The 57,671-nt window shown below is 57.7% G+C and carries 54 protein-coding genes and 1 riboswitch (1 of these 55 running past the window's edge); of the genes, 40 read left to right on the top strand and 14 right to left on the bottom strand.

Annotated elements, in window-relative coordinates:
- The 6 genes from fabA to G547_RS0115225 form a co-directional block, all read right to left on the bottom strand.
- Nucleotides 1-67, bottom strand: the beginning of a protein-coding gene (gene fabA / locus G547_RS0115250) for a 3-hydroxyacyl-[acyl-carrier-protein] dehydratase FabA (RefSeq protein WP_027330599.1). It extends 458 nt beyond the left edge of the window; the window shows 67 of its 525 coding nt (coding positions 1-67); the start codon lies at nucleotides 65-67; the stop codon falls past the left edge of the window.
- Nucleotides 68-169: 102 nt separating this feature from the next.
- Complete coding sequence (locus tag G547_RS0115245; RefSeq protein ID WP_027330598.1) at nucleotides 170-1,132, bottom strand: polyprenyl synthetase family protein; 963 nt, start codon at nucleotides 1,130-1,132, stop codon at nucleotides 170-172.
- 101 nt (nucleotides 1,133-1,233) lie between these two features.
- The gene (locus G547_RS0115240) at nucleotides 1,234-2,307 is read right to left on the bottom strand and encodes an efflux RND transporter periplasmic adaptor subunit (RefSeq protein WP_027330597.1); all 1,074 of its coding nucleotides are present in this window, start codon (nucleotides 2,305-2,307) and stop codon (nucleotides 1,234-1,236) included.
- Between the two features lie 53 nt (nucleotides 2,308-2,360).
- Nucleotides 2,361-3,611, bottom strand: coding sequence for an ABC transporter permease (locus tag G547_RS0115235; protein ID WP_027330596.1), 1,251 nt, complete (start codon nucleotides 3,609-3,611; stop codon nucleotides 2,361-2,363).
- A 28-nt stretch (nucleotides 3,612-3,639) separates the two neighbouring features.
- A complete protein-coding gene (locus G547_RS0115230) occupies nucleotides 3,640-4,890 on the bottom strand; it encodes an ABC transporter permease (protein ID WP_027330595.1) in 1,251 nt (416 codons plus the stop codon).
- A 1-nt stretch (nucleotide 4,891) separates the two neighbouring features.
- Nucleotides 4,892-5,596 carry an ABC transporter ATP-binding protein gene (locus G547_RS0115225; protein WP_027330594.1) on the bottom strand — a complete coding sequence of 235 codons (705 nt, stop codon included), beginning with the start codon at nucleotides 5,594-5,596 and terminating at the stop codon, nucleotides 4,892-4,894.
- Nucleotides 5,597-5,932: 336 nt separating this feature from the next.
- On the opposite strand from G547_RS0115225, the gene G547_RS0115220 reads away from it, so the two are divergent.
- From G547_RS0115220 to arsJ, 7 genes are all read left to right on the top strand, one after another.
- On the top strand, nucleotides 5,933-7,600 hold the full coding sequence (locus G547_RS0115220) for a hypothetical protein (RefSeq protein ID WP_027330593.1): 1,668 nt from the start codon (nucleotides 5,933-5,935) through the stop codon (nucleotides 7,598-7,600).
- A 108-nt stretch (nucleotides 7,601-7,708) separates the two neighbouring features.
- Nucleotides 7,709-10,480 carry a TonB-dependent receptor domain-containing protein gene (locus G547_RS0115215; protein WP_051235576.1) on the top strand — a complete coding sequence of 924 codons (2,772 nt, stop codon included), beginning with the start codon at nucleotides 7,709-7,711 and terminating at the stop codon, nucleotides 10,478-10,480.
- Between the two features lie 227 nt (nucleotides 10,481-10,707).
- A complete protein-coding gene (locus G547_RS0115210; RefSeq protein ID WP_051235573.1) occupies nucleotides 10,708-11,424 on the top strand; it encodes an energy transducer TonB in 717 nt (238 codons plus the stop codon).
- Nucleotides 11,425-11,566: 142 nt separating this feature from the next.
- A complete protein-coding gene (locus tag G547_RS0115205) occupies nucleotides 11,567-11,917 on the top strand; it encodes an ArsR/SmtB family transcription factor (protein ID WP_027330590.1) in 351 nt (116 codons plus the stop codon).
- A 6-nt stretch (nucleotides 11,918-11,923) separates the two neighbouring features.
- Entirely contained in the window at nucleotides 11,924-12,940 is a 1,017-nt protein-coding gene (gene arsB, locus G547_RS0115200; RefSeq protein ID WP_027330589.1) for an ACR3 family arsenite efflux transporter, read from the top strand.
- A 10-nt stretch (nucleotides 12,941-12,950) separates the two neighbouring features.
- A complete protein-coding gene (locus G547_RS0115195; RefSeq protein ID WP_027330588.1) occupies nucleotides 12,951-13,964 on the top strand; it encodes an ArsJ-associated glyceraldehyde-3-phosphate dehydrogenase in 1,014 nt (337 codons plus the stop codon).
- A gap of 3 nt (nucleotides 13,965-13,967) precedes the next feature.
- Nucleotides 13,968-15,173: an organoarsenical effux MFS transporter ArsJ gene (gene arsJ, locus G547_RS0115190; protein ID WP_027330587.1), complete on the top strand. Its 1,206-nt coding sequence runs from the start codon at nucleotides 13,968-13,970 to the stop codon at nucleotides 15,171-15,173.
- Nucleotides 15,174-15,620: 447 nt separating this feature from the next.
- Here the strand turns inward: arsJ and G547_RS0115185 are convergent, their stop codons facing one another.
- Both G547_RS0115185 and G547_RS0115180 read right to left on the bottom strand, forming a co-directional pair.
- Complete coding sequence (locus G547_RS0115185) at nucleotides 15,621-16,913, bottom strand: NAD(P)/FAD-dependent oxidoreductase (RefSeq protein WP_027330586.1); 1,293 nt, start codon at nucleotides 16,911-16,913, stop codon at nucleotides 15,621-15,623.
- A gap of 25 nt (nucleotides 16,914-16,938) precedes the next feature.
- Nucleotides 16,939-17,931, bottom strand: coding sequence for a Gfo/Idh/MocA family protein (locus tag G547_RS0115180; RefSeq protein ID WP_027330585.1), 993 nt, complete (start codon nucleotides 17,929-17,931; stop codon nucleotides 16,939-16,941).
- Nucleotides 17,932-18,181: 250 nt separating this feature from the next.
- Here G547_RS0115180 and G547_RS0115175 point away from each other — a divergent pair, with 250 nt between their 5' ends.
- The 8 genes from G547_RS0115175 (at nucleotide 18,182) to G547_RS0115140 (ending at nucleotide 25,896) form a co-directional block, all read left to right on the top strand.
- Nucleotides 18,182-19,807, top strand: coding sequence for a methyl-accepting chemotaxis protein (locus G547_RS0115175; protein ID WP_027330584.1), 1,626 nt, complete (start codon nucleotides 18,182-18,184; stop codon nucleotides 19,805-19,807).
- 160 nt (nucleotides 19,808-19,967) lie between these two features.
- Complete coding sequence (locus G547_RS0115170; RefSeq protein ID WP_157209902.1) at nucleotides 19,968-20,486, top strand: DUF6249 domain-containing protein; 519 nt, start codon at nucleotides 19,968-19,970, stop codon at nucleotides 20,484-20,486.
- Nucleotides 20,483-21,052: an RNA polymerase sigma factor gene (locus G547_RS0115165; RefSeq protein ID WP_027330582.1), complete on the top strand. Its 570-nt coding sequence runs from the start codon at nucleotides 20,483-20,485 to the stop codon at nucleotides 21,050-21,052. Before G547_RS0115170 ends, G547_RS0115165 begins: the two co-directional genes overlap by 4 nt.
- Nucleotides 21,049-21,396 carry a hypothetical protein gene (locus tag G547_RS0115160; protein WP_027330581.1) on the top strand — a complete coding sequence of 116 codons (348 nt, stop codon included), beginning with the start codon at nucleotides 21,049-21,051 and terminating at the stop codon, nucleotides 21,394-21,396. Before G547_RS0115165 ends, G547_RS0115160 begins: the two co-directional genes overlap by 4 nt.
- A gap of 97 nt (nucleotides 21,397-21,493) precedes the next feature.
- Nucleotides 21,494-21,602: riboswitch (TPP riboswitch) on the top strand.
- Between the two features lie 128 nt (nucleotides 21,603-21,730).
- On the top strand, nucleotides 21,731-23,908 hold the full coding sequence (locus G547_RS21740; RefSeq protein WP_036189007.1) for a TonB-dependent receptor: 2,178 nt from the start codon (nucleotides 21,731-21,733) through the stop codon (nucleotides 23,906-23,908).
- 342 nt (nucleotides 23,909-24,250) lie between these two features.
- Entirely contained in the window at nucleotides 24,251-24,502 is a 252-nt protein-coding gene (locus G547_RS0115150) for a YkoF family thiamine/hydroxymethylpyrimidine-binding protein (protein ID WP_027330580.1), read from the top strand.
- 1 nt (nucleotide 24,503) lies between these two features.
- Entirely contained in the window at nucleotides 24,504-25,136 is a 633-nt protein-coding gene (gene pnuC / locus G547_RS0115145) for a nicotinamide riboside transporter PnuC (RefSeq protein ID WP_027330579.1), read from the top strand.
- A complete protein-coding gene (locus tag G547_RS0115140) occupies nucleotides 25,129-25,896 on the top strand; it encodes a choline/ethanolamine kinase family protein (protein WP_027330578.1) in 768 nt (255 codons plus the stop codon). Before pnuC ends, G547_RS0115140 begins: the two co-directional genes overlap by 8 nt.
- Here the strand turns inward: G547_RS0115140 and G547_RS0115135 are convergent.
- Both G547_RS0115135 and G547_RS0115130 read right to left on the bottom strand, forming a co-directional pair.
- Nucleotides 25,876-26,880, bottom strand: a complete 1,005-nt coding sequence (locus G547_RS0115135) for an AraC family transcriptional regulator (RefSeq protein WP_027330577.1) — start codon at nucleotides 26,878-26,880, stop codon at nucleotides 25,876-25,878. The genes G547_RS0115140 and G547_RS0115135 overlap by 21 nt on opposite strands.
- Before the next feature lie 6 nt (nucleotides 26,881-26,886).
- Complete coding sequence (locus tag G547_RS0115130; RefSeq protein ID WP_027330576.1) at nucleotides 26,887-27,795, bottom strand: GGDEF domain-containing protein; 909 nt, start codon at nucleotides 27,793-27,795, stop codon at nucleotides 26,887-26,889.
- 368 nt (nucleotides 27,796-28,163) lie between these two features.
- Between G547_RS0115130 and G547_RS0115125 the strand changes: the two genes are divergently transcribed.
- The 17 genes from G547_RS0115125 to G547_RS23865 all read left to right on the top strand — a co-directional run bounded on the left by G547_RS0115125 (nucleotide 28,164) and on the right by G547_RS23865 (nucleotide 43,273).
- Nucleotides 28,164-30,914 (top strand): TonB-dependent receptor, encoded by a 2,751-nt coding sequence (locus G547_RS0115125; protein ID WP_245573495.1) that lies wholly within the window; start codon nucleotides 28,164-28,166, stop codon nucleotides 30,912-30,914.
- A gap of 11 nt (nucleotides 30,915-30,925) precedes the next feature.
- Nucleotides 30,926-32,851: a phytase gene (locus G547_RS0115120; RefSeq protein WP_027330574.1), complete on the top strand. Its 1,926-nt coding sequence runs from the start codon at nucleotides 30,926-30,928 to the stop codon at nucleotides 32,849-32,851.
- A complete protein-coding gene (locus G547_RS0115115; RefSeq protein WP_027330573.1) occupies nucleotides 32,844-34,835 on the top strand; it encodes a PhoX family protein in 1,992 nt (663 codons plus the stop codon). The genes G547_RS0115120 and G547_RS0115115 overlap by 8 nt, the downstream gene beginning before the upstream one ends.
- A 219-nt stretch (nucleotides 34,836-35,054) precedes the next feature.
- Nucleotides 35,055-35,420 (top strand): glyoxalase superfamily protein, encoded by a 366-nt coding sequence (locus G547_RS0115110; RefSeq protein WP_027330572.1) that lies wholly within the window; start codon nucleotides 35,055-35,057, stop codon nucleotides 35,418-35,420.
- An 88-nt stretch (nucleotides 35,421-35,508) separates the two neighbouring features.
- Nucleotides 35,509-35,715, top strand: a complete 207-nt coding sequence (locus G547_RS24080) for a KTSC domain-containing protein (RefSeq protein WP_084646073.1) — start codon at nucleotides 35,509-35,511, stop codon at nucleotides 35,713-35,715.
- 638 nt (nucleotides 35,716-36,353) lie between these two features.
- Entirely contained in the window at nucleotides 36,354-36,719 is a 366-nt protein-coding gene (locus G547_RS0115105; protein WP_027330571.1) for a transposase, read from the top strand.
- Entirely contained in the window at nucleotides 36,716-37,552 is an 837-nt protein-coding gene (locus tag G547_RS0115100; RefSeq protein WP_245573497.1) for an IS3 family transposase, read from the top strand. Before G547_RS0115105 ends, G547_RS0115100 begins: the two co-directional genes overlap by 4 nt.
- A 79-nt stretch (nucleotides 37,553-37,631) precedes the next feature.
- Entirely contained in the window at nucleotides 37,632-38,174 is a 543-nt protein-coding gene (locus G547_RS0115095; protein WP_027330569.1) for a hypothetical protein, read from the top strand.
- Between the two features lie 70 nt (nucleotides 38,175-38,244).
- Nucleotides 38,245-38,535 (top strand): hypothetical protein, encoded by a 291-nt coding sequence (locus G547_RS0115090; protein ID WP_027330568.1) that lies wholly within the window; start codon nucleotides 38,245-38,247, stop codon nucleotides 38,533-38,535.
- Nucleotides 38,536-38,669: 134 nt separating this feature from the next.
- Nucleotides 38,670-39,065, top strand: coding sequence for a hypothetical protein (locus G547_RS23480; protein WP_157209901.1), 396 nt, complete (start codon nucleotides 38,670-38,672; stop codon nucleotides 39,063-39,065).
- A gap of 146 nt (nucleotides 39,066-39,211) precedes the next feature.
- Nucleotides 39,212-39,520: a transposase gene (locus G547_RS0115080; RefSeq protein WP_027330567.1), complete on the top strand. Its 309-nt coding sequence runs from the start codon at nucleotides 39,212-39,214 to the stop codon at nucleotides 39,518-39,520.
- Nucleotides 39,517-40,383: an IS3 family transposase gene (locus G547_RS0115075; RefSeq protein ID WP_027330566.1), complete on the top strand. Its 867-nt coding sequence runs from the start codon at nucleotides 39,517-39,519 to the stop codon at nucleotides 40,381-40,383. Before G547_RS0115080 ends, G547_RS0115075 begins: the two co-directional genes overlap by 4 nt.
- 47 nt (nucleotides 40,384-40,430) lie before the next feature.
- The gene (locus G547_RS0115070; protein WP_027330565.1) at nucleotides 40,431-40,754 is read left to right on the top strand and encodes a hypothetical protein; all 324 of its coding nucleotides are present in this window, start codon (nucleotides 40,431-40,433) and stop codon (nucleotides 40,752-40,754) included.
- Between the two features lie 81 nt (nucleotides 40,755-40,835).
- On the top strand, nucleotides 40,836-41,621 hold the full coding sequence (locus G547_RS0115065) for a phytanoyl-CoA dioxygenase family protein (RefSeq protein ID WP_027330564.1): 786 nt from the start codon (nucleotides 40,836-40,838) through the stop codon (nucleotides 41,619-41,621).
- Nucleotides 41,621-42,151, top strand: coding sequence for a GNAT family N-acetyltransferase (locus tag G547_RS0115060; protein WP_027330563.1), 531 nt, complete (start codon nucleotides 41,621-41,623; stop codon nucleotides 42,149-42,151). Before G547_RS0115065 ends, G547_RS0115060 begins: the two co-directional genes overlap by 1 nt.
- Before the next feature lie 367 nt (nucleotides 42,152-42,518).
- Nucleotides 42,519-42,734, top strand: a complete 216-nt coding sequence (locus G547_RS0115050) for a dodecin (protein ID WP_027330562.1) — start codon at nucleotides 42,519-42,521, stop codon at nucleotides 42,732-42,734.
- A 44-nt stretch (nucleotides 42,735-42,778) separates the two neighbouring features.
- Nucleotides 42,779-43,273: an ion channel gene (locus tag G547_RS23865; protein ID WP_157209899.1), complete on the top strand. Its 495-nt coding sequence runs from the start codon at nucleotides 42,779-42,781 to the stop codon at nucleotides 43,271-43,273.
- A gap of 150 nt (nucleotides 43,274-43,423) precedes the next feature.
- Here the strand turns inward: G547_RS23865 and G547_RS0115040 are convergent, their stop codons facing one another.
- From G547_RS0115040 to G547_RS0115030, 3 genes are read right to left on the bottom strand one after another with little or no spacing between them, the layout of a single operon-like run.
- Entirely contained in the window at nucleotides 43,424-43,708 is a 285-nt protein-coding gene (locus G547_RS0115040) for a YebG family protein (RefSeq protein WP_027330560.1), read from the bottom strand.
- Between the two features lie 58 nt (nucleotides 43,709-43,766).
- Nucleotides 43,767-45,026 carry a PepSY-associated TM helix domain-containing protein gene (locus G547_RS21735; RefSeq protein WP_051235571.1) on the bottom strand — a complete coding sequence of 420 codons (1,260 nt, stop codon included), beginning with the start codon at nucleotides 45,024-45,026 and terminating at the stop codon, nucleotides 43,767-43,769.
- Nucleotides 45,027-45,032: 6 nt separating this feature from the next.
- Nucleotides 45,033-47,141: a TonB-dependent siderophore receptor gene (locus G547_RS0115030; protein WP_036188999.1), complete on the bottom strand. Its 2,109-nt coding sequence runs from the start codon at nucleotides 47,139-47,141 to the stop codon at nucleotides 45,033-45,035.
- Nucleotides 47,142-47,291: 150 nt separating this feature from the next.
- Between G547_RS0115030 and murJ the strand changes: the two genes are divergently transcribed.
- The 7 genes from murJ to ispH all read left to right on the top strand — a co-directional run bounded on the left by murJ (nucleotide 47,292) and on the right by ispH (nucleotide 56,757).
- Complete coding sequence (murJ, locus tag G547_RS0115025; protein WP_027330558.1) at nucleotides 47,292-48,893, top strand: murein biosynthesis integral membrane protein MurJ; 1,602 nt, start codon at nucleotides 47,292-47,294, stop codon at nucleotides 48,891-48,893.
- A 61-nt stretch (nucleotides 48,894-48,954) separates the two neighbouring features.
- Nucleotides 48,955-50,700 carry a flagellar assembly protein A gene (locus tag G547_RS0115020; RefSeq protein WP_169449459.1) on the top strand — a complete coding sequence of 582 codons (1,746 nt, stop codon included), beginning with the start codon at nucleotides 48,955-48,957 and terminating at the stop codon, nucleotides 50,698-50,700.
- A gap of 102 nt (nucleotides 50,701-50,802) precedes the next feature.
- Complete coding sequence (gene ribF, locus G547_RS0115015; protein ID WP_027330556.1) at nucleotides 50,803-51,762, top strand: bifunctional riboflavin kinase/FAD synthetase; 960 nt, start codon at nucleotides 50,803-50,805, stop codon at nucleotides 51,760-51,762.
- A 194-nt stretch (nucleotides 51,763-51,956) separates the two neighbouring features.
- Nucleotides 51,957-54,755, top strand: coding sequence for an isoleucine--tRNA ligase (gene ileS, locus G547_RS0115010; RefSeq protein WP_027330555.1), 2,799 nt, complete (start codon nucleotides 51,957-51,959; stop codon nucleotides 54,753-54,755).
- A gap of 125 nt (nucleotides 54,756-54,880) precedes the next feature.
- Complete coding sequence (gene lspA / locus G547_RS0115005) at nucleotides 54,881-55,375, top strand: signal peptidase II (protein WP_027330554.1); 495 nt, start codon at nucleotides 54,881-54,883, stop codon at nucleotides 55,373-55,375.
- Nucleotides 55,368-55,820: an FKBP-type peptidyl-prolyl cis-trans isomerase gene (locus tag G547_RS0115000; RefSeq protein WP_027330553.1), complete on the top strand. Its 453-nt coding sequence runs from the start codon at nucleotides 55,368-55,370 to the stop codon at nucleotides 55,818-55,820. Before lspA ends, G547_RS0115000 begins: the two co-directional genes overlap by 8 nt.
- Before the next feature lie 4 nt (nucleotides 55,821-55,824).
- Nucleotides 55,825-56,757 carry a 4-hydroxy-3-methylbut-2-enyl diphosphate reductase gene (gene ispH, locus G547_RS0114995; RefSeq protein ID WP_027330552.1) on the top strand — a complete coding sequence of 311 codons (933 nt, stop codon included), beginning with the start codon at nucleotides 55,825-55,827 and terminating at the stop codon, nucleotides 56,755-56,757.
- A gap of 63 nt (nucleotides 56,758-56,820) precedes the next feature.
- Here the strand turns inward: ispH and G547_RS21730 are convergent, their stop codons facing one another.
- Nucleotides 56,821-57,306 (bottom strand): GspH/FimT family pseudopilin, encoded by a 486-nt coding sequence (locus tag G547_RS21730; protein WP_281167780.1) that lies wholly within the window; start codon nucleotides 57,304-57,306, stop codon nucleotides 56,821-56,823.
- A gap of 139 nt (nucleotides 57,307-57,445) precedes the next feature.
- Here G547_RS21730 and G547_RS0114985 point away from each other — a divergent pair.
- The coding region (locus G547_RS0114985) for a helix-turn-helix domain-containing protein (protein WP_027330551.1) at nucleotides 57,446-57,671 on the top strand (226 nt) is incomplete at its 3' end.

Genomic DNA, 57,671 nt, shown 5'->3' with positions numbered 1-57,671 from the left:
GGCGGCCATGGCCACATTCAAGCAGTTCGTCACGGCTGTAGGCGTTTTTCTGGGCAAAGGCGTTCATAATCAGGGCTCTGTTACAGTCGATATCAGCCGCTTGGCGGCCACCTGGCACATCGCCGCAAGGCGGCAAAGGTCGCCATTCTACCGACTGTGGGGAGCTTGTCTAGTGAGTCCTGGCCAGGGCGAACTCCGCCACTTCGGCCATAGCCTGAGTGTAGGAATTGTCGGGCAGGGTCGCAAGCTGTGTCAGAGCACAGGATACCTGAGCGCGGGCGCGCTCCAGGGTATACTCCATGGCGCCTGTTTCATTGACGATGGCGAGGATATCCGGCAGTTTGCTGGCATCTCCGGCGCGGATGGCGTCAGCCACCAATTGGCTCTGTGACGCGCTGCCGGTCTGCATGGCGTGAATCAGGGGCAACGTGGGCTTGCCCTCGGCGAGGTCATCGCCCACGTTTTTGCCCAGCGTGTCCGCATTGCCCTGATAATCCAGTGCGTCGTCCACCAGTTGAAACGCCATGCCCACATGGTGCCCATAGGCCCGCAATGCTTGACGTTGGCTGTCATCTGCCTCACAGAGCACTGCGGCGACCTCGCAGGCGGAGGCAAACAGAATCGCGGTTTTTTTATCGATCACCGAGAAGTAATTGCTCTCGGTGACCGCCGGGTCTTTCGCATTCACCAACTGCTGCACTTCGCCCTCTGCGATCCGGTTGGTGGTTTCCGAGAGTACGGACATGATGTCCATGCTGCCGATGGCCACCATCATCTGGAAAGCTCGGGAATAGAGGAAGTCTCCCACGAGCACCGCGGGTGCATTGCCCCACTGGGCGTTGGCGGTAATGCGCCCACGTCGACGTTCGGACGTGTCCACAACATCGTCGTGAAGAAGGGTGGCGGTATGTATGAATTCGATAATGGCGGCCAGGTCGAGGTTGTCCCGGCCCTTATAGTCCAGTGCCCGGCAGGTCAGTAGCACCATCAGGGGGCGAAGCCGCTTGCCGCCCGCTTCAATCAGGTAGTGCCCGATGTTTTCCACCAGCTCGACGTCCGAATGGAGTTGTTCGATGATGCGCCGGTTAACGGCTTCAAAGTCGTCGGCGACAACCTGATGGAAAGGCAGCATGGGCAGTCTGGCTCTGTGGTTCATAACGGATTGGCATCCTAGGCAGCGGACGGGGCGCTGTCAAGAATGCCACTTTTTACCGGGTTGCGAATGGTTTGAGGTTATTGCCTCTTGATCTTGTCCTCCAGGCTGAGCCCTTCGACAATTTCGATATTGATGCCGTCGGAAATACCGGTTTCCACCGGACGCTTCTCAAACTGTTGCTCCCCCACCTCCACTTCCACGAAGGTGCCACCCTGCTCAAACAGCAGGTTGCCCTCATTGATGGCCAGTACGTCCTGCTTTTCATCCAGAATGATATCGGCATTTGCGCTGTAGCCGGCCCGGAGGAAGTCGCTTTCATCCAGAGTGATCGCCGCCCGGATCTCGAAATTGATGGTCCCGTTTTCCTCCAGCCCTTTCGGAGAGATGTACTCCAGGGTGGCGGGGAAGGTTTCTCCCTCCAGGGCGCCGATGTTCAGCACCAGCTCCATTCCTTCGCGCAACTTGCCCACCTCGGACTCATCCACCTTGCCCTCAAAAATCAGGTCCGTCATATCCGCGATGATGGCGATGGTCGTGCCTTCGTTAAAGGTATTGGACTCAATCACAAACACACCTTCCTTGACCGGCACATCCAGCACCATGCCGTCGGAGGTCGCGCGCACCCGGTTGGAGGTCTGGTCGGCCGAGGTGGTGGCACCCTCGGTAATCAGCGATACATTATTTTCGGCCGCCGTCACGGCCTCCTGGCGAAGCTCGTATTCCAGTAAAAACTGATTGTAGTTGGACTCTGAGATCAGCTTGCGCTCAAACAGACTCTTCTGTCGCTCCAGCTCTCGCTCGGCGTTGCGTAGGTTGATCCGCGCGCTTTCCAGTTGGGAGCGGGCCTGGTTCAGATGCTCCATGTCAGGGATCAATTTGATCAGCGCAATCAAGTCGCCCTCTTTGATGCGCTCACCGCCGTTGAGATACAGCTCGTCGACCACGCCCGAGACCTGGGACTTAATATTGATTTCCCGCCGCGGCACGATGGTGCCAATGGCCACAGTTTTGTTGACAATGTCGGTGCGGAAGGGGGTGTCCGTTTCATAGACCACCGGCGCCTCCTGGGACTTTTGATACAAAAACCAGGTGGTGCCGATAAACAGCCCCAGCAGCAATACCAGCGTGCCGATTGAGAGCAGTTTTTTCATGGGTTCTCCTTGTGAGGGTACTCGTTTTTATCAAGCGATATCGGTGAGTGCATTTACTCGTCCTGAAGCGCGGTAATGGGGTCGACCCCGGCCGCCTTGGCTGCCGGCAAGAGTGCGGCGAGCAGGCCGGACAAAATCAGAATGACAATGGCGATAATGGCCGTGGAAAAATCGATTTCCGGGTGGCTGAAGGTTCCGGCCCCCGGCAGATAGGCGCTGGCGGCCTCCAGCGTCAGCACGCCCGCCACCAGACCCAGGTAGCCGGAGAAGGCGGTAATCACCAACGCCTCCAGCACAATCATGCTCACAATGGACATCGGCGTCGCCCCCAGAGCCTTGCGCAATCCGATCTCCCGGGTGCGCTCCTTCACCACAATCAGCATGATGTTGCCCACACCAATGGCGCCGGCCAATATGGTCCCGATGGCGACCAGCCAACTGAACGCCTGTATGCCGGTGAACAGGCTTTGAATGCGATCGTAAAAGGCCTGCATATTCCAGCTTCCGAATACTGCCTGGTCATCGGGATGCACTCTGTGGTAGTCGCGCAATAGGGCCTTTACTTCCTCTTCCACATCGGAGGCGTGGTACCCGGGTTTGGGCACGATGGTCAGGTTGCCGACCCAACCCACCTGGTTGAAGGCGTAGCGCAGTGTGCGGTTGGGGATGAAAATGGCCTCCTCCTCGTTGACGGCATTATCTCCGGTGGACAGAGAGGTAAAAGTGCCCACCACCAGGAAGTTGATACCGTGGATACTGATATTCTTCCCGATGGGTTCTTCCCAGGGCGCGAACAGCACCTGCTGAACGCCTCGGCCAATGATCGCGATTTTGCGCTTTTCGCGATGATCCCGTTCATTGATAAAGCGACCGGTCACATCCAGCGAGTGCAGGTAGGCCATGCCGGGGTGGGAGCCGCGTACGGTGAAAGTGCCGCTGGTGTCGCCCCGGGCGATGTACTGCTCGTTGCCCCAGCCTCCCAATCGATTGAACCCGGCGACAATGTCGACCTTATCGTCCATTCGGGCTCGGATCAGCTCGGCATCGGCCGGCTTGAGCGTAATGCGCCGGCCTTTGGGCAAGCCGGCATAGGGGATCTGGGTCGGCCGGGCAGACCAGAGGAAGACCGAATTGGTGACCTGCCCGAAGTTGGCCGTCATCCCGTTCTCCAGTCCACGGCCGGCGCCCAGCAACAGGACCAGCATAAAAATGCCCCAGAACACCCCGAACGCCGTTAGGCCGGTGCGCAACTTGTGCTGCTTGAGGGTGGCAATGATCTCCTGCCACTTTTCCAGATCGAACATCAGTTCCCGCTTCCTTCTGATAGTGCGGCTAATCGGCGCGCATGGCTTCGACCGGCGAAATGGCCGCCGCCTTTAGCGCCGGCGCCAACCCTGCCAGTGCACCCACGCCAACGAGCAGCGCAAGCGCCGTCAATGCCAGTTGGAAATCGACCTCCGGTTGAGCGAAGAAGTCCAACTGCAGGTTGAGGGCGTTGAGCCCGTAGCTCACCAGTTCCAACAGCCCGACGCCGAGCACCAGACCGGTGTAGCCGGCAATGCCGGTAATCAGAACGGACTCCATTAACAGGCCACCGACAATGCCCGCCGGTCGGGCTCCCAGGGCCTTGCGCACGCCGATTTCCCGAGTACGCTCCTTCACCGTAATGATCATGATGTTGCTCACCCCGACAATGCCCGCTGTCAGGGTGCCCAGACCGACGAACCAGAGAAAGGCGTTCAGGCCCGCAAATACCTGATTAAAGTGTTCCGCCTGCCGCGCCATATTGTGCAGGCGAATGGCTTGACGATCTTCGGGGGCCACTTGGTGGCGCCGCTGCAGCAGTTCCTTCACGCGCTCTTCCAGGGCGTAGCTGTCCACTGACGGCTCCGGACGTAAAGCGATCACCGATACGCGCTCGCCGCCGCCGAAGGTCTGGCCAAAGGCACTGCGCGGCAGGTAGATACGCTCGGACATCCGGCCCTCCCGGCCACTGTCATAGAAGACGCCGACGACGGTGAAGGTCACGCGGTTGATTCGGATGTCCTGCCCCAGCGGGGAGATACCGGGCGGGAAGAGGGCCTGCTGCACCGTGGTGCCGATCACCGCTACCTTGCGTTGCTCCTCGGCGTCGAGCAGGTGCAGTTTCCGGCCGCCGGGGAAGTCGATATTGGCCTTGATATCAAAGTACTCGTCGGCCACCCCAATAACGCCAAAGGATCCGGAGCGGTCCCCCACCACGATGTTGGCGCTGGCCTGGCGGAAGGCCCCGAGCGGCGTCTCACTGGAAAGAAAGCGTACGCCGGGCAACTGTTCAATTGCGCGCATATCCTCTTGCGTCAGCGTAATTTGGCGCTCGGTCCCCAAGCCTTGATAGGGAATGGAGGTTTTGCCGGCGTGTACCCAGATGGTGTCGCTCATATCATTCATAAACCGGCGCTCCATGCCGTTCTGCATGCCCCGGCCGGCACCCAGCAGCAGTACCAGCATAAAAATACCCCAGAACACCCCGAAAGCGGTCAACCCGGTGCGCAGCTTGTTGCGGCGCATGGTATAGAGAATTTCTTGCAGCCCGTCGATCATCTCAGGCGGGCTCTTCGGTGGCGGAGGGCGCGATGCCGTCGGGGGTAGCCACGATTCGGCCGTCTTTCAGCGTGATCTGGCGCTGGGTCTGGGCGGCGATCTCCGGCTCGTGAGTCACGATCACCAGGGTATTGCCCTCGCCATGGATACGGTGCAGCAACTCCATGACCTCCCCGGTGGTGACGCTGTCCAGCGCCCCGGTCGGCTCATCGGCCAGTATCACCTTGGGCTGGGTCACCAGCGCCCGGGCAATAGCCACCCGCTGCTTCTGGCCCCCCGAGAGCTCATTGGGCATGTGGGTCATCCGGTCAGCCAGCCCCACCTGCTCCAGATAGTGCCTGGCCTGCTCGCTGCGCGCCTTTCGGCTCATGCCCTGGTAATACAACGGCAGTGAGACGTTCTCCAGCGCATTCTTGAAGGGCAGCAGATTAAAGGACTGGAAGACAAACCCGATCATCCGGTTGCGGTACTGGGCCGCCTGCTTTTCGCTCAGGCGCTCCATGGGCTGGCCCGCCAGGGCGTAGCGGCCTTCGTCGTACTGATCCAGCAACCCCAGGATATTGAGCAGCGTGGATTTACCCGAGCCCGAGGAGCCCATAATGGACACCAGCTCCCCCTCCCGGATATGAAGGTCGATCCCATTGAGCACGTGTAGTCGCTGAGCGCCGGTGCCGTAATACTTGTGCAGGTTGTCGAGTTTTATCATAGGTATTCGATGTCGTTATTGTGTCAGCGAACATTCTGCCTGCCCCGCCCCGAAATGGCCATGGATTGGCTGCCACATTTACCTTTTTTAATTGATGGGTTAATGCCTGCTAACCGTTCGGGCCTTTTCGGGAAAGGCTCTACGCTCCTTTACGATTCGTCATAAAAGCTTCATAAAACTGTCGCCCAAGATTCATAAATCTTGTTGAACATAGGCGCCACACAGAGAGGGGAGTTGGACGCCTTGGCGACCCCACTCGGGACCGATTAGGGAGTGTTGGCATAAGCCGGCATTCACCGTTTTTCAAAAAAGCGATCCACCAGGAGTGCTCAACCTATGAAACTTGTGAATCTTGTCAGCGTTACCGCTCTGACCGCCGTACTGGCGGCTTGTGGCGGCGGCGATATCGAAATCGATGCCCGCAACCAGTCTACCGTAGACAACTCTGTTGGCGATGGCAGCAACAATAACACCAGCGGTGGTGGTAGCGGCGGCCAGACCGACAACCCTTGCGCCTCCTATGAGCAGGCTGGCAGCACCTTTCAGGGTTCTTATGATGGACGTCACTGTACTTACGGTACTGACTTTGTCAGCTTGAGCAAGCCCTACACTGCTAGCGAAGAACTGGTGTTTGGCGACCTGTCCAACGACGGAGCCCACATTTTCAATGATAGCCTGATGATTGGGCAAAGCTTTGATAATGACACCGATATGGCCGCAGCCGGCATCACACAGGGTGGTGACGGTTCTGTATTGCGTCTGGAAGCCGGCGCGATCTTGGCGTTCCGTTCGAGCGACGATTACTTCGTGATCAACCGAGGCTCTCAGATCCATGCCGAAGGCACCGCGAGTGAGCCGGTTGTTGTGACTTCCGCGACTGATGTTCAAGGTACCGTGGGTGCGGAAGATGTGCAGGAATGGGGCGGTATGCTCATCAACGGTTTTGGCGTAACCAACAAGTGTTCTTACACCGGTAGCTTCGCCGATGACAGTCTGGAAACCAGCGACTGTCATAATGAGGCGGAAGGTAAGGCGGGCGCAGGTCAAACCTTTTTCGGCGGCGACAATAACGCCGATAACTCTGGCTCTTTGAAGTACTTCGTCGTCAAACATACTGGCGCCCAGGTGTCTCCTGGTAACGAACTCAACGGTATTTCTTTTAATGCTGTTGGTTCAGAGACTGAAGTTAGCTATCTGCAGGTTTACTCTACTTACGACGACGGCATTGAGTTCTTCGGCGGTGCAGTAGATATCGATCACTTTGTGGCAATGTATGTTCGCGATGACTCCATCGACATCGACGAAGGTTACCGCGGTACGATCAGTCACGCCCTGGTCATCCAGAGCGAAGCCGATGGCGACCACTGCATTGAATCTGATGGTATTGGCAGCTACTCAGGATACGGTGAAGGTGAAATCGCTCCTGTCGTCGACGCGCAGCTGAACTCTCGCGCCACGATCAACAACCTGACCTGCATCGTTTCTCCGAGCGCTGAAGGCACTCACGCGGAAGGTCACGGCTGGCGTATCCGGGAAGCCCACTTTCCCACCATCCGCAACTCTATCCTGACCACCGCTTACATGGCCGAGCTGGGCGAAAATAACTACTGTGTTCGCCTGGAATCTGACGAAAGCCTGCAAGCGGCTGAAGACGGTGACCTGGTAATCGAAGAGTCCATCATTGCTTGCCCGACTCTGACCAACGGCGGTTCATTGCCCGGCGGCACCACCGTTCAGGCGTTCCTGGAAGCCAGCAACGATGTAATGGCAACCGACGCCGCAGGCGAAGACCCCACGGCTGATGACGCCGACGTCAACCTGGCGATTCTGGATGGCTTCTACTCCCTGCCGCTCGGTGACATGGTCGTGAACGGTGGTGCAACCACAGTCACTCCGGTCGATGCCGACTTCGTCGGTGGCGTTACTGCTGATGACGATTGGACCGCCGGCTGGACTTACGGCCTGCACCCCGACAATCGTGCTCAGCCGCTGTGGTTCGAATAAGCCCCGAACCCAAACGCGCAAAGACTCGATTGCCGTAACGAAAGGGCGCCTTACGGCGCCCTTTCTGCTAGACGGCTCGTTAAAGCTTCACTAGATAGGGCAGTTCTGATGAACAGCAAACTTTTTTCAAATCAAATGGTGCGCGCCGGCTTCAAGTTAAGCCTGCTCAGCGTGATGATCAGTGCGCCGGTATACGCGCAGGACGATCAAGGCGAGAGCTCCATGCCGACTCAGCCGCCGGTGGCCGCACCGCCGGTGATGGAGGAGCTTCTGGTCACGGGTGGCCGCTTACAAAGCGGTGCCGAGAGTCTGGCAGCGGAGCGGCAGGACGCGCCCGTTGCTACCGACTTGCTGGGTTCAGACCAGATCAGCCGCATCGGTGATTCTACGGTGGCATTGGCGCTGACTCGTGTGCCGGGAGTGACCTTGGTCGACGATAAATTCATTTTCGTCCGCGGGCTCGGTGAGCGGTATTCCAGCACGACTCTCAACGGTGCCATGGTCCCGTCTCCGGACCTCTCGCGCAACGTTTTGCCCATGGATATTATCCCGACCTCCATTGTTGAGTCACTGGCGGTCCAGAAAGTCCCTTCAGCCGATAAGCCAGCCGCTTTTGGCGGGGGCAGTGTGGATATCCGGACCACCGGTATTCCGGATGGCCCGTTATTCTCCCTGGAGCTGGGTACGGGAATCAATACCGCCAACGAAGAGTTGCTGACCTATAACGGTGGGGCCGATGACGAGTTCGGCACCGATGACGGGACGCGCGCCTTATCGCCGCGACTGGATCGGGCGCTGGACCAGTATCGTGGTAGTTTTGGCCCGAACAACATTCGGAATATCGATGCTCTGGAGAGCATAGCCGAAGCCGAAGCGATTAACCGGCAGTTGGCGACCGAGCTGAATCGGGATATCACCGTTTATGAAACCGATGAAGACCCGGACCTGAAAGCAGAGCTAAACTTTGGCAACACCTTTTATTTGCCCAACGATATGGAATTCGGCTTTCTGGCAGGTGCGGCCTATGACAAAGAATGGCGCAACCGCAACGTCACTCAGCGCCGCCTTGGCGACCCTGAAAACCAGGTCGTTTTTGAAGATGAAACGGTTCAGTCGGTAGACATAAGCGGTAACCTGGGGTTCGGCCTTCGCCTGAACTCGGAAAACCGTATTGATACGACCAGCCTGTGGTTGCGCAACACCGATGATGAAGTCTCTGTTCGGGATTACTTTAATGCGAACAAGCTGCTCAGTGAAGGGTTGGGGTTCCGCAACACCGAGCTTCGCTTTGAGCAGCGCGAGCTCAAAGTCAACCAGGTCCGCGGCGAACACGAGTTGGGGTGGGATACCCTGGAAACTTTAGGATTGGACGACAGCCTGGAGCTTCTGCGTGGCTTGAGCGTCGAGTGGTACATCTCTGAGAGTGAAGCGAGCACTGACCTGCCGAACGAGGTGAACGCGCTCAGCAATACGCGCGCCAACCCCGAAACAGGAGAGGTGATCAGTTCCTCTCTCAGCGCCAACGACTCCGCTGTTACCTATCGTTTCTCCGACTTGCAGGACTATGTCGACAGTAATGGTGTGAAAGTGACTCTGCCGTTTGAGTGGGATGCCTGGGAGGTCAAGCTCTCTGGGGGAACGGACTACTGGCAGAAGTCCCGTAGCTATGAGCAACTGGAGTTTTACCTCGGGTCTACCTCCATCAGCGCTACAGATCCCTTACTGGAAGGACCGTTGAGTGGCGTCCTCCGGGATCAGAACATCCTGGACGCCGAGAACGACTTCGAGATCAGAACCAACTCCGGAAACGCCAACAGCTACATCGCTGCCAACAAAGTGAATGCCGCCTTCGGTCAAGTGGACATTACCTGGGATTATACCTGGCGCCTGGTTATTGGGAGCCGTTGGGAAGACTACCAGCAGGTAAACCTCCTTTGGGAGCCCATTGAGTACGAGGGCAGCCAGTTCCCGGGAGCCGAAAGTGACGACCCGATGGAGGTGGCCGACTATTTCCGGAACGCGACCTACGCCGAGGACGATGTGTACAGCTCCGTCGCACTGACCTGGATGGTGCAGGACTTCTGGGCGGAGGACTTCCAGCTGCGTGCAAGCTTTGGCGAGACGACGGTTCGCCCCGACTTGCGGGAAATTTCGCAATCCAGTTACTTCGATCCGATAACTGACATTTCAGTGAACGGTAATCCCGATGTAGTGCCTTCGCAGATCGACAACTACGACCTGCGTGCCGAGTGGTTCTTCTCCGGGGGCGATAATTTCACGCTGTCGTTGTTCTATAAGGATATTGTTGATCCCATCGAGCAGTTCGAAGGCGCGGCGGCGGATGACAATATTCGGGCGGAAATCCACAACGCTGACAGCGCTGAGCTTTACGGCCTGGAAGTGGAGTTCCTGAAAAGTCTGGGTGATGTGGCCTCGGTGCTGGACCCCTTCTTCGTTCAGGGCAACTTCACCTTTATGGATCAGGAGCTGGTGGCCGGTGACAACGCCGATGCCCCGACCAACCCGGTTCGGCCGCTGCAGGGGGCCTCCGATGTGGTCAGCAACTTGATCCTGGGTTATGACTCCCCCAACGGGATGCACTCGGCCACCATCGCCTACAACTCGTTCAGCGAGCGCCTGTTCTTTGCGGGCCGGAACGGCGCCTCGGACAGCTACGAGCAACCGTTCCATTCATTGAACCTGACCTACTCCTTCTACCCGACCGACAACTTCACCGTGAAGTTCAAGGCCAGCAATCTTCTGGATGAGAACTTGGAGATTGAGCGGGAGCGCTCCACGGCCAACGGTACCGAGAGTGTCGTGGTCTACGAGCAGGAACGGGGCCAGGACATCAGTTTGAGTGTTCAGTACCGCTTCTAAGTCCTCTTGGAAGCTTTTCTGCTGCTTGAGCCGCCCTCTGGGCGGCTTTTTTTTGGAAAAAATACAAAATATTTCGGGATTGTCACAATAAATTAACAAAACCCTGTTAAGGGCAATGCTACTCTTTAGGGCATAGGAGATCGGATTCGCGCCGTCCGTTGGACCTGTAATCACCATTATAGGTCTTGAGAATACCCTCAAAATGCCTGATGAAAGAGGATAAGAGCATGAAAAAAGTCGTAGTCAGCGCCCTCGTTGCGCTGGGCCTGGGTTCAGTGGGCAGTGTTGCAGCCGAGCAATACCAACCCGCCGGCTTTGGCGCCGATACTCTGAGCTACCTGGAAGCCGCTGTCGCGCTGCCAGCCTTAACCAATGACGCCCCCGTTGCCGCCGTATACTGCCAGACAGATGTCGGGACCGACGGCCTTACCCGCAATGTGTCCTGCTATGAACGTGAGGGCTTCACTGAGCTTCGCGACCAAGTGGAGCAGGCGATGGCAACCCGCCAGTTCACGGCCGCGCAGGTCGATGGTGAGCCGGTGCCTGTTCGGATGGTGTTCCGCGTCATATATGCGGACCTGGAAGGCCAGCCGCCCGTCATGCTGCTGCCCAACCTGGGCCACATGCAGGGCGATTTCGGGCACCAGTACTATGCGCCCCAAGAGCGCCTGGATGACCGCAACTGGTACTCCCTTTACCGCAAAAACGACTGGAGCGAGGGCCAGCCCTTCTTCAGTGACGAAGGTGAGCTGACCCGCGTACTGGCTTGGGTGAACGACAGCGGCCGGGTGACCTCTGCCCGCAGTCTGGAGAGCCACAGCAAGTACCGCCGCGATGCCGACTATGTGGAGAAAGCCTTGGAATCCTCCCGGTTCATCCCGGGCATGGCCGATGGCAAGCCCGAAAAAATGCGTTATGTGGCCGTGCTGCATTACCCGCAATAATATGATCCTCGTTTAGCCGCGCCGATCCACCGGCTGCTCGAAAGGGCAGCCGGTTTCTTTATTGGGGTCGCGTATCCATGGGAAATACCCGGCCTGGCGTGAGGCGTTGACGGTTCGGTAATGTGTCTATATATTTAGACATATGGACGTATTAAACGCTATTGACAGTTTCGCCGCGCTTTCCCAGGAAACCCGCCTGGAGGCCTTCCGTCTGCTGGTGCGTCACGAGCCTGAGGGGCTACCCGCCGGGGAAATCGCGCGCCAGCTCTCCGTGCCTCACAACACCATGTCCGCGCACCTTTCGACGCTGGCGCGGGCAGGGTGGGTGGTTTCCCGTCGGCAGAGCCGATCCATCATCTATCGCGCCGACATTCGCCATATGAGCGCGGTGATACAGTTTCTGGTACGCGATTGCTGCGCGGGTCACCCCGAGGTTTGTGCGCCGGTCGTGAACCTTCTGGGTGACTGTTGCACCCCTCAAGAAAAAGGTTAACGCAACATGGGTTTGTTCGAGCGATATCTGTCGATCTGGGTCACGCTGGCCATTTGTGGTGGCGTGGCGCTGGGGCTGGGTGTGCCAGAAGCGTTCGAAATTCTGTCCCGCTGGCAGTACGCGCAGGTCAATCTGGTGGTGGCAGTGTTCATCTGGCTGATGATCTATCCGATGATGGTTCAGGTGGATTTCACCTCGCTGCACGAGGTGGGTCGCGCGCCGCGCGGGCTGATACTGACGCTGGTTGTCAACTGGTTGATCAAGCCCTTTACCATGGCGGCGCTTGGCTGGTTGTTCTTCCGGGTGTTTTTTGCCGGCTTGGTGGACCCGCAGTCTGCCAACGAATACATCGCCGGAATGATTCTGTTGGGGGTGGCGCCCTGTACCGCGATGGTATTTATCTGGAGCCAGCTGACCAAAGGCGATGCCAATTACACACTGGTCCAAGTCTCGCTCAACGACATCATCCTGGTGTTTGCCTTTGCCCCCATTGCGGCGTTTTTGCTGGGTATGACGGACATCACCGTCCCCTGGGAGACGCTGTTGCTCTCGGTGGTGCTGTATGTGGTTCTGCCCCTAATCGCGGGGGCGTTAACTCGCTGGTGGCAGCTGCGCCGTGGCGGTGAGGCGGCACTGGGGCATTTTCTTCGTCGAGTAAAACCCGCATCAATCCTGGGGCTGCTGGCCACCGTGGTTCTGCTCTTCGGATTACAGGCGCCCGAGATCGTAAGCAAGCCGCAGATCATCGGGTTGATTGCCATCCCCTTGCTGATTCAGACCTACGGTATCTTTTTTCTGGCGTATTGGGCCGCGCACAGGCTGCGGCTCTCACACCGTATCGCGGCCCCTGCCTGCATGATCGGTGCATCGAACTTTTTTGAATTGGCGGTGGCAGTGGCAATTTCCCTGTTTGGTCTGCACTCCGGCGCCGCCTTGGCCACTGTGGTGGGCGTGCTGGTGGAAGTGCCGGTCATGTTGTCCCTGGTGGCATTCGCCAACCGTACCCGGCATTGGTTTGAGTGAGGAAAATCGTATGAGCATCAAGATTGGCATTAATGGTTTTGGCCGTATGGGCCGGCTGGCGCTGCGCGCAGGGTGGGAGTGGCCGGAGGTGGAGTTTGCTCAGATTAATGACCCCTCCGGCGATGCGGAAACCCTGGCGCACTTGCTGAATTTCGACTCGGTGCACGGGCGCTGGTCGAAAGAAGCCCGGGCCGAAGGGTCGAGCGTGGTGATTGAGGGGCGAACCCTGGCTGTCAGCCAGAATCGTGCCATTGGCGACACCGACTGGTCCGGCTGCGATGTAGTGATTGAAGCCTCCGGCAAGATGCGTGAGCGCGAGTTGTTGCAGGCGTATCTGGATCAGGGCGTCAAGCGTGTGGTCGTGACCGCGCCGGTCAAAGCGGAGGATATTCTCAATGTGGTCGTGGGTGTGAATGATGACCAGTATAACCCGGAGCGCTATCGGATCGTTACTGCCGCCTCCTGCACCACCAACTGTCTGGCGCCCGTGGTGAAGGTGATTCATCGGGAGCTGGGCATCAAGCACGGCTCCATGACCACCCTGCATGATATTACCAATACACAGAGCATCCTCGATCAGCCGCACAAGGATCTGCGCCGGGCCCGGGCCAGCAGTCTGAGCCTGATTCCCACTACGACCGGTTCGGCCAAAGCCATTACAGAAATTTTTCCCGAGCTCAAAGGCCGGCTAAACGGCCACGCCGTGCGCGTGCCCTTGGCCAACGCTTCTTTGACTGACTGCGTGTTTGAGGTGAACAAGCCCACCGACCGGGAACAGGTCAACGCTTTACTCAAGCAGGCGGCCGACTCCGAGATGCCCGGCATTCTCGGGTATGAAGAGCGACCGCTGGTGTCAGTGGATTACAAAACCGATCCGCGCTCCAGCATTATTGATGCCCTGTCCACTCTGGTGATTGATGGCACTCAGGTGAAAATCTACGCCTGGTACGACAACGAGTGGGGCTACGCCAACCGCACCGCCGAGTTGGCTCGCTTGGTGGGCCTCAAGGACCAGCAGGCCTAGGCCATGCTGGCGCAGCTCTCCCCGGCCATTCGCCAGTACCTGCTCATCACCGGTAATTACTGGGCGTTCACTCTGACCGATGGTGCCCTGCGCATGCTGGTGGTGCTGCACTTCCATCAACTGGGTTACAGCCCGCTGGCGATTGCACTGCTGTTTCTGTTCTACGAAATTTTTGGAGTCATCACCAACCTGGTGGGCGGCTGGCTCGGCGCCCGGCTGGGACTTAACCGCACCATGAACATCGGGCTGCTCCTGCAGGTGGTGGCATTGTCGATGCTGCTGGTACCCGCCGCCATGCTCACTGTGCCCTGGGTTATGGCGGCCCAGGCGCTCTCCGGCGTCGCCAAGGACCTGAACAAAATGAGCGCAAAAAGCTCGATCAAGTTGCTGGTGCCAGACGGTCAAAGCGGGGCGCTCTATAAATGGGTTGCGTTGCTGACGGGATCAAAAAATGCGCTCAAGGGTGCGGGCTTTTTTCTCGGTGGCGCCCTGTTGATGGCGTTGGGTTTCGCTGGCGCGGTGGGTTCGATGGCCCTGGCGTTGCTGTTTGTCTGGATCGCCAGTCTGATATTTCTGAGAAAAGATCTGGGCCGGGCCAAAAGCAAGCCCAAGTTTTCCGAGATCTTTTCCAAAAGCACGGCCGTCAATGTGCTCTCCGCGGCGCGCCTGTTTTTATTCGGCGCGCGGGATGTGTGGTTTGTGGTGGCGCTGCCGGTATTCCTCGCCAGTCAGTTTGATTGGGACCACTGGAAAGTGGGGGGCTTTCTCGCGCTGTGGGTGATTGGCTACGGCGCGGTGCAGTCGGTCGCGCCGCGTATCACGGGGCGAAATACCGGCACCATGCCCGATGGTCGCACGGCGTTTGGTTGGGCGCTGGGGTTGACTCTTGTTCCCGCGTTGATCGCTCTGGCCTTGCTCGGTGACGTTGCCCCGCAGTGGAGTCTGTTGGGTGGGCTGATGGTATTCGGCGTACTGTTCGCGGTCAATTCGTCCCTGCACAGTTATTTGATTGTGAGTTATGCCAAGGAAGACGGTGTTTCACTGGATGTGGGGTTTTATTATATGGCGAACGCCATGGGGCGTCTGGTGGGGACGGTGTTGTCCGGTTGGGTCTACCAGGTGGCCGGACTGGTGGCCTGTCTTTGGATTTCGTTCGCGTTTCTGGCGTTGGCTACGGTGATTGCGTTGGCGTTACCGCGTCGAGATTGACAGAGAAGGTTTGCAGCGTAGTTTCACGTCCGGTCCGAGAGGGATAAGGCCTTTCAAGACACGCCGTAAACCCGTCCCTGGGGGCTCGAATCGCGAGTCCCGCGCTCCACGGTTTTGAAAGGCCTTATCCCTCTCGGACCTCAGTGCCACATCAACACACTGCGGGATACGATTTAATAGTCTTGTGGAATAGAGCTATAGGTTGGATTGACGAAACGTGATTCGGTCCTGGAAGCTTTTCGGTATATTTTCAGCCAAAATGTCAGGTGGCGCTTTCGCTTACCTGACCTACGCATTTTGTTGGATGCTGGCTCTGAGGTCCTGGGTGGTGTCAGCCCTTCCCAGACCGTGGAGCGGGGGACCCGCGATTCGAGCCCCCATGGATGGGTTCACGGCGTGTCTGGGAAGGGCTGACACCACCCAGGACCGGACGTGACGCAACAACCCTCAGTGCAACTTCAACCGAGGTCGTAACCAGCGGTTGATCTTGCCCGCAAACATCAAAAGCCCGGTCTTGATCAACCCGTGTACCGCCACCTGATGCATCCGGTACAGCGAGATATACACCAACCGAGCCATCCGTCCCTCAATAAACAGGCTGCCCCGCGTCAGATTGCCCATCAGGCTCCCCACAGTCGAATAGTTCGCCAACGAAATCAGCGAACCGTGGTCGTGATAATGGTAAGTCTTCAGAGGCTTGCCATTGAGCGACGACACAATATTGTCATAGCAGACCGCCGCCATCTGGTGAGCGGACTGAGCCCGGGGTGGGACCCGCTTGCCGTCTTCCTGAATAAACTCGGCGCAGTCACCAATCGCAAAAATGTGATCATCCCGAGACGTCTGCAGCTTCTCGTTCACTTTCAACTGATTGATCCGGTTGGTTTCCAGCCCACCAATATTGGCCATAAAATCCGGCACTTTGATGCCCGCGGCCCAGACCATCAGATCCGCTTCGATCGTCTCCCCGTCTTTGGTGTGCAGACCGGTAGCGCTGGCCGAGGTGATCATCGTGTTCGTTTTGACCTGAACGCCGATGTGCGTCAGCTCCCGGGTTGCGGCGCTGGAAATGCGCTCGGGTAGGGCGGGGAGAATTCGTTCTCCGGCCTCCACCAGCGTGACGTGGAGGTGGTCATTGGTGATCGCATTGAAACCGTAGTGGTGAAATTCTTTCACGGCATGGTGCAGTTCAGCGGATAGCTCCACGCCGGTGGCGCCGCCACCGACAATGGCAATGCGCACATGATCGGACTCCCCCTGCACCCGTTGGATGCGAAGGAACCGGTTGAGCAACTTGTTGCGGAAGCGGTGCGCCTGTTTGGCGCTGTCCAGGAAAATACAGTGGTCCTTGACGCCCTCGGTACCGAAGTCATTGGACATGGAGCCGAGCGCAATGACCAGGTAGTCGTAGTCAATACGGGTCGAAGGTATAAACTCCACACCTTCTTCATCCAGCACCGGGGCGAGCACCACCTGGCGGTTTTCCCGGTCGATGTCGATCATGCTACCGATGCGGAAGTGGAAGCTGTTGCCGTAGGCGTGGGCGCGATAGCTGACCGCATCGTTGCCTTCATCCATAGTGCCGACGGCAATCTCATGAAGCAGCGGCTTCCACAAGTGGGTGGTATTTCGGTCCACCAGAATGATTTGCGCTTTTTTCTTTCGACCCAGTTTACGTCCCAGTTTGGTGGCGAGTTCCAGACCGCCGGCACCACCGCCGACGACAACGATTTTCTTCAAGGCTTACCTCTCCTTAAAAAGACGATTAATCCAGATTGACCCAGCGGCTTTCATCCGAACTGGTGAATAGCGCGTCGATGATGCGCATGTTGGCTTCTGCGTCCCACAGTGGGGTGGGAACAGGCGTCTGCTCCTGAATGCTTTTGGCAAAGGCGTCGACCATCAACTGGTATTGGTCCGCCTCCGGGAAGCTGAATACCTGTTTTTCTCCTTTCAGAATCAGAGTGACCCGGTTTTCATCACCCGGTTCGGGGTTGAAGGGCTTTTCCAGGCGGATCATGCCTTTCTCCCCATGAATCTCAGCCCACTGAGTGGCTTCGGTCTTGGTGGTCACCGTAAAGGTGGCGGTGCCGTCGGGGAATTCCATGATGGCCGAGGTCAGGCAGTCCACATCGTACCCGGCCAGAGGTTGAACACTGCCGACCACCCGCACCGGCTCGCTGTTGTATACATGGCGGGCGGAGGAGATGCCGTAGCAGCCAATGTCCATCAGGCCGCCCCCACCGATATCCGGCAGGTTGCGAATGTTCTCTTCATCCCGGTTGTTGTAGGCAAAAAAGGCACTGTAGGTGCGCACCTGGCCCAAATCTCCCCGCTCCAGCCACTCCTTGACCTGCGGCCACTGGGGGTGAAAGCGGTACATGAAAGCTTCCATCAGCTTCTGCTGAGGGTGAGCCTTGGCGGCTTTTTTCAGGGCCTGAAGATCTTCGGTGTCGAGACTGATGGGTTTCTCGCAAAGCACGTGCTTGCCCGCTTCCAGGGCCTGAATCGAGAGCGGGACATGCAGGTGGTTGGGGAGCGGGTTATAAATGGCATCGATATTCGGGTCATTGAGCAGGGCTTCATAACTGCCGTAGGCATTGGGGATGCCCAGCTCGTCGGCAAAGGCCCGAGCACTTTCTTCCGAGCGCGAGGCGACAGCCACGACTTCGCCCCGCTCAGAGGCCTGAATGGCGGGTATGACTTTCTTGCGACCAATATTGGCGGTGCTGAGCACCCCCCAGCGAATCTTGCTCATGATGGGCTCCGTTGTGTCTCCTGTCGTGGATCGGGAGGAAAGGGGTCAGGGGCGCTAGTGTACACCAGAGCCCCTTGTGGGCCTCAACTTTTAGGGGGCCTGGTCGACACAAGGGGTGGGACTAAAGGATGAAAGCAAACCTTCCCACCCTGTGCTAGGTTAAAAACAGCACGTAACCATGGCGTCCGGAGATGCCACTGAGAGACGATATTGTCCAGTTTTGCGAGAATGTTTGGGAGTCAACCAGGTTATGTCGTTGCGTTCATTGAATATTGGCCCTCGCCTTGCGGCGGGCTTTGGTGTGGTCATCCTGTTGATGCTGGGCCTGGGCGGGGTGGCTTTGTACGAACTCGAAAGCATGCAGGCGGAAACCACCGAAATTGCTGACCGCTGGTTGCCCGGCGTTCGCTCTGCGGGGGATCTGGGGACATCGATGATGCGCTACCGTGTTTTTGCTTTGCGCGTCGCCGCAGACGCGAATCCGGCGGCAGTCAGCGCCAATGTTGAACGTCTTGAAGATGTCAAAGACTCCGTTGAAGAGGCGCAGGCTCGGTTTGAAGACAATATCGCCTCGCCGGAAGAGCGGGCCGCTTACGAGCGTTTCCTCCTTGCTCAAGGGGACTACTTTCGCGGGGCGGACGATATCGTCCGGCTGGCACGCGCCGGGGATTTCCAAAGTGCCATGGAGATCGTCAACCAGCGCCTCGGTCCCATCGCCGATGAAATGGCTGCCGTTCTGCTGGAGCTGGCGGAGATCAACCAGGCAGGCGCCCAGGTCGCCTCGGATACGGCGGATGCCGTGTATGAGCAGGGGCGTATACTGGCCATCGGCGTGATGGCCGTCGCTGTCATACTGGCCTGCCTACTGGCGCTTTGGATGACCGCAAGCATTGTCAGCCCCCTGAATCAGGCGCTGACGGCGGCCGAATCTGTGGCCGCCGGCGATCTCAGCCAGACAATCGAGGTGGAGGGCAAGGACGAACCGGCCCGCCTGCTCGACTCCCTGGCACTGATGCAGGAAAATCTGCGCAGCGCCATCAGCCAGATTTCCAACTCGTCCACCCAATTGGCGTCGGCCACCGAGGAGTTGAGTTCAGTGGCGGAGGAATCCTCCCGCAGCCTGCAGGAACAGACTGATGAAATCCAACAGGCCGCCAGCGCGGTGACCGAAATGACAGCGGCGATTGAAGAAGTCGCACGCAACGCCTCCGAAACCTCAGGTTTCTCCGCGGACTCCGCCAAGGCGGCCCGTGAAGGGCGTGCCCAGGTCATTGAGTCCCGGGATTACGTCAAGTACATGACCGACGAGCTGGGTAAGACTTCCGAGCTGGTGGACGGTCTGGACGAGCAGGCTCGGGATATTGGCAAGGTGATGGATGTAATTATTGCCATCGCCGAGCAGACCAATTTGCTGGCCTTGAACGCTGCCATCGAGGCCGCCCGTGCCGGCGAGGCGGGCCGCGGTTTTGCCGTAGTCGCCGACGAGGTCAGAGCGCTTGCGCATCGGACTCAGAGCTCCACTAAAGAAATTGAGGAAATTATCCGCAACATACAGACCGGCACGGACACGGCCGTCTCCTCCATGCAGACCAGCCGGGAGGGCGCCCTCAAATCGCTGGACGTGGCCAAGGCGGCCGGTCAGGCGCTGGAGCGCATCAGCCAAGGCATTGACGATATCAACGAGCGCAACCAGGTCATTGCCAGCGCCGCCGAAGAGCAGGCCAGCGTGGCACGGGAGGTGGACCGCAACCTGGTGAAAATCAGCGATATTGCCACCCAGTCCGCTGCCGGTGCCAATCAGACCAGTGCCTCGGCCGAGGAGCTCTCCAAGCTGGCCGTGGAGCTCAATACCCTGGTCAGTCGCTTCCAGCTTTAAGTTTCTCGCCTACCGCTCTTCTCTGCTCCCGGGCTTCGGGAGCGGAGTCCCTCCGCTGTTTTTCTCTCGCTCTGAATCCAAACACAGGGTTACCCGCGTCATAGTGAGTAAGCCAGCGTGGTGCTGGATCGTCTACACTACAATGCCTGAGGGAATTACCATGAACCACAGAATACTGATGAATAGGTTCCGGCTTGCCGGATTAATGCTGCTGACGGCCGGACTTGCGCTGGGGGCTCTGCCCGCCATGGCCGAGGTTGCCGAATGGCAGCAACATATGCCGGGCAGTATTCCCGGCGGGGATGCCGCTGCCATTGCGATTCCCATTGTCGGAATCTTGATGGTATTCGGGGCACCCGCCTTGACGGTGATTCTGGTGGCACTGTTCGTGTTCCGTCACCGCGAGCGGCGCCAACAGCTATTGAACGAACGGATTCAAAAGTTTCTGGAAAGCGGGCAGCCGGTTCCGGAAAACCTGATGGCGGACTCGGAGCCTGTCGCCACGCCGGAACGCCATCTGAACCAGGGCCTGATTTGTCTGGGTGCGGGGATCGGTTTCACGGTTTTTCTGACCCTCATGAACGGCTTTGCCATCGGTAGCCTTGGGTTAATTCTGATCGGCGTCGGTCTTGCCAAAGTACTGATCTGGAAACTGTCGGCGGACAAGGCCGGTCAATGAGTCCCGGCCAAGACCCTCTCTCCGACGCGGGCCTGATCGCCCGCGTGATCACCCAGCGGGACCCGCACGCTTTCCGTCAGCTGGTTCTGCGGCACCAGTCCGCTGTGCGACGCTGGGCAAGGCGCTTGAGTCGGGGTAACGAGGCAGCCGCTGATGACTTGGCTCAGGACGTCTTTATTCGAGTGTATCGCGCCTTGCCGACCTATCGCGGAGAGGCGCGTTTTTCCACCTGGCTGTATCGGATTACGTTCAATACGGCGGTCAGTCAGAAGCGTCTGGCGCGGGAGCAATGGCAGATGGTGAATCTGGAAGAGGCCGAACCAGAGCTGGACCATAGTGAACAGCCCTTGCAAGCGACCGAGGTTCGGCGCGACCTGGAGGCTGCGATGGCCGCGCTGAGTGACCCTCAACAATGGGCGTTGCGGCTGAACCTGGAAGAGGGCCTCAGCCATCAGGAAGTGGCGGAGGTTATGGGCCTCCCTCTGGGGACGGTCAAAACTCACATATTGCGCGGCAAGCGGGCCCTTCAGGCCCGATTATCACCCTGGCAGGAGACTCAACCATGACTTCTCTCTCTGATGACCGTGAACTGGAGCACAGGCTGGCCCGGGAGCTCCAGCAGGCAGCGGAGTACATTGACGACGATGGTTTCACGGACCAGGTCATGTTGCAGTTACCGACTGAGCCGGCCCGTCGGCCCAGGGCCTTGTGGCTCTGGTCGCTACTGATGATCGCCCTGCTCGCAGGGGCCGGGGCCTGGTTGATCATCCCGGTTCAGCCTCTGACCACTCACCTGACCGTGGTTCTGATGGAGATGCCTCTGCTCGCCTGGTTGCAGATCGGGTTGGGGTTGTCTGTGCTGGCGGTGACCGGTACCGGTTACTGGGTCTGGCGGGAGGTGGCACCTTAGTGGGTAGTGTGGTTCGCGAGCGGGGGAGTCGTGTTCTGGGGAATGCCTGAACGGAGAAAAGTCGCTTGGTGAACACCGGCTTACGCGTTAGAATTGGCGCCACTCCTCGGGGAGGTGATAAACCTGAGACGCTCTGGGCGACCAGAGTGGACCCGTTGAACCTGATCCGGTTAATGCCGGCGTAGGGATAGGAAGAGGAACCGCACCGCCCGCCCGGGCTCGCCCACGGTCGCCATTGGCCAAGACCAATAACCGGGCCAAGAACAATAAGGGTTCCGACAGACTCCCGCTCGCATACCGGGTCTCCACTGATTGAAAGACTGGAGACTCAACGATGAACCCGCTTCAAACGAACCGCTTTTCTCGAACGCTGCTCAGTGCCGCTCTTATGTCCGTGGGTACCCTGGCCCAGACGACCGCAATGGCACAAGCCTCCGCCAAGCCGACTTTGCCGGAAGTGACTGAAGAAATCCTGGTCACTGCCGATTTCCGCCAGGCCGAGCTGTTTGATTTTGCCACCAGTGCCACCGTGATTGATGCGCGTACCATCGAACAGCGCAGCGCCCAACATCTTGAGCAGGTACTGAACACCGCACCGAACGTCAACTTTTCCACGGGCGCTTCGCGCGGCCGCTTTTTCCAGATTCGCGGTATCGGCGAACGCAGTCAGTTTGTCGAGCCCATCAACCCCTCGGTGGGGCTGATTGTCGACGGCATTGATTTGACCGGCATCGGTGGCGCGGCCACCACATTGGATATCCAGCAGATCGAAATCCTGCGAGGCCCCCAGGGCACTCTCTATGGGGCCAACGCCATGGCCGGGTTGATCAATATGGTCTCCGGCGAACCGACCGAGCAGTTCTACGGCGAGGCGTCTCTGGGGCTGGCCGAATACAACACCCAGACCGCCAGCGGCGTCTGGAGCGGCCCGGTCTCCGAAACCCTGGGCTACCGCTTTGCCGTCGGTTCCACCACCAGCGATGGTTATCAGGAAAACGCCTACCTTGGTATTGATGACAATGCCAACATCGACGAGCAGACCCTTCGGGGCAAACTGCAATGGCAACCGAACGAGCGTACCAACTGGGATTTCACCGCCCTCTATGTGGACGTCGACAATGGCTACGACGGGTTTTCTCTCGACAATACCCGCACGACGTTGTCGGACCAGCCCGGTCACGACCGCCAGGAAACTCTGGCGGGCTCCGTGCGGCTGCAGTGGCAGGCGAGCGAGGCCTATGACCTGATCGGCTTGTTGAGCCACGCCAGCTCCGATCTGGAGTACGGCTATGATGAAGACTGGAGTTACGAAGAAATATGCGTGGACTTCAGTTGCGTCGTTGAGGATAAGGTTTCTTACCCTTACAAGTCGACGGACAACTACCTCCGAGACAACCAGAACACCAGTCTGGACCTTCGTCTTGTTTCCAACAATGCCGACGACGAGCTGGGGTGGGTGACTGGCGTCTATTACCGTGATCAAAGCGAAGACTTGCGCCGTGAGCAAACCTATTTGGACGGCGATTTTCTGAGTGAGTTTGATACCGCCAGTCGAGCGCTTTACGGTCAACTGGACATCCCGCTCGCAGACCGCTGGGGCCTCACCTCTGGCCTGCGCTACGAAACCCGCGATGCCGACTATGTGGATAGCGACGAGGCGGCATTCTCCCCCTCCGAAAATATGTGGGGCGGCAAATTGGCGCTGGAATACCGGGACAGTGCCGATAATCTCTGGTACGGCCTGGCTTCACGCGGCTTTAAAGCCGGCGGCTTCAATAGCAGTCAGACCTTGCCGTCGGAAGATCGGGAGTTCTCCACCGAGACGCTGTGGAATTACGAGCTGGGTTGGAAAGGCGAAGGCTTTGATGGCGCCTTGCAGACTCGCATCGCGCTATTCTATCAAGACCGGGACGATATCCAGACCAAACAATCACGCGTGGATCCCGAGGATGACGGAACCTGCCCATGCCGTTTTACCGACTTCACCACCAATGCGGCCTCCGGCAGCGCCGCCGGTTTGGAGCTGGAAACTAACGCCCGGCTCAATTCGGTGGTTGAAGTGTTCGCCAGCTTGGGCCTGCTCGATAGCGAGTTTGACGATTTCCAGAGTTTCATTCACGTCGGAGCCAACGAAGACGAGCCTGATGAGCCGGTGGATTTGAGTGGCCATGATTTGCCGCATGCGCCCAGTTACCAGTTTGCGGTAGGCGCCATGTTTAACTTGACTGAGCACTGGTACGCTCGGGTAGAGGTGGAAGGGAAAGATGCGTTCTACTTCTCCAGCCGCCACGAGGCGCAGTCGGATTCGTATGAGTTGCTGAATGCCCGCGTTGGGTATCGCACGGATGCCTGGGAGGTGGCTCTCTGGGGTAGAAACCTGACCGATGAGCTCTACCAGACCCGAGGCTTCGGCGCCTTCGGCAACGACCCCCGCAACGGTTATGCCACCGAGCCCTATTACCAGTTCGGCGAACCTCGTGTTGTGGGGGTGGATTTGACCTTGCGCTTCTAGTGTAGTGTGGGGGCGTCGTTGTCAGAAACCTTGGACCAGGACACGCCGTAAACCCATCCCTGGGGGCTCGAATCGCGGGTCCCCCGCTCCACGGTCCTGGTCCAAGGTTTCTGACAACGACTTAGCATCACGTTCTTGGTCCGACATCGCCCAGAAAGCGGTGCAACTTGAATTTGATAAACACTCCTGAACGTCCGGCGAAGAGTCGATCCGGTGCACTGACCCAAGACCGTGGAGCGCGGGACACGCGATTCGAGCCCCCAGGGATGGGTTTACGGCGTGTCTTGGGTCAGTGCACCGGATCGGCTCGCCCCCAAACTTAATCAAAAAGGTTCAACCCCTATGAAACTCTCCATAGAAATCAGCATGTATCCCTTTAACGGCGACTACATCCCGCCGATCAAAGGCTTCATCGACTGGCTCAACCAACAGGACGGCCTCAAAATCCAGACCGTCCCCACCTGCACCATCATCACCGGCGACTACGACCGCGTCATGGACGTGCTTCGGGATGGCCTCAAATACAGCTATGAACACTTTGGCAAAGCCGTCTTCGTCACCAAATTCCTACCCAACTACGAAGCCCTGAACTGAAATGGAAGAGGTCGCCCAGCAAATCGCCAATACCTGGTCCCAATGGCTCGGCTGGGAACTCGTCGCCGTGATACTCGCCATCGGCTACATCGTACTGGCCGTTCGACAAAACCCCCTGTGCTGGTACTGCGGCTTCGCCAGTACCGCCATCTACACCGTGCTCTACTGGAACGTCAGTCTGCTCATGGAGTCCGGCCTCAACGTCTATTACATGGCCATGGCCGTGTACGGCTGGTTGCAGTGGCGCCACGGCGGCAAAGGTGATACCGAATTGCCCGTGCAAACCTGGCCCTGGCAAAAACACCTACTGGTGATTGGGGGTGTGCTGCTGATCAGCGCCGCTTCGGGCACCTGGCTGACCTATTTCAGCGAGGCCGCCTGGCCTTATGTGGACTCGTTCACCACCTGGGCCGCTGTGGTCACCACCTTCATGGTCGCGCGCAAGGTCCTTGAGAACTGGCCCTACTGGATGGTCATCAACAGCACCGCCATCGTTGTGCTTATAGATCGGGAAATGTACCTCACCGCGCTGCTCCTGGTCAGCTACCTGGTAATTTCGGTATTTGGGTGGATCAACTGGTACCGGGACTATCGCAGCCTTGACGTTGAGCAGACGGAGGTCGCCCGTGCTTGAGGCGCCCGGTGCGCTGGAGCAAGCGCTCGATACCTGGCCGGACTGGGGGATGGGCCTTAAGGATCGGCCGAGGGTTATAGCCCCGGTCCCGGGCGGGCGAACCAATCGCAGTTATCAACTCCACGCCCCCGGGTTGCCCTATGAGTTGTTATTGCGGCTGAACAACCCCCGGGGAGAATCCTTGGGCATTCAGCGCGAGCATGAAGAGCGAATACTGGAAACCGTCGCGGCGGCGGGCATCACGCGCGGTGCCGGCTATTGGTCGCCGGATTATTGTTTCACCGTCTTTCGTCATATCGACGCCCGCACCTGGAATGCCAGCGACCTGGAGAATCCCTACCAGCGACGCCGACTGTTGGAAATGCTTGCGCGGGTGCATCAGCTTGAACCGGAAACCCCGCGGCGGCGTTATCAAGACTATCTCAGTCACTACTGGCACCAGCTAGAGGCGGCTGGAGCGATTGAGCAGAAATTGGCCCAGGGTTGGAATGACTTCTGGCCCCGCCTGGTCGCGTTTGATCGCTCGGGCTGGGAGCCGGTCTTGACCCATCACGATCTGATTCCTGAAAACATTCTGGAAAGTGATGAGCGTTTATACCTGATTGACTGGGAGTACGCGGCCGTGGGACATCCCGACATTGATCGCTGGTGCCTTGATCCCAGCCTGGTGGTAGACCCGTTCGTGCACGAGCTGGCCCAGTGGACCAATGACCTATGGGAAAGAGTCGTTGCGTTGAATTCAGACGGTGCCGATCAGTGAACTGGGAAGAACGCCGGTCCAGCGTTTGAAGGCGCGGCGCAGGTTGCGCCCATCGTGAAAATGCAATCGTTGGGCTACCTCCTCCAGTGACAAGCCCTGTCGGGTCAGCCACTCGATGGCCAGTTGTTGGCGGACCTGGTCATAGCGCGCCTGAAAATGGGTGTGGTGTCTCTGGAAGCGGCGTTTCAATGTTGCCGTGCTCACGCCCAGATGAATCGCCAACTTCTCCATGCTGGGGGATTGGTCGATCGTTTCTATCAGGTGCTGATCCACATAGGCCACGAACCCCTTGAGTTTCGCGCTTTCTCTCTGGGTCGCCTGGTGAATGGCGGAGGCTGCCGCGCTGGCTGACGCTCTGGGCCAGGGCGCAAGCAAACTTTCGCGATCAATCCACATGTAGCACGAGAGGCTGTTCGCCCGAACATTCGGCCCCCAATGAACGTCGTACTGCTCGGGGTAATTCAGTGGCCCCGGCAGGACGTAGTGCCAGGCAAAAGAACGTTCGCCCAGCCATTGGCAGAAGGAGGTGACGGCGGTCATCATTAAAGCGTTCAGAAAATCCGCATTGGTTTCCCCACCGCAGGCGCTGGCCCAGTAAAGGCGGGCACCGTCCCCTCCCATCTCAAGGCGAGGCCACCATAGAGGACTGAGCGAACTGGCAAAGCGTTCGAGCGTGCGCAGCGCCTTTAACAGGTTTTCTGCGTTGGTCCAGGCTGCGCCGGAGGCGCCATAGTTTCCGGGATACAGTCGGTGGCCGGTGAGAAACGGCAGCTCCGCCGGCCCCAGGCGCGTGGCGTTCTCAATCAATCGGAAGCAGTGCGCCGGTTGCAGGAGGCGTTCGCCGCGCTGAACATCCTCCAAAAATATACCGGTGCCGCGCAGCAGCTTTTCGGGATCAATATCCCTATCAAGACAGGTTTCGATCAGCGCCGCCGGCAAGCGGTGAATCGGTACGGCTGGTGTGTCAATATCGTACAGGGCCATAATCGGTCAGGCAGCCTGTCGCGGCGCCTGCGCCTCCTTCGCCTGCAGCAATGAATGGGTTGCCACCGTCAGCAACTGCTCCCGCGCGGTCGGCGGGTTCAGTGCCAGACCGACGCTGGCGGTATGAAACAGGGACTCCCCCTGAGCGGTTTTGTAGGCAAAGTGTTGGACCGCGTTGGCGAGCTGCTGGGCTTGCTCGCGCGCAAGCAGTTGCCCCGTGCTGGGCATCAGGATGGCGAAGCGGTCCCCGGCGTAGCGGCACAAGAGGTCGCACCGGCGAAGGTTCAACAGAAGCAGTTCGCTGAGCTCACGTAGCAGACGGTCACACTCTTTACTGCCGTACTGACGGTTGGTCACCGAAAAGTGATCAATATCCAGCAGCAGTAACGCAAAAGGCTGGCCTTCCCGCTCGGCCCGCTCGGTCATCAACGGCAACTGTTGCTGTAGGTACCGGGCATCGCCCAGCCCCGTGAGCTGGTCTTGCAGCCGGTATTCCCGGTAAAACTGTTCGCGCTTGCGCTCGCGTAGATTAAACGCACGCTGCTCCCGCTGCCAGTGAAACAGGCCCACAGTGAGCAGGATCAGCCCGCAGGGCGTCAGTGTCGACTCCAGCCCACCGCGGAAGAAGTGCCCTTCCGGCAGGGCAACCACTTCATCCACAACGTCCTGGAAGGTTCCCAAAAACAGCAGCCCCAACCCCAACGCCAGCCAATTGGTCACCGCTCCGGCGGGGCGATTGTTGAGAGTAAACAGCCACCAGACCAATGCCATCAGCGTGACACTGCCTTCACCCAGGATGTCCAGCCAGTCGATATCGCCCCACGTTTTGACCGTCCCCATTATCAGAGTGGCAATCAGTATCAGGTTCAACGTCAGGAGCGTCGACAACAGTTTCCATCGATGTAGCGCAAGCATGAGTCGGGCTCCATAGGAAAAATAATGTTAGGCACTCATTACCAGAGAAATGTAACCCTTTTGTGACAGCCGGGCTTTTTTCAGGAACCGCCGGGTAAAAATGGTAAGGGGCAAAAAGGATCAGGCTATTTTTTAAGGCGGGGCCAAAGCGCCCTCATGTTCGGCGCCGACAGCGCTGTGGGGCGCCCTATCCACTTTGGTACTGCCGGTGGCAGGGGGGCATATCGGCTCAAAAGGACCTTGATCTTCCGATAATGCCGGGCGCCCCCGGTCATCTGTCATCGCGCTGTCATCTGTCCCCCCTAGCGTGCCTGTCGACTTGCTACAGAAGTGACGTCAGGTCACGACATTCATTGGGGGATAGAATTGTGAAAGCTTTGACCAACCGTATAGGTAAACGCCGTCTGCTCGCGACAGCCATCGCGACCCTGGCCAGTGGTGCGGCTTGGGCCGATGGCCAAGTGACTGGGCAACTGGTTTCCGACAGCACTGGTGCGCCGCTTCAGGGCGCCCAGGTTCGAATCGAAGCGCTGAACCTGAACGCGGTGACGGGGCGCGACGGCCGCTTTTATCTGCGCGATGTGGACGCAGGGGAGTATCTGCTGGAAGTGAACTATCTTGGCTCCAACGTTCAGCGCGAGAAAATTCAGGTGGAAGATGACCAGACTCTGGTTCGCAACCTGCGGCTTTCCGACGGCGCGATGGAAACCTTGGTGATTCGAGGCCAGGCCGGTAGCCTGAACAAATCGTTGAACCTTCAACGCACGGCCGACAATATTGTCAGCGCCGTTTCCTCCAACGCCATTGGCCAGTTCCCGGACACTAACGTGTCCGAGGCGCTGCAACGTCTTCCGGGACTTTCCATCGAACGTGACCAAGGGGAAGGGCGCTACGTTCGCATTCGCGGCATGGGTCCGGACTACAACGCCGTGACCGTCAACGGCGTCAGCCTGCCGTCGCCCGACAGCGGTCGTCGTGCCGTTGCCCTGGATGTGATTCCGTCGGATCTGCTCGAAACCCTCGTGGTGTCCAAAACCGTAACGCCGGATATGGACGCCAATGCCCTGGGGGGTAGCATCGATATTCGAAGTCTTTCAGCGTTTGATCGCGACGGCGCTTTTTACCGGGTTACCGCCGAAGGCAGCTACAACGATCTGACCGAAGAAACCAGTCCGAAATTTGCGGTAACGGGTAGCAACCAGTTCAGCGTGGGCGAGGGCAGAGACAATTTTGGTGTGGCGTTGGGCGGAAGTTGGCAGGACCGTAGCTTCGGTTCGCACAACGTCGAAACCGGCGGCGCCTGGGACTTTGAGGACGGTGCGTCGCTTGAAGAGGCCGAGCAACGCCTGTACCGAATTACTCGCGAGCGCTCCGGTCTAACCCTCAACCTGGATTACAAACCCAGCGATAGCACCGACCTGTACTGGCGAACCCTGTACAGCGAATTTACCGACTCTGAAATTCGCCTGGCCAATGTCATTGAGTTTGAAGAGGCGACGGCCGAGGGCGCTGCCGGTGTGGTGAAGGTGGAGCGCGAACTGAAAGACCGCGAGGAAACCCAGGAAATCCTCTCCACTTCTCTGGGCGGTTCCACCCGGCTTGACCAATGGACGGTGGACTACCAGGTGGCGCTGTCCGAATCCAGCGAAAACGAGCCGGTCCATATTGCCGGAGCGGTTTTCTCAGGCGCTGACGCGTTTGATGCGGTGAGTTACAGCGGTACCCGCAAACCCCTGTTCAGTGCGCCTTCAGACTATTACGCGCCCGAGTCGTATGAATTGGATGAGGTGGAAGTGGCCAGCTCGGGTACGGAGGATGAATCCGAGTCTTTCAGGCTGGACTTTAGCCGCGATGGCCGGCTGGGTCAGAACCCGGTGCAGCTGAAATTCGGGATGAAGCACATGGACCGGCACAAAACCGATGATGTCACCATCTGGGTCTATGAAGACTTTGAAGAGGCGGGGGCGACCGGCGATGCTTTGTTGCTGACTGGCTATGCGGGTGAGGAGCCGGATTACAATCTGGGCCGGCTCGGCGCTCACATTGACACCGCCCCGGTCTGGGAAACCATTGCCCCGCTCTCTGCCGACGATTATTTTTCGGAAGAAGACTCGCGTATTGAAGATTTCGACATCCAGGAAACGGTCAGTGCCGCTTACCTGATGGGGCGCATTGATGTCGGTAATTTGCGGGTTCTGGGGGGCGTTCGGTATGAAGAGACCGAGTTCGAGGCGAGCGGTTCGCGCTTGAGCGATGGCGACTTCTCCGATACCGAAGCGGCAAACGAATACGACCATGTATTGCCCTCGTTGCAAATGCGCTACCTGATCAGTGACAAAACCCAGGTGCGTGCGGCCTGGACCAACACTCTTGTGCGCCCTATTTTCGAACAACTGGCACCGAACTACATCATCGATGAAGACGAAGCCGAGTTCGGCAACCCGGCCCTGGAGCCGTTGGAGTCTTCCAACATCGACGTCGGCATTGAGCACTACATGGGCTACGCCAGCATGGTGTCCGCCTACGTCTTCTACAAGGACATTGACCACTTCATCTACCAGACCGATCTGGCGGGGCAGGGCGAGTACGCGGACTTCGACGAGGCGGTCACCTTCGCCAACGGCGATGCGGCGGAGCTGCGCGGTGTGGAGCTGGCCTTTACCAAACGTTTCAACCAACTGCCGACGCCGTTTAACGGCTTCCTCATCGGCGCCAATGGCACCTTCACCGATTCCGACGCCACCCTGAGCTATAGCGATGACGGTGACACCGCCCAGCGCGATACCGTCCTGCCGAGCCAGTCCGAATGGACCGGAAATTTTAGTCTTGGTTACGAAGCGGATCAGTTCAGTGTGCGCCTGGCCGCCAACTACAAATCCGAATACCTGTTAGAGGTGACCGACCCTTCGGATGAACAGTATGACGTGTTCGTCGATGAGCAGGTGCAACTGGATCTTTCGGCCCGCTACTTCATTACCGAGGGTATTCAACTGGTGTTTGAAGCGGTGAACCTGACCGACGAGCCCTACTACGCCTACGTCAATCAACCGGCCTATAACGCCCAGTACGAAGAGTACGGCATGACCTGGAAACTGGGCCTGAACATCACCAACTTCTAAGAGCGAAAACCATGCGAACACTGATAGCGTTATTGTTGGGGGCCGGCCTCATGGTCGGCCTGTCGAGCGCCGCGACGGCCCAATCCCTCGAACCGTTGCCGGAGCCCCTCACGGGCTCCACTCTGGCGCCGGTGGTGAATGGCAAACAACGCCTGCAAGGCTGGTGGCAGCTGGACGACAATCTGCGTTTCCTGAATACCGATTTCAACGAGCAATACCGTTCGGACGTCGAGGCCGAAGGCGTGGCGATGTTGCGCGAGCCCGACGGCCAACTACTGTTGGCGAGTGTGCTGGGGGCGGAACAGAAACCGACCTTGATGCGTTGGAACGCTCGCACCAATACCCTGGAAACCGTCAGCCAGGTAAGCTCGCCGGATTTCGTGGCGGAGACCTTGTGCCTGCAGCGGGACCCGGAAGGCAATGTTTACCTGTTCTTGATAGATGAGCGTGGCAGCGCCAGTCAGTGGTGGCTGCGCGATAGCGAAGGCAACCCGGCAAACCACAAGGTGCGTGACATGGCCATCGCCCCCAATGGCACCGCCTGTGCCGCCGACGCCCGCAGCAACCTGTTCCTCGCGGAGGAGGGGCTCGGCCTGTGGCAGTACCCCTCTAACCCGGAGGCGGCGCCGGGGCGCTCGCTGGTGGACGTCACCCCGCCCTTTGGAACCTTGGCCGAAGGCGCCGAAGCATTGGCCCTTGTAGGGCAAACGTTAGTGGCCATCGATATCGAGCATCGCCGCCCTCGGCTCTATACCCCGACCGATGGAGGTTGGAACGTGTGGCCTCTGGACGACGGCGGTGCGTTGGCGACGCTGGCCGAACCGGAACAACTCTACGCCTGGCGCGACGGCGAACAACTGCAACTGGTCCTGCGGGACGATGACAGCGGCCGCCACTACCGCCTGTCATTGGCGCTGCCGGAGGGCTTCCCACGTCAATACCTTTCCGACGCGGCCCCGCAAAAAAGCGTGCCGACAGTGAAACCGGTGGCCCAGACCGAAGCGGTTGCCCGCTTTGGGGATGCCGCCGATGATCCCGCCATCTGGGTGCATCCGTCGAACCCGTCGGCCAGTCGCGTGCTGGGCACCGACAAGAAGCTCGGGCTGGATGTGTTCGATATGGAGGGCCGGCGCGTTCAGCATCTGTCCGTGGGGCGGGTGAACAACGTCGACCTGCGCTATGGTTTTGAATGGGGCAACGGCACGGACGACATCGCGGTCGCTACCCAGCGCGACCACAATACCCTTTCGGTCTATCGCATCAACGCGCAGAGCGGCGAGGTCAGCCATCAGGCGGAGCTTCCGACGGGTTTAGAGGAAATCTACGGTATCTGTCTCTATCAGAGCCCCAAGGGCGCAACTTACGCCATCGCCAATGGCAAGAGCGGCCGGTTCGAACAGCACCGGTTGTTTGTTCGCAACGGAGAGATTCAGTCAGAAGTGGCCCGTCATTTCGCGGTGGACACCCAGCCGGAAGGCTGTGTGGCCGACGACAAACGCGGCCAGCTGTATATTGGTGAGGAGGATCACGGGCTCTGGACCCTGCCAGCGGAGCCGGAGACTGGCTCGGAATTGGCCGCCATTATCGAAGTGGGCGATGTGGTCGTGGCCGACCTTGAGGGCGTGGCCCTTTATCCCGAAAATGATGCGCGCTACCTGGTGCTGTCCAGCCAGGGGGATCACAGCTATGTCATACTGGACGCCGAAGCGCCGTACAAAGTACGAGGCAAGTTTCGGGTGGCGGCCGATGCCAAAACTGGTATAGATGGTGCTTCCGAAACCGACGGGCTGGAAACCACCGCCCGCCCGCTTGGAGCCGCGTTTCCGAAAGGCATGCTGGTGGTGCAAGACGGCCACAATGTGATGCCCGAAGCGCCCCAGAACTTCAAGTACATCCCCTGGACCGATATTGCAGAGGCTTTGAATCTCGATGACTGACGTACTCAACACATCCGGCTCGATTGATGTCGATGACTTCCCGGTCAACCCCAGTGGCAACCGGGACCTGAACCGGGTCGGTCACTCGCGCCGGCAGGTGTTGAAGGGTGGGCTGGGGCTGCTGGCCGGTCCTTTTGCCGCCTCCACGTTGCTCAGCGCCTGTTCGACCGCCGACGAGAAGCCTGCGGCCTTTCGGGACAGCCCGCGCCCGGCCATTGGCTTCCAGCCCGTGCCCGTGGCGGGTGACCCCGAATACGATCGGGTGGGCGTGCCGGAAGGCTACACCGCCCGGGCCTTTTTCAGTTGGGGTGACCCGGTGGAGCAAGGCGCGCCGGAATGGGACCCCAGCGCCGCGCAAGGCTGGGAAGCCCAGGCGCTGCAGTCCGGCCAGAACCACGACGGCATGCACTTTTTCCCGTTTCCGGACGCGCCCAATGAGCACGGCCTGTTGGCGATCAACCACGAGTACATCAACGCGACGATTCACCCCAATGGCCCCACGGTGACCGAGGGCGCTGAGGGTCGCAGCGAACGCCCACTGGACGAGGTGCGCAAGGAACAGGCGGGCCACGGCCTGAGCATTATCGAAGTCCGCAAGGGCAACGACGGCCAGTGGCAGAGGGTGTATCCCTCCCGCTACAACCGACGCCTGACCGGCTATACCCCCATGGCCATCAGCGGCCCCTGCGCCGGAGCCGACGCCATGAAAACGGCGGACGACCCGGCGGGGCGGGAAATACTCGGTACGCTGAACAACTGCTCCATGGGGGTGACTCCCTGGGGCACCTACCTCATGGCCGAGGAAAACTGGAAAAACTACTTCGTCAATCGCGACCCGGCGGACCACGCCCGGCGGCGCGAACACCACCGCTATGGAATTTCCGCCGGTCCTAACAGCCACTACAACTATTGGGAGTCCGCCGATCCGCGTTTTGACGCCACGCCCCGGGCAAACCAGCCACACGGTGGTTACGTCAATGAACCCAATCGCTTTGGGTGGGTGGTGGAAGTGGATCCTTTCGACCCGGACTCCAAACCCGTAAAACGCACCGCGCTGGGGCGAATCGTGCGCGAGGGCTGCACCTGCGTACAACACCCGGACGGCAGCCTGGCGTTTTACTCCGGCGACGACACGCGGGGCGAATACGTCTACAAGTTTGTACCGGAAGGCCGTTTTAACCCCAGCAACCCGAAGGCCAACCGCGACCTGTTGGACAAAGGCACCGTCTATGTGGCGGTCTATCACGAAGACGGTACCGGCCAATGGCGCCCACTGGTATGGGGCCAGCCGGGCCTGACCGACGCCGATGGTTTCCGCGACCAGGCCGATGTGCTGGTCAACCTGCGCGGCGCCGCCGACGCCGTCGGTGCCACACCCATGGACCGTCCCGAATGGATCGCCGTCAACCCCTACACGCGCGACGGCTACGTCACCCTGACCAACAACGTCGAGCGCGGCGTGGACCCGGACCAGCCGGTCGGTGCCGCCAACCCGCGCCCCGTCAACCACCACGGCCAAATACTGCGCTGGCGGGAAAATGAACGGCACCCACACGCCACCCGCTTTCAATGGGAACTGTTCCTGCTGGCGGGCGAACACCCCCCGGCGGACGAATCCTGGAAAACCGACCACCAGTACGGCACCATTCTGGGCGACATCTTCGCCAGTCCCGACGGCCTCTGGTTCGATCCGGATGGGCGCTTGTGGATCCAGACCGACTTCAGCGACGGCAAAAACGTGTACGACGCCATGGGCACCAACCAGATGCTCTGCGCCGACCCGGTCACCCGGCAAGTACGCCGTTTCCTCACCGGCCCCGTCGGCTGCGAAATCACCGGCATCACCGCCACCCCGGACGGCAAAACCCTCTGGATCAACGTCCAACACCCCACGCTCAGCTACCCCGCCAGCGACGGCAAAACCCGCCCCCGCTCCACCACCGTCCTTATCACCAAAAACGACGGCGGCGTGATCGGCACCTGACCCTCCAGAGGAGGCGCCATGGGTGCCTCCTCTTGCCACTTCCGGCTTAAGCGTCAACAATACCCACTGAGGCCGACGTGCTTAAACACGTCGGCCTTAGTAACGTACTGAAAATAAAGAAAATTATTGATCGGGGACGGAGATATACGTCGTGCCGACGTGTTTACTTGCGTCACCTTGACGTTGAATATACTGTTATGTGTCAATCGAGTATTAATCATGGAATTTAAAACGATACCGATTTTACGGATCTTCGACGAGGACAAAGCCAAGGAGTTCTACAGCGGGTTTCTTGGTATGGATGTCGATTGGGAGCATCGCTTTGAGGAAGGTTTCCCTCTATATATGCAAGTTTCGAAGGGCAATCTTGTGTTCCATCTAAGTGAACACTCCGGGGACTGCACACCTGGAAGCAAGGTACTCGTCAACGTGCCTGATCTTGATCGGCTTTTTGGGGATATATCCTCACGGCCATACAAGTACAATAAGCCTGAAATTGAGCAGGCTCCTTGGGGCGGTCGCTGCTTTACCGTTACAGACCCTTTCTCAAATAAGGTTCTCTTTAATGAGCAGAAAAACACATAACCAAGCCATTAAGTTCGCGCACTTCGCGCGCCGGACCTCGTTTCACTCGGCCGCTTATGGCGGGCGTTAAAAGTCGAGGGACTGGAAGATGATCGATTGGGTGAATGTTAGATCCTCTGCAATAAGAAAGATTGGCTATGACGCTTCCACAAATCGCATGTATATCGACTTTGAGGACAGCGATCCGTACTACAGTTTCTGCCGTGTGCCGGAGCAGGTATTCCGAGAATTTATAAATGCTCGCTCTGTGGGGCGGCACTATCACCAATACATTAAAGATAGATATGACTGTTAACGGAAGACCAAGTTTTAACAAGGCCAGGCACGCGACGCCTACTGCATTGCGGCTTCGCCTCCATTTCGTAGCCGCGCATGCTGGCTGGCGTTAAATTTATTTCGAGTGCACACACTAATGGAAGTTGAAAACGGGATACCAGTTTGCTTGCCTCGCCGAAAGAAGTCCGTCAAGGATCTTTTTCTAAATAGAGCGTCGACTGGATCCGTAATAAGTTATCCTGAGATATATAGAATTTTCGAGGATGATAAATCAGAGTTAATTAGTGAGTTAACTTGGAGGGGCTGCGTTTGGGAGACTGTCGAAGAAGTATGCAGTGAAATTTCTACGCTACGTGGCGCGATTTATTATTCAATGCTATCCAATAGGAACGGGGTTCCTGAAGACGTATTCTGGTCAGCATTCGGCATTAATCGAAAAGAGGAATATGAAGAAGATACTGGAAATTTCTTGCCTGGCCTCTTTGAAGAATTAACGCTCGACCAAAAAAAATCTATTGCGAACTATGAACGATCCAGAGTCTACCGACATTATAACAAATACCATAGAAACAAAATTTAACAAGTCAATTAACTACGCGCTGAACTTACACCACTTTCACGGACAGTAACTTACTGTTCAACCTAAGTGGTGATAATATGGGATTAACACGGAAAAACCAGTACGACAGCTATACCTTGGCTTACAAGGTTCACGCGGTCAAGATGACCCGGAAGAAAGGCGTTAGAGCTGTAGATGTCGCCACGTCTCTGGGTATCCACCCCGTCATGCTGTACCGGTGGCGGCAGGAGTTCAAGGAGGGCCGCCTCTCGGAGAACAAGCACATGCGCAAGAAAGCCAGTCCTCCTGAGCGCCGTCCCGAAGACGCGCAGGCACTGAAAGCCGCTGAACGCAAAATCAAGGAGCTAGAGAGACGACTGTCCGCCAAGGAAGAAGAGGTGATTATCCTAAAAAAGGCAAAGCGGTTCTTCTCGGATCTGCGCAAACGCGATACGCGTTCATAGAGAAGAACCGCCACCAGCACAAAGTGGTTCACCTTTGTCGACACCTGGGTGTCTCTCCCAGCGGTTTCTATGACTGGCAAGACCGGGGCCTGAGTGCCAGAGCATTGGAAGATGCGGCGTTGGTCGAGGCCATCAAGGTCGTCCATGTGGGCCACAAACGCAACTACGGTGCCCCTCGCGTTCATAAAGCTTTGAAAAATCAGAACCTTAGCTGCAGCAAGCGCAGGGTGAACCGTCTGATGAAAGCAAACGGCATTCAGTCTACCTATCATGCATCAAGGCCAGGCAGGCGAAGCGGCGGTTACGCTGAAGTTGCAGACAACGTCCTGGCTGAATCTCCCAAGGCGACCGCACCGGGTCAACAGTGGGCAGGCGACATGACGTACCTGAAAACAGCACAAGGCCCAATCTACATGGCAGCCGTCCTGGACCTGTTCAACCGAGAAGTCATCGGCTGGGGCTTCTCCCGGGCTCATGACGCGGACCTGATTACCGGTGCGCTTGAAATGTCCCTGGCGCTGCAGGAGAATGACTCGGGTTGTTTGTTCCACAGTGATCAGGGCTCGGAATACCGATCGGATATCTATCAAGACACGCTCAGAAAGTCCGACCTGATCAGTAGCATGAGCCGAGCGGGAACGCCGACGGACAATGCCTTCGTCGAGTCGTTCTTCGGGACATTAAAGAACGAGTTGGTGCACCAGATGACATTCAGCTCTTACGTCGAGTGTGCGGCCAGAGTCATTGACTATGTGGCGTTTTACAACGAGGATCGCCTGCACTCTTCATTGGGGTATGTATCGCCAAAAGCCTATCAACGGGTGGCGTCATAGTGTCCGTGAAAGTGGTGCAAGTTCACCACTACAAAGCCGCGCGTGTCGGCGGCGTTACGTGTAAAACCAAGGCATTTCGATGAAATCAAGAATAAAGGAATTTGATCAACATCTTTGGCACGATATAGAAGACGAAGAGAAAGCCGAAGAGTATCTTGATGAATGCTTGCCCATCATAGGTGAGGTCATCATGTATTTTAACGGCCTTGAAAGTGCGCTTAACTCAGTTCTTTGTGAGTGGTTTACGGATAGAACGGATTCGACGGGTTTAGTTGTGATGGGGAGCATGGCATATTCATCAAAAGTAGATCTATTTAAGAGGTTGTGCGATGACTTTCATTGGGGCATGCGAGCTTCAACGGTTGGATACCAAAATATTATCACCAATTTAAATGAAAGCTCTAGACTTCGAAACATGGTCGCTCACGCGAATTGGGAGAGCATGGATGAAGAAGGTTACACCTTTGTAAAGCTAAAAATATCTAGGCAAGGGCTGAAGCAAGAGTATATCCAGTTTACTCGCGAATCCCTTATCAGAATAGTGGAGCTAATAATTAGCACTAGACATGAACTTTATGATTTTTGGGAAAATAGAAATGACCTGCTCTACGGTCGAGTGTAAAACACGTAACAAAGCCAGTCAGCAGGACCTCGCTTCGCTCGGCCTCTGCTGGCGGCGTTAGGAGCCCAATATGTATCGCATGAAAATCTGGGGTCTTGGCTATTCTCCAATGATATTGGGCATTATTATCTCAATCTTTGCTGGTGTTGGAATTGGTCAAGTGGTTATGGTTGCTTCTATTATTACTGTCCCTGTTGCCATAAAAATGGAGCAGTCCATTTTGGAAGTTCAAGGGGTCAACTATGAGAATGGAAGCCCCGCAGGAAATTTTCTGGCGAAGATTTTGGGAGCTATATTTATATGTGGTGCACTCTGGCTGTTTGGCGCAATGGTGATAAATATAGTGAGGCTAAATGCTTAAATTTGGTAGCATCAGTCGGCACCTAACCAGCCAAGGCAGTGGGACATATTTTTGCTTCGCTGCGCTCAAAACGCAAAAACATGCCCATGCTTAGGGGCGTTAGCGATTCAGGAGTTTCCGGTGGATAAAATGGGTTGGCAGATATTATTGGGATTGAAGTTGGCAGCCCTAGCTTTGGGCATCGTGCTGCTCTTCTGCCTCCCTGGGAAATTGAAGCCGCAGTTCGTTCATTTTCAGAAATGGCGAGAAAGGGGTTTGTAACTGCTGCATTTTTAATACTAGCTATTGGTTTTGCTAGTTTAGTTCGAAATTTGTTGGTGGTTTTTATAAAGAAGGGACGTTGGGTCCATTTTTACCACCCAGGACCTGAGCACTTGTTGGTGGCGATATACACAATCTCGGTTCCTCTAGTCTATGTTGTTGGAGCGTGGGTTCTTATTCCTGCATATGCAATCACTATTCTTTTGGTGATATTTATAGTTCTCGCATATGTAGCGGACGAAAGGAAGCGCGACGAGACTAGTCGCTAACAAGCCAAGGCAGCGGGACATATTTTTGCTTCGCTGCGCTCAAAACGCAAAAATATGCCCCTGCTTGGGGACGTTAAATGTCCAAGTTACCCATAAAAAGTAGACACCCTGTATAGTTATATTAGTCCTATATGGAGGTGTCCAGAATGGCACGTAAAAAGCACCAACATTACACTGAAGAGTTCCGCAAAGAGGCCATAAAACGGTCTGAAAAGCCAGGCGTCACCCAAGCCCAGGTAGCCAAGGAACTGGGTATCAGCGCCCAACAGATCTCGAACTGGAAAAGGCAGTTCAACCGCCTATCTGATAAGCAGTTCAACTCAGTAGAAGGCGTGGACTATTCCAAGCAGGAGAGCGAGGAGCTGCGTAAGCTCAAAAGGGAGAATAAGCGCCTGAGAGAGGAGATGGAATTCCTAAAAAAGGTTTCTGCGTACTTCGCGAAAGACCAAGAGTGAAGTACGCGCTCATACTAGACCACGTGAGTCAATACAGCGTCAACTTGATGTGCGACGTTCTGGGTGTGCATCGGTCAGGGTTCTATCGGTGGCGAGATGCTCCAAAAAGTCAGCGAGAGACCCGTAAGGAAAAGGTTGCATCACTGGTTAAAGATACTTATGAAGCGTTTGAGGCGGCCTACGGCGCGCCTCGAATCACCCAGGAGCTCAATGCCCTCGGACATAAGTGCTCGGTCAACTATATCGCCCGGATCATGCAGGAGCGGGGCATATTGGCCCGCAATGGCAAGGCCTTCAACTATGGTGGCCACGCCTTAACGATGCACAATGTAGCCGACAATCTATTGTGGCGAGACTTCTCGACGGACCGTCCCAATCAGAAGTGGGTAACCGATATAACCTACGTGTGGGTTCGAAAAGAGTGGCTCTATCTGGCAACGGTCATGGATCTGTATTCGCGCAGGATCATTGGATGGAGCTTGGATACGAGCATGACGGAGCGGCTGATTACACAGGCGATGCAGATGGCCATTGATGCTCGAGGTACAGCGCCGGGGTTGATCGTTCATTCTGATCGCGGCACGCAGTATCGCTCTAATAGCTACGTGAGCTTCCTGGAGAAGCACGAGATCACACGGAGTATGAGCAGGAAGGGAAACTGTTGGGACAATGCAGCAATGGAGTCTTTCTTTGCTCGGCTTAAAGTAGAGCTGATCTACGCTAAATGCTACCAGTCGATCGAGGAAGCAAAATCCGGTATATTCGGCTATATTGAGATCTTTTATAACCGCAAGAGAAGGCATTCTGCAAACGACGGGTTAAGCCCCGTTGAGTTTGAAGAGACGGCAGCTTTTGCTGCATAAGTAAGGTGTCTATTTTTTATGGGGAACACCATTGTGATGAGTATCAAATGAAATATTCGAAACTCTGGATAGTGATGGCGGCTCTGGCGGCAGTTGGAGGCTTGTTCTTCCTGGGCGTGGCGGCGATGTTTGGGTATGATTACATTGCTGAACCAGGTAACCCCCTGCGCCACGAAGCTCTACAGGGGGTGGCTCTTGCAATCTTCATGGCGGCACCATTTTGGTTGGCCATCTCCGCCACATTATGGCCAGTGAGAGCTAAAATGCCACTGTCATTATACGTCTGCGCAAATGGCATTACGGCCGTAATATGTGTATTGATCTTTGCGGCATTTATGTACCCACTAATTATGATAGCGCTAGGGAAGTGAAGGCAACTAACAAGCGACTGTGATCCCAGATCAACCCCTGCAGACTAAAGCGTCGGTGACGGGAGTGTTGTGGGTGAGCGCATGATTAAAGAGTACGAAGAAAACGGATATCTTGTTCTTGAAGGTTTCGTCGGAGAGAGCGAGCTTCAAAAGTTGCGGGAAGTAGCCGTCCAATTCCATCAATCGTGGAAGCAGGGAAGTGCGCGGCTCTACAATGAGGGGGCTGTAAACTCTGCATACTTGACCGCTAAAAAGCACCTGAAAGATTCCGAGAGAGAATTGCTATTCAAGTTTATAGGCTCAGTTAAGCTGATGGGCGTTGTGAGTTCTATCATGGGCGGCCGCCCGGCCTTTATGAATACTCAGTTGTTTTTTGACCCCGTGAATGAAGGCCAGAGAAGCTATTGGCACAGAGATCCACAGTACCATATGTCCATTGACGAGCAAAAGCAGTCGCTGCTCGGACCAAACGTTGTTCACTTTCGGGTTCCGTTGGTCGATGAGCCGGGTGTGGAGTTGGTGCCTGGCACCCATAGACGCTGGGATAGTGGCGAGGAACTGGACGTGCGTTTGGAACAGAATGGTCGTAAGAATTACGAAGACCTATCGTCTGGCGTAAACGTCAAACTGAATGCCGGTGATCTTCTGGTATTTGACGCGGGTATGATTCATCGGGGAATATACGGCATGGGTCGTCTGTCCCTGGACATTCTGTTCTGCGATTCCGTTCCGAAGCTGGTGAAGTTCGTCGATGACAGCTGTTTACCAAACTCCGACATGTTGACGAAGCTCGAAGACGCCAGTGCGTTTTCGAGAGCGGTTGAGATAAAATTCCGTAATAGATTTATGGAAGCGAAAAGCGTGTGATGGCGACGTTACAGAAAAGTTTCATTTTACGGAAAGCTGAACCAAAAGACGCGGAAGCGATTGGAAAGGTTCGGGTCGCTGCTTGGAGGGCGGCGTATCGAGAGTTTATGCCCGCAAATTTTCTCGGTGCGCTGGATCCCGCCGACAACCTGTCAGACTTAAAAAATCGATTGTCTAACCAGAACGTTGACTTTACTGTGTCCGTTGCGGAAGAGCGAGATGACGTCGTCGCGTTTTCCATAGTCGGTAAGCCTCGCTATGAGACGGATGCGGAAACATTGGAGCTGTGGGCTGTCAATGTTCTACCTGAATGTTGGAGAACTGGAATTGGTTCCGGTCTTGTTGAACGGGCAATCAACTACTCTTCCCGCGCAGGCTTTAAAAGCACCGAGTTATGGTGTATCAAGGGCAATACTCCGGCGCAAGAAGCGTATAAAAAGCTTGGCTTTGTCGAATCGGGCCAGGAAAGGTCAACGTCGAAACTCGCAGGTATTGTGTTGCATGAGCTGCACTATGTTAAAACGCTCTAGTAAAGAAATGCGACGGACATTTTTTTGTCGCCGCCGTTGAAGCGAAAGTACGCCCGGGTTGGGGTGTTGGGTGGATCTAAAAATGGACGTTTTTGAGAAGATTGAAGAATTGGAGCTGGAGCTGGGTGGTCTTTGCGCCCGAAGGAATTCTGAGCGCATTACCGAACTGCCGGTGCCGTTTTTCAGGCCGGGCTGATCCATGGGGGGGGTATCAAAGAGACGTTAGATCACGCTCGCCTTTGGTTGCAGAAAGAAAACGCGGTGTCTATCTGGTCTGGTCAGATTTATGAGTGCCAAATCCAGCACGGTTGTTCTGTTTGGTCTTTGTGCCATACTGAGGTTACATTTCTCGACTATGGAGGTTCTCATGTCGAACCATCACACCTACAAGAAGCTCGAAATTGTTGGCTCTTCACCGAACAGCATTGAAGAGGCCATCAATAATGGCTTGGCCGAGTGCAGTAAAAGCGTGAAAAATATCGAGTGGTTTGAGGTGGTTGAAACCCGTGGCCACGTCGAAAACGGGGCGGTCGGCCACTATCAGGTGGTCATAAAAGTTGGCTTCCGAATCGAAGGAAGCTGATCGGAACCTGGAGCCCAACCCGTTGGGCCTCATAACGGTGACGTTTGAGTGATGAAGGTGAGCACTTGATGGCGTTTTCGGTGACTTCCGAGTGGATCGTGGTTTTGGTCACGACCCTTGTGGTGTCTCTGGTGATAATTTTTCACTATGAGGTGATCCAACTTCTGAACCGTTGGCACAGCCATCGGCACCGGCGCTTTGGACGCAATCACCGGACACGCCCCATTGTCTTGATGACGATGTTTGTGCTGCTTCTCGCCCACGTTGTGGAGATCTGGTTGTTTGGTTTGGCGTTCTGGGGGTTGTCGGCTCAGGCTGGTTACGGCGTCATTCATGGCTATAGCCGATTGGGCCTGCTTGACTGTGTGTATTTTTCTGTGGCGAACTACACGACGGTCGGGTGGGGTGACTTGACAGCCGCCGGTGACATCCGGTTTCTGGCGGGGACTGAAGCGCTCGTGGGGTTTATGATGATTACCTGGTCAGCTTCCTTCAGCTACCTCGTCATGAATCGCGCCTGGGGAAGCGACAATGACTGATTCATTGAGTGCCAGATAAGTCATGCTCCTCTGGTCTCGACGGTTGAGCTCAGGCGTGAGGGGCGAGGTTTCCTTCGTGGGCAAAGAACGCTCGTCCCTGAGCGAGTGAGGAGAGGCGGACTGGTGTGACCCCAGTGTTAAGCGGCGGACTTACTGATTTGAGGCCAAATGGGTCACGTTCTCGTTGGAGTTTTCGACCTCTTCGAGTAACGCTTCGGGCTTACCCTTGCACGCTTTGGCCAGTTGGTCCCGGCGTTCGGCGAGCAGCAGGCCGATGGCCTCGCTATGCTCCTCGCTGATGCCCTCAATCTGGGTTTCAATCAATTGGGTAATATTGGCGGCCAGCTCCAGCAGCTTGTCGTGGGCTTCCGCGGCTTTTTTGTCATCAAACATCTTTCCATCCCGATCGCATTTCCAAACGGCGACTACAGCCATGGTTTACCTCCTGGGTCATTACTGTTTTTACATACAGTATTGGCTTGAGGCGGGCTTGTCAACTGCTAAAGCTAATGACGGCCAGTGTCAGGCAGGTGAGTATCAGCGCGAGTTGCGGCCAGCGCAGGAATTGGCCGCGCCAGAGAGTCTGCCGGTGAGTGGTTGGGGCTGATGTTTTGGTTGAGGGGGTACGGCGGGTTGTGGTGGAGGCGCCTGTGGGCCTATCGGCCCTACGAGAGCCGTGCGTCAGGCGCAGGGTGTAGATCCAGGCTCCGCTGGCGCTCAAAAGCGTGAGCATAATGCCCCATAGAAACCACAGGAAGCGGGTGAGCTGGCCGCCGAAGGTGCCGAAGTGCAGAGGGTCGGCGGCTTCGGCGATACGTTGGTGCAGGTTCAGTTGTTCTCCCCGGAACCGATCGAGTACCTCTCCGGTGGCGGGGTCGAGTAACAGAAGATTGGTACGGGGGCGGACCAGCAGGGCAGTGTCCTGGCCGTGAAGAATGATCGGCTGGTTTTCTCCGCGAAAGAACAGGCTGTCCAGGTGGTAGCCGGGCCACTGAGAAAGGGCGGAGTTCAGTGCGTGGTTCAGGTGTTCGGCGTCGCGTGGCAGCCTGCCCGCCTCGGGCAGCGGGGTCAGGGCGCTGAGTGCCTGCGGGGCGGACGCCCCCCACTCTTCAACCAAGTACCAGAAGCCGGTTAAACCGATAATCAGAATAAACGGCAGGCTCCACAACCCCAGCCAGCGGTGCAGGTTGCCCCACCAGCGGCGGGGTGGGTCCGTTTTCGTCGGTGATTTGAAAAATCCCCGCCACCAGCGCTTGAAGATGGGAAAGGCGGAGATCAACGACAGTAGTAGGGGGAGGCTGAGCAGCGTGACGAGGGTCAGCCCCCAGGCGAGCGGCAGCATCAGGTGCCGGTGCGCCTCGCGCAGAAACCGGTGGGCGTTGAACCAGTCGGCCACCCCCTGGACTTGCGCGCTGTAGGGGTTGATGTAGATGCGGCGCAGGTCCCCTTTTTCGTCCTTGACGATCAGCTCCGAGGCCATGTAGCCCGGCAGGTTCACGTGGAAGTAGTGGGGCGTCCAGTTGGGGTACTTCTCAAATGCCGCCGCCAATTGGGTGCCGACCGGCATGCGCTCGGCGTTGGGGTAAGGTGCTTCGGCCCGCAGAGCGGGCGTGAACAGCCAGTCCACTTCGTAGGCGTAGACGGCGACGGTGCCCGTCAATGACACGAAGAAGAATAGCAGGCTCAGTTTCATGCCCACCCAGGAGTGGAGGCTGAACCAGAGCCGTCGTCGGCTTTTCGAAGCGCCCGTCATCGGGTTTTAGAACTCGCGGCTGAGTGTCGCGACGACTCGCCGGGGCTCTCCCGGGAAGTGGCCGGTACGGGTAATAAAGCCACTCTCCGCATAGACTTCGTCGAACAGGTTTTTCACGTTGACCTGCAGCTTCCAGTATTCGAATTGGGTCTGCCAACTGGCATCGAACACGGTATAGGCGTCGACCGGGTCACCCTGAATGCCAATCTGGTCACCTTTGTAGTCGGCGCCGAAGGCGATCGCCGACTGAATGCTCAGGAAGTCATAGCGAGTCCAGAGGCCGATGGTCTGATCCGGGGTGTTGGCAAAGTCGTCGCCGGTGGCGTTGGTAATGCCATCGGTGGCCTCCAATACTTTGACGTTGTTGTAGGCGTAGTTGAAGGTCATGGTCCACTGGGGCAGCAGGTCTGCGCTCAGGTCCAGTTCTGCGCCACGACTGCGTACCCGGCCGATGGCCGCCAGGTCGTCGATGCCGTCGTTGCCTACATCACCCAGTGGACTGGTTTGCAGGACGTTGCGACGCTCGATTTCGTAGGCGGCGAGGTTCAGTCGGGCTCGGCCGTCGAGCAGTTCGAGCTTGGCGCCCAACTCGAACTGCTCGCTTTCCTCGGGTTCAAACGGACCACCGGCGTCGGGGGTCTGGCTGCCGGGGGATTGCGGGACGAAACCCTCGCTGATGCTGGCGTAGACGTTGGCCCCCGGGGTCAGGTGGTAGACACCGCCGAGGCGGTAGGTGAGGGCGCTGTCGCTGTCTTTTTCGGTGTCGTCGCTGTCGGCTTCAAAACTCGTGTGGCGCAGGCTGGCCAGAAGGTCCCACTGGTCGGACAGGCGCACCAGATCCTGTAGGTAGAGGCCCACTTGTTGAAGCTCGCTCTTGGCGGGCGTTTCCCAGGGGTTGTCGTCCAGCCCGTATTGGGCGCGGGAGGTCTGGCCGTACACGGGATCATAAAGGCTGAGCGGTGGCACCACGCCTCCGTCTTCGATGGGCGAACCGCGTTTGGCTTTGAAGTCGTCCTGCTGGTCGTAGATTTCCGCACCGATCAGGAACTGGTGCTCAATGTCGCCGGTGTCGAAATCCATCATCAGGTTGCCGTAGGCGGACAGGCCCTCATTATTGCGCACCTGGTCGCGGAACTGGCGCTTCATCATGTCCTCTACGCCATCGTCATTGGAGTCGTACAGCCCCCGAGGCTCGTGGTAGTTCTGTTTTTCCTGGTTTTCATAATAGCGGGTGGCCATGTCGAGGCGCACCGTGGGGCTGAACTCGTGTTGCAGCCGGGCGTAGAGAATATCGGCTTCCAGAGAGAGAAAGTCGGCTGGTTCATTGTGGTTCCAGCTTGTGTCCACCAGGAAATCGCCATTCTCATCAATGGGCACCCCGCGCAGGCGGTTGCCGCCGAGGGTTTGATCGACAAAGGAGTACTTCATTTGGGCCCGTGTGGTGTGTGAAGGCTCCCACACCAGCGCCAGGTCGCCCTGATCGTTATCGTTGGTGGTGTTGTTGCGGAACGGCTCTTCGGTCTCTTTCAACATGGCCACCCGGTAGCCCACGTCACTGTCACCGAAGGCGCCGGTCGCCTCGAAGTTGACTCCCGTCAGGTCATAATCACCGGCGATGATCTGGGCACGAGCGTACGGCTCCAAAGAGGCCTGACTGGTGTTGTAGTTGATAAGCCCGCCGGGCTGGCCGGCTCCGTAAACGGCGCCACTCGGCCCTTTAAGAACCTCTACTTGCTCGATGCCGAACAGCCGGGGCACGGTGAAGCCGGCGTAGGGGTCGCCGCGCAGCCCATCGTAGAGCACTTCGTCCTGACGGAATCCGCGAAAGCTGACGCCGGAGTAGCTGAAGAAGTTCACGCCGCTGATGCTGCGGTAGAGGTCGCGCGCATCTCGGGCGCCCTGGTCCTGAATCAGGTCTTTATTCAATACCTGAACTGAGGCCGGAATCCGGGTCAAATCAGCGCTCAGGCGGGTGGAGACGGAGGACTCGGATACTTGATATAGCGTCTGGGCGCGGCCGGTAACGATGAATTCCTCGGTCACGGGTGGGGTTTGCTGGGCCCAGCTATGGCTGGTGGCGAGTAAGGCAAGGGGAAGTAAAGACTGCTTAAACACGGGAATTTCCTTCGCATCATTGTAAGTGTTGCGAATAGTAATAGTTATCATTTTATTTTGCAATAATGCGTGTCACGCTGAAACGACTCTGTATCTTGTTCGTGGGAGTGTGGATAATGCGCCTCTACATTGCCGATTTCAGGAAGGACTGTGTCAGACGCTCGATTACCCCCGTCATCAACAACCGTGAAACGCCCTCCGAGTTTGTTGCGCTCCAGCTCTCTGGTGAGTGCCTTCACCATGCTCTCGCGCGTATTGGGGTTGTTGCGGGATATGGTGTTTGCCCGGGTGATTGGCGCGGGGGCCGGAGCGGACGCTTTTTTCGTTGCGTTTAAAATCCCCAATTTCATGCGTCGGCTGTTTGCCGAGGGCGCTTTTGCTCAGGCCTTTGTACCGGTGTTATCCGAATACCGCCAAAGAGGCCCTCACGAGGCGGTCAAGGCGCTGGTGGATCGGGTGGCCGGGTGCCTCGGTTCGGTATTGATTTCGATCACCCTGCTGGCGGTAGTGGGGGCACCGGTTGTCACGGCTATTTTTGCGCCGGGCTTTTGGATGAACACGCCGGACAAATACGACCTTACCGTCGATATGGTGAGAGTCACATTTCCCTACCTGTTGCTGATTTCCCTGACCGGTCTTGCCGGAGCGATCCTCAATAGTTACGACCGGTTTGCGATTCCGGCTTTCACTCCGGTGCTGTTGAATCTGAGCCTGATTATCGCAGCCTTGGTTGCGGCCCCGCTGGTGGAGACGCCGGCGTACGCGCTAGCGTGGGGGGTCATGGTGGCGGGGGTGGTTCAGCTGTTGTTCCAGTTGCCTTTTTTGCAGCGGGTGCACCTCTTGCCCGCACCGAAAGTCGACTGGAAAGACCCAGGCGTCCGGAAAATTCTGTGGCTGATGGCGCCCGCGCTGTTTGGCGTGTCGGTCAGCCAGATCAACCTGCTGCTGGATACGGTGCTGGCCTCCTTTCTGCCCACCGGTAGCGTATCGTGGCTTTATTATTCGGACCGGCTGGTAGAGTTGCCGCTGGGTGTGTTCGCGGTGGCGCTGGCGACGGTTATTACGCCGAGCCTCTCCCGTCAGCACGCCGCCGAGGACCCGGAGACCTTCAGTCGTACCCTCGACTGGGCGGTCCGCAGCGTGCTGGTGCTGGCATTGCCAGCCTCGTTGGCATTGGTCCTGTTGGCGGAGCCTATTCTAATGACGCTGTTTCAGTATGGCGAAACCAGCGTTCGGGATATGACCATGGCCGCGCTCAGCTTGCGGGCCTATGCGCTTGGCCTGCTGGCGTTCATGTTGATCAAGGTGCTCGCGCCTGGGTACTTCGCCCGCCAGGATATGAAAACCCCAGTGCGTATCGGCATCTATGCCATGGTGGCGAATATGGTGCTGAACCTGGTGTTCGTCTTGCCGCTGTATTTCTGGTTCAACATCGGCCATGTGGGGCTGGCCCTGGCGACTGCGTTGGCCGCGTACCTGAATGCGTTTCTGCTGTTTCGGGGGCTTCGGCAGCGGGGTATTTACCAACAGAGCGCTGGTTGGGGGTTGCGGTTGGCACGTTTTGCGGGGGCTAACGCAGTGATGGTGGCGTCACTGCTGGCGTTGCTCGCTTACTGGTCTGACTGGGCAGAGTGGGGGTGGTGGCCGCGTGTATGGCGGCTGGCGCTGCTGTGCGGTGTAGGTTTGGCGGCATATGGCCTCAGTTTGCGAGTATTTGGCGTTAAATTCTCTGAATTCCGCTCCAACCGGTAAAAACGCGCCAAAAGTGACAAATAAACCGACAGGTGGGCGAGTTTGTGCTACGCTTGTTGATATGGGCGACAATAATCATTCCACACCGACTGGTGCGCCTCTCCAACCCGGTTCACCAGTCTCGCGTGAGGCCCCGGCAAATAATGCCGGTTCGGCTTCAAGTGCCTCACGTCCATCTTCCCGGTTAACGCCCTGCCAGATTCACCTGTCTTTCGATGACGTCAGTGCGCTGGTACTTGCGAACCTCTCGCCCTCGCCCCAGGCCACTGTGATCACCCTTGAGGGCCTGCGCGCCCAACTTTCTGAGGCGGGTTACGGTGCTTTTTATGCGCCGACTGCAACGCTTGAGGCCCTGGTGCAACAAGCTAACAGTGGCAAAGCCGGGCAGTTGGTCGTTGCCGAGCGGCGCGATGCTCGCATGGAGTGGCATATCAGTCGTGACCGGATGACCGCGGAGCTGACGTTGCACGCGGCTTGGGGCGGTCGGGCGGTCACTGACCGCGACCTGGCGAAAGCGTTGCAAGACCAGGGTGTCCCCCAGGCCTGCTGGTTGCGCAAGACGCTGGGGCGGGTCCTCCGTCAGGGGCATGCTGAAGCGGTGATTGTGGCGCGGGCGGTCCCGCCGAAAGAGGGTCAGAATACTCGGTTCCACTCTCTGGTTGCCCGAGAGGAGGACCTGAACCTTGAGGAAGACGCTCGAGGGCGTGTGGACCTTTATCACCTGCATGACTTTGTCGTAGTCGAGCCGGGCACGCCTCTCATGCGACGGTTACCGGCCACTGCGGGAGAGCCTGGACTGACGGTGCTGGGAGAACCCCTGGCGCCCAAAGCCGGTCGGGACCGACCGTTTGACCCTAAAAGTGAGGGTGTGAGCCCGGCCCCGGACGATCCAGACCTGTTGGTCGCCGATATTCGTGGCCACCCGGTTTTCAGTGGTGCGGGCGTGCGAGTGGATCCGACGCTCCGGTTGAAGGCCGTGGGGCTCGAATCCGGCAATATCGACTTTGACGGTTCGGTCGAAGTGGCGGGCGATGTGGGCAGTGGTTTTGTGGTCAAAGCCACCGGCGATATCGTCGTGCGGGGAATGGTCGAGAAGGCTGATGTCAGCGCTGGCGGCAGCCTGGCCATTCTGGGCGGTGTCATGGGGGAAGAAGTGGGGAAGCGCCATGACGGCGACCTGCAGCTGAGAACCCACCTGAGTGCTGGCGGGATCCTGAGTGCCAAGTTTATCAACCTGGCTGAGGTCCGGGCCAAGGGAGATATTCACGTACGTGAATACGTGCTGCAAAGTCGCCTGAAGGCCGGGCAGGACATTGTTCTGGGTCAGCCAACCGGAAAAGGCAGTCTGATCGGCGGCTGGGCTCATGCCGGGCGGGCGGTCATTGTGAACCGCCTGGGCAGCGAGGCTGGTGTGGCCACTGAGGTCAGCGTCGGGAGGCCGCCGGAGAAAAGCCGTCGGTTGCAGTCGCTCAAGCAGGCTCTCGAATTGTGCGAGCACAATTGGCACAAAGTCGTGGAAACCCTCCAGTGTATCGAGCGGGGTGAGCGCAGCGCGCCCGCCTCGGAAAAGCACCAGCGCCTCTATGTGACCCGCGACGCTCTGCGCACTCGCCGACAGCGCCTTTTAACACTCATAGAACGGCTTGCCTCCCGGCGGCAGTCCTCCGACACCTGTCGGGTAGAGGTCAAACGTCAGCAGCATGCCAACATCAGTCTTACCGTCGACGGCGTTCGGCGGTATGACAGCCTTGAGCACGGCCCTTCCTGCTGGGTTCGCATCGGGGCCGAACTTCTCAATCGCCCCTGAACCGCTCTCACAGAGGCCCTGTACCTCTTACCCCCGCCGGTCGGCTACTGTATACTCACGCGTTTCTCAACGGTTGACTGAACGAGGCACGCGGGTATTACTGTGAATCCGGCCCCCAGAGAGTTCATTCGCGGGCTGCACAATCTGCGCCCCCGCCACCGGGGCTGCGTAGCGACCATCGGCACCTTCGATGGCGTGCATCTGGGCCACAGAGCCATACTGCGCCAGTTGACCGACGCCGCGAGGCAGCACCAGCTGCCGGCCGTGGCCATCATATTTGAGCCCCAGCCACACGAATACTTCGCCCGGGAGCGCGCCCCGGCGAGGCTGATGCGGTTGCGGGAAAAAATTGAAGCGCTGTTCGAGGCCGGCGTCGATCGCATACTCTGTCTGCGCTTCAACGCCGACCTGCAAGGCCTGACCGCGCGCGAGTTCATTGACCGAATCCTCGTGCAGGGGCTGGGCATCCGCCACCTGGTGGTGGGCGATGACTTCCGCTTCGGCTGCGATCGGGCCGGCGACTTCGAACTGCTCACCGCCGTCGGACGTGAACAGGGCTTTACCGTCACCGACACCTGCACACTGGAAGTGGCCGGTAGCCGGGTGAGCAGCACCCGAATTCGCGAGGCATTGGAAGCAGGGGAATTTCTCCTGGCAGAACAACTGTTGGGGCACCCCTACCAGATCACCGGCCGGGTCGGCTATGGCAAGCAATTGGGCCGGCAACTGGGCGTGCCCACCGCCAATGTGCAGCTGCGACGCTACCGCTCGCCACTGCGCGGTGTGTTCGCCATCACCGCCCACCGGGCGGGCGGGCGAGTTCACAGCGGCGTGGCCAACGTCGGCGTGCGGCCTACCGTCAACGGCGTGCCCCGGCCCATTCTGGAAGTCCACCTGTTAGACTTCTCGGAAAACCTCTATGGCGAGCACATCGCGGTAGAATTTCACCGCAAGCTGCGGGACGAACAGAAATTTGAATCGGTCGACAGACTGCGCGACCAGCTGCAAAAAGACATTGCGCAAGCAAAGCAGTTTTTTAGCGGACGTAGACAGATACACTGACGTCAGCATGTGGCACTGAGGCCCGGAGTGGAGCGAGCCTATCCTGGACCGTGGAGCGGGGGACCCGCGATTCGAGCCCCCAGGGAGGGGTTTACGGCGTGTCCAGGATAGGCTCGCTCCACTCCGGGCCGGCCCAAGCTGACGAAGCACCTAACATACGCGAAAGCCACAAATACTTGGCGAACCAGACGACTATGAGCGACTACAAAGCAACCCTGAACCTGCCCCATACCGCCTTCGCCATGAAGGCCAACCTGGCACAGCGCGAGCCCGAAATGCTCAAGCGCTGGCAGAAAGACAACCTCTACCAGCAAATCCGCCGGGCCCGGGCCGGTCGAGAACCGTTCATCCTGCATGACGGCCCCCCCTACGCCAACGGTGACATTCACATCGGCCACGCCGTCAACAAAATCTTGAAAGACATCATCGTCAAAAGCAAAACGCTGAGCGGCTTTGATGCCCCCTACGTGCCCGGCTGGGACTGCCACGGCCTGCCCATTGAGCACAACGTCGAAAAGAAACACGGCAAAGCCGGCACCAAGCTCGATGTCAAAACCTTCCGGCAAAAATGCCGGGACTATGCCGCGCGTCAGGTCAAAGGCCAGAAAGAAGACTTCATCCGCCTAGGCGTGCTCGGTGAGTGGGACAACCCCTATCTCACCATGGACTACAAGTTCGAAGCCGACATCATTCGCGCGCTGGGCAAAATCGCCGATCAGGGCCATCTTCACAAAGGCTTTAAACCCGTCTACTGGAGCGTTGTGGGCGGCTCTGCCCTGGCCGAAGCCGAAGTCGAATACCAGGACAAAACCTCTTACTCCATCGACGTGAAGTTTGCCTTTACCGATCAACACGCCCTGGAGCACGCCGTGCCCGGTCTGGCCGGAAAAGGCGATGTCTCCCTGGTGATCTGGACCACCACACCCTGGACTCTGCCGGCGAATCAGGCCGTCAGTGTCAACCCTGAACTGGACTACGTTGTGGCCCAGGTCGGTGGCGAGCGCCTGTTGGTGGCCGAAGCCTTGCTTGAGTCCGTGATGCAACGCGCCGGGGTTGAGGGTTATGAGATCGTGGGCCGCACCCCTGGTAAAGAACTGGAGAACCTGCAGGTCCAACATCCGTTCTATGCCCGCCAGGTACCGGTCATTCTCGGCGACCACGTTACGACGGACGCCGGTACCGGCTGCGTTCACACCGCCCCGGATCACGGCATGGACGACTTCGTCGTGGGCCAGAAATACGGCATCGGAACTCTGAACTACATTGACGACAATGGCGTTTATCGGGATAGCGTGGAAACCTTTGCCGGCGAGCACGTCTACAAAGTGGACGAAAAAGTGGTTGCCTTGCTGGAAGAGAAGGGCGCTTTGTTGGCCCAGGGCAAAATCACCCACAGCTTCCCCCACTGTTGGCGCACCAAAACCCCGCTGATTTTCCGCGCCACGCCCCAGTGGTTTGTCAGCATGACCAAGAACCAGTTGCGCGAGCAGGTCTCCGACGCCGTGGACGAGGTCCAGTGGGTGCCGGACTGGGGCCGGGCACGCATCGATTCCATGCTTGCCTCGTCCCCCGACTGGTGCATCTCCCGGCAGCGTACCTGGGGTGTGCCCATTGCGCTGTTCGTCCACAAAGAAACCGGCGACCTGCACCCCGACACTCCGCGGTTGATTGAAGCGGTGGCCCAGCAGGTGGAGAAAGAGGGAATGGACGCCTGGTTTGAGCTGGATGCGGCCGAAATGCTCGGTGCCGATGCAGAAAACTACCAGAAAGTGACCGACACTCTGGATGTCTGGTTCGACTCAGGTGTGACCCACTTTGCGGTGCTGCAGCAGCGGGATTACTTGCGCTACCCGGCGGACTTGTATCTGGAAGGCTCCGACCAGCACCGCGGCTGGTTCCAGTCCTCCCTGAAGACCGCCATGGCCATGAACGGCAAGCCGCCCTACAAAACCGTGTTGACCCACGGCTTCACCGTCGACGCCCAGGGCCGGAAGATGTCCAAATCGGTCGGCAACGTGATTCCACCGCAGAAAGTCATGAAAGAGCTGGGCGCGGATGTGCTGCGCCTGTGGGTGGCGGCCACCGACTTCAGCGGCGAGATGAGCGTGTCCGATGAAATCCTCAAACGGACCGCCGACTCCTACCGCCGGATTCGCAACACCACCCGCTTTATGCTCGCCAACCTCAACGGGTTCGAGCCGGGCGAGCATGCCGTGGCGCCGGAGAAGATGGTTGCCCTGGACCGCTGGATCGTGCGCCGCGCGGCCGAGCTGCAGGACGAGATCATCAACGCCTATGACAACTATCAATTTCACCTGATCTACCAGAAACTGCATAACTTCTGCGTGGTGGATCTGGGTGGCTTTTATCTGGATATCATCAAAGATCGCCAGTACACCACCCGTTCTGACAGCCGGGCCCGGCGTTCGGCCCAGACGGCGCTCTATCATGTGGTGGAAGCCATGGTGCGCTGGATCGCACCGATCCTGAGCTTTACCGCTGACGAAATCTGGCCGCTTCTCCCGGGAGCCCATTCGGGGCCGGTGTTTGCCGCCGAGTGGTACGCGCTCCCGCAGGCGGAGGAGTCTGATTTCAGCGTTGAGGATTGGCACCGGATCGCGGAAGTGAAGGATGCCGTCAACAAAGTGCTTGAAACCCAGCGCGCCGCGGGCGCCATCGGCGGCTCGTTAGGGGCGGAAGTAACCCTGTTTGCCAACGAGGATCTGCGGCGCGTGTTGCAGAAACTGGGCGATGAGTTGCGCTTTGTGCTGATCACTTCCACGGCTCAGGTGCGGCCACTGGATGAGGCCACCGAAGCGGAACTGACCGATATCGAGGGGCTCAAAGTGGCGGTTGATAAAGCCTCTTATGAGAAGTGTGGCCGTTGCTGGCACCACCGCGCCGATGTGGGCAGTGACCCCAAGCACCCGGACATCTGCGCCCGCTGCGTCGACAACGTCGAAGGCCAGGGCGAAGAGCGCCATTACGCCTAACCGGCTCGGAAACTCGTAGAAACTGCAGGGCGGGTAAGCGAAGCGCACCCGCCACTCACCCGGTGGCAGACTCACCCCGAGCTCGCCCGCGAGTGCCACACGATTGATAATGGAACAGAAAAAACATGCCTGTGAAAATACCTGCCCGCGCCTGGCGCTGGTACGCCATCGCCCTGATCGTGATCGTCTTGGATCAGATCAGCAAATACTGGGTTTCTGCCACGCTTACCTATGGTGACCCGGTGGTTTTTACGCCGTTTTTCAACTTCACGTTGCTGCACAATCCGGGGGCGGCGTTCAGTTTCCTGAGTGAAGCGGGGGGCTGGCAACGCTGGTTTTTCACCGCCGTGGCGGCGATTGTCAGCGTTGTGCTGGTGGTCTGGTTGGCACGCGTGGCCGAAAAACGCTATGAAGCGCTGGCGCTGGCGCTGATTCTGGGCGGTGCCATCGGCAACCTGTACGACCGGGTGGTGCTCGGTCACGTCGTGGACTTCATCGTGGTGCATTACAAAGACTACTACTGGCCCGCGTTCAATATTGCGGACTCCGCCATTACCGTCGGCGCGGCCCTGCTGATACTCGACATGCTTCTGGGTAACAAGGACAAGCGCCATGACTGAACAACTGCCCGTCGGGCCGGGAACCACCGTCACGTTGCACTTTGCGTTGCGTCTGAAAGACGGAGAGGAGGTGGACTCCACCTTTGGGAAAGATCCCGCCGTTTTTACCGTGGGTGATGGCAACCTGCTGCCCGGCTTCGAAAAAGCGCTTTTCGGTCTCAAGTCCGGTGATGAAAAGGTACTGACGATCTCCCCGGAAGACGGCTTTGGTCAGCATAACCCCAGCAACCTGCAGGAGGTCCCACGAGACCAGTTTGGGGACGACATTGAGCTGGAAAAGGGTTTGATGCTTTCCTTTGCCGACGCTCAAAAAGCCGAGTTACCCGGCGTAGTCAGCGAGTTTGACGATAAAAGGGTGGTTATCGACTTCAATCACCCGCTGGCAGGGCGCGACATCTTATTCGATGTGGCTATTTTGAACGTTGAGCCAGCTCAGGTACACTGATTGTATGGAAATTAAGCTCGCAAACCCCCGTGGCTTCTGCGCTGGCGTCGACCGCGCGATCGATATCGTCAACCGCGCGTTGGATGTCTTTGGCGCCCCAATCTACGTTCGTCACGAAGTCGTTCACAACAAATTCGTGGTCGATAGCCTGCGAGAGCGCGGCGCGGTGTTCGTCGAAGAGCTCGAGCAGGTGCCCGACGATGTCATCGTGATTTTCAGCGCCCATGGCGTATCCCGGGCGGTCCAGCAGGAAGCGAAAGAGAGAGGGCTTCAGGTCTTTGATGCCACTTGCCCGCTCGTGACCAAAGTGCATATGGAAGTCGCCCGCTACAGCCGCGAGGGGCGGGAGTGCGTCCTGATCGGCCATGCTGGCCACCCTGAGGTTGAAGGCACCATGGGGCAGTATGACGCCAGCAACGGCGGGACCATTTACCTGGTGGAAGACGAAAATGACGCCGCGGCGCTGGAGGTCAACGATCCGGAGCACTTGGCCTACGTGACCCAGACGACCCTCTCCATGGATGATACCGCCAAGGTGATTGATGCCCTACGAGCCAGGTTTCCCGCGATCCTGGGGCCCAAAAAAGACGATATCTGCTACGCCACGACCAACCGCCAGGATGCCGTGCGCCAGCTGGCCCTGGAGTGCGACCTGGTGCTGGTGGTGGGCTCACACAACAGTTCCAACTCCAACCGCCTAAGGGAGTTGGCCGAGCGCTGCGGCACAGAGGCCTATCTGATCGACGGCCCCCAGTGCATCCAGCCACCGTGGCTGGAAGGCAAGCGGAGTATCGGCATCACCGCCGGGGCCTCCGCACCCGAGGTCCTGGTGGAGCAGGTGCTGGACCGGTTGAGAGGCTTCGGCGCAAAAACTGCCGAGGAGTCGGCTGGCATCCCGGAAAACATCAGCTTCAGCCTTCCCCGCGAATTGCGTTAATAGGCTGAAACGTTTTTTTGCAAGGGAATACTCGCTGTGCGAATGTGTTGGCAGGTTGGCGTATTAACCTTGAGCAAAGCATTCGCTGGCATCAATCTCGGCTCGACGTACCCTGCCCATGCGAGACAGCACTAGCTTGTAGTGGTTGGAGCCACGGTTCTCACTGCATACGGTAATAGTACCAGCCAGAAACCCTCCTAGGGGGCTGCCCCCCGCATGCCGACTTTCTCCGGTACCGACGTATGAAATGTACCGCTTAACCCAGTCGTTCCCCTCTATAGATACGCCGTGACTCTCTACTCGGTGTGAAAATACCAGTGTTTCGCTCGAATCCCGGCGACCGTTGTGGTTGTCGTCGTCAAACAGCTGCCAGCCGTTTTCCCAAGAGCCGAGCGCGGCCAAGGTTGCCCGCCCATTGTGGCTGACGGCACGATGGCGTGTGGCCTGCATAGCCTCTTGAAGGTTCTGGGTGAGAGTGAGCGTACGGGTACGTTCAATTTGAGCCTGAAGGCTGGGTAGCCCGACAGTCAGGATTAGCGAAAGAACCACCAAAGTGACGAGCAGCTCCAGAAGTGTTAGCTGTATTAGTTCAGACCAAATCTGACACTGCCTCTTGAAAAAGGGAGGGTTACCGGTTTTGATTGATGGTGACGAAACCTGAAATCAAAACACATTAGAGGTAACCCTCATGCTCAATAGTAACGAACGTATCATTAAACACAAGGTCGGATTGCTGAATTTGGCGGAGGAGCTGGGTAACGTCTCCAAGGCCTGCAAGATGATGGGCGTCTCGCGAGACACCTTCTACCGGTACAAAGAAGCGGCTAACGAGGGCGGTGTGGAGGCCCTGCTTTACAAGGATCGTCGAGTGCCGAATGTCCGCAATCGAGTCGACCCAACCGTTGAATTTGCTG

The organism is Marinimicrobium agarilyticum DSM 16975 (assembly GCF_000423345.1).
Taxonomy (GTDB): Bacteria; Pseudomonadota; Gammaproteobacteria; order Pseudomonadales; family Cellvibrionaceae; genus Marinimicrobium; species Marinimicrobium agarilyticum.
Note: the sequence above shows the minus strand (reverse complement) of the source record. Positions and strands in the feature narration are given on the sequence as shown.

Coding starts and splice junctions, on each gene's coding strand:
- G547_RS0115245 (WP_027330598.1), bottom strand. CDS start 1,132: ATGCTGCCTTTCCATCAGGTTGTCGCCGACGACTTTGAAGCCGTTAAC.
- G547_RS0115240 (WP_027330597.1), bottom strand. CDS start 2,307: ATGAAAAAACTGCTCTCAATCGGCACGCTGGTATTGCTGCTGGGGCTG.
- G547_RS0115235 (WP_027330596.1), bottom strand. CDS start 3,611: ATGTTCGATCTGGAAAAGTGGCAGGAGATCATTGCCACCCTCAAGCAG.
- G547_RS0115230 (WP_027330595.1), bottom strand. CDS start 4,890: ATGATCGACGGGCTGCAAGAAATTCTCTATACCATGCGCCGCAACAAG.
- G547_RS0115225 (WP_027330594.1), bottom strand. CDS start 5,596: ATGATAAAACTCGACAACCTGCACAAGTATTACGGCACCGGCGCTCAG.
- G547_RS0115220 (WP_027330593.1), top strand. CDS start 5,933: ATGAAACTTGTGAATCTTGTCAGCGTTACCGCTCTGACCGCCGTACTG.
- G547_RS0115215 (WP_051235576.1), top strand. CDS start 7,709: ATGAACAGCAAACTTTTTTCAAATCAAATGGTGCGCGCCGGCTTCAAG.
- G547_RS0115210 (WP_051235573.1), top strand. CDS start 10,708: ATGAAAAAAGTCGTAGTCAGCGCCCTCGTTGCGCTGGGCCTGGGTTCA.
- G547_RS0115205 (WP_027330590.1), top strand. CDS start 11,567: ATGGACGTATTAAACGCTATTGACAGTTTCGCCGCGCTTTCCCAGGAA.
- arsB (WP_027330589.1), top strand. CDS start 11,924: ATGGGTTTGTTCGAGCGATATCTGTCGATCTGGGTCACGCTGGCCATT.
- G547_RS0115195 (WP_027330588.1), top strand. CDS start 12,951: ATGAGCATCAAGATTGGCATTAATGGTTTTGGCCGTATGGGCCGGCTG.
- arsJ (WP_027330587.1), top strand. CDS start 13,968: ATGCTGGCGCAGCTCTCCCCGGCCATTCGCCAGTACCTGCTCATCACC.
- G547_RS0115180 (WP_027330585.1), bottom strand. CDS start 17,931: ATGAGCAAGATTCGCTGGGGGGTGCTCAGCACCGCCAATATTGGTCGC.
- G547_RS0115175 (WP_027330584.1), top strand. CDS start 18,182: ATGTCGTTGCGTTCATTGAATATTGGCCCTCGCCTTGCGGCGGGCTTT.
- G547_RS0115170 (WP_157209902.1), top strand. CDS start 19,968: ATGAACCACAGAATACTGATGAATAGGTTCCGGCTTGCCGGATTAATG.
- G547_RS0115165 (WP_027330582.1), top strand. CDS start 20,483: ATGAGTCCCGGCCAAGACCCTCTCTCCGACGCGGGCCTGATCGCCCGC.
- G547_RS0115160 (WP_027330581.1), top strand. CDS start 21,049: ATGACTTCTCTCTCTGATGACCGTGAACTGGAGCACAGGCTGGCCCGG.
- G547_RS21740 (WP_036189007.1), top strand. CDS start 21,731: ATGAACCCGCTTCAAACGAACCGCTTTTCTCGAACGCTGCTCAGTGCC.
- G547_RS0115150 (WP_027330580.1), top strand. CDS start 24,251: ATGAAACTCTCCATAGAAATCAGCATGTATCCCTTTAACGGCGACTAC.
- pnuC (WP_027330579.1), top strand. CDS start 24,504: ATGGAAGAGGTCGCCCAGCAAATCGCCAATACCTGGTCCCAATGGCTC.
- G547_RS0115135 (WP_027330577.1), bottom strand. CDS start 26,880: ATGGCCCTGTACGATATTGACACACCAGCCGTACCGATTCACCGCTTG.
- G547_RS0115130 (WP_027330576.1), bottom strand. CDS start 27,795: ATGCTTGCGCTACATCGATGGAAACTGTTGTCGACGCTCCTGACGTTG.
- G547_RS0115120 (WP_027330574.1), top strand. CDS start 30,926: ATGCGAACACTGATAGCGTTATTGTTGGGGGCCGGCCTCATGGTCGGC.
- G547_RS0115115 (WP_027330573.1), top strand. CDS start 32,844: ATGACTGACGTACTCAACACATCCGGCTCGATTGATGTCGATGACTTC.
- G547_RS0115110 (WP_027330572.1), top strand. CDS start 35,055: ATGGAATTTAAAACGATACCGATTTTACGGATCTTCGACGAGGACAAA.
- G547_RS24080 (WP_084646073.1), top strand. CDS start 35,509: ATGATCGATTGGGTGAATGTTAGATCCTCTGCAATAAGAAAGATTGGC.
- G547_RS0115105 (WP_027330571.1), top strand. CDS start 36,354: ATGGGATTAACACGGAAAAACCAGTACGACAGCTATACCTTGGCTTAC.
- G547_RS0115095 (WP_027330569.1), top strand. CDS start 37,632: ATGAAATCAAGAATAAAGGAATTTGATCAACATCTTTGGCACGATATA.
- G547_RS0115090 (WP_027330568.1), top strand. CDS start 38,245: ATGTATCGCATGAAAATCTGGGGTCTTGGCTATTCTCCAATGATATTG.
- G547_RS0115080 (WP_027330567.1), top strand. CDS start 39,212: ATGGCACGTAAAAAGCACCAACATTACACTGAAGAGTTCCGCAAAGAG.
- G547_RS0115070 (WP_027330565.1), top strand. CDS start 40,431: ATGAAATATTCGAAACTCTGGATAGTGATGGCGGCTCTGGCGGCAGTT.
- G547_RS0115065 (WP_027330564.1), top strand. CDS start 40,836: ATGATTAAAGAGTACGAAGAAAACGGATATCTTGTTCTTGAAGGTTTC.
- G547_RS0115060 (WP_027330563.1), top strand. CDS start 41,621: ATGGCGACGTTACAGAAAAGTTTCATTTTACGGAAAGCTGAACCAAAA.
- G547_RS0115050 (WP_027330562.1), top strand. CDS start 42,519: ATGTCGAACCATCACACCTACAAGAAGCTCGAAATTGTTGGCTCTTCA.
- G547_RS0115040 (WP_027330560.1), bottom strand. CDS start 43,708: ATGGCTGTAGTCGCCGTTTGGAAATGCGATCGGGATGGAAAGATGTTT.
- G547_RS21735 (WP_051235571.1), bottom strand. CDS start 45,026: ATGACGGGCGCTTCGAAAAGCCGACGACGGCTCTGGTTCAGCCTCCAC.
- G547_RS0115020 (WP_169449459.1), top strand. CDS start 48,955: ATGGGCGACAATAATCATTCCACACCGACTGGTGCGCCTCTCCAACCC.
- ileS (WP_027330555.1), top strand. CDS start 51,957: ATGAGCGACTACAAAGCAACCCTGAACCTGCCCCATACCGCCTTCGCC.
- lspA (WP_027330554.1), top strand. CDS start 54,881: ATGCCTGTGAAAATACCTGCCCGCGCCTGGCGCTGGTACGCCATCGCC.
- G547_RS0115000 (WP_027330553.1), top strand. CDS start 55,368: ATGACTGAACAACTGCCCGTCGGGCCGGGAACCACCGTCACGTTGCAC.
- ispH (WP_027330552.1), top strand. CDS start 55,825: ATGGAAATTAAGCTCGCAAACCCCCGTGGCTTCTGCGCTGGCGTCGAC.